Origin of the sequence: Acinetobacter haemolyticus (assembly GCF_003323815.1) — a bacterium.
GTDB classification, from domain to species: Bacteria; Pseudomonadota; Gammaproteobacteria; order Pseudomonadales; family Moraxellaceae; genus Acinetobacter; species Acinetobacter haemolyticus.
Genome location: NZ_CP030880.1, coordinates 461,372 through 519,042, shown reverse-complemented (window position 1 = coordinate 519,042; position 57,671 = coordinate 461,372). Strand labels below are relative to the sequence as shown.

Sequence of the window (57,671 nt, the reverse complement as noted above, 5' to 3'; positions counted from 1 at the left end):
AATATCTCGAATATTATTCGAGGTCACTTCCATTCAGCTTATTTAGGTTATGAAGCCTTTTATCCTTATATAGGCCAAGGTTATATGCGACATGGACTTCAACTTGTCTTACACGAAGCTTTTCAAACACTGAACCTGCATCGACTAGAAGCGAATATCCAACCTGAAAACTCCACCTCCATTCGTCTTGTGGCAGGAGCAGGCTTTGTTAAAGAAGGGTTTTCACGCCAATATTTACGTGTTGGTGGTAAAGAATGGAAAGATCATGAGCGTTGGGCGATTTTAAATTCGAATTGGACAGATAAAAAATATCAAGTCTTCTAGTAATTGAAATATTTGAAGCTTTAAAATAAACAAATAAAGTGATGCCAATTTTATAAGCAGAATATATGCAACGTACAATTATAATCCTACTTTCCAGCCTAATGTTCGGTTGTACAAATGATATCGTGACAACCAAATTTATAGATCTACAGCATGCTCAAACAGAACATGCTTTTGAACGTGGTTGGCTACCTCCAATTTTACCGCCAAGCACAAAAAATATTATTGAAATAAATAACCTTGATTTAAATATTGGTCATGGTTCATTTACCTTCTCTCCAACCGACTTAGACTATTTTATCGATCAAGGTGCAATTCCAATTAAAATAAGTAGTGTAAATTGAGGTACAAAAAAAGGAAATGCAGGATAAAGGGTTTCAATTTTTCGTATACGCTAAAGATTCCTCACTTTGGTATATCGCTGTTCATCCAGAAGCTAAAGGAGACTATTGGATTGAATCAATAAAATAGTCTCCCGCATATAAAGATCAATAACCCAATTGCTTACTAATCAAGTCCTTCATAATTTCTTCCGCACCACCACCAATCATATTGACCTTCACTTCACGATAAATACGCTCAGACTTAGTTCCTCGCATAAAGCCCATTCCCCCTAATGTCTGCACAGCAGCATCCGCACAAAACTGCATGGTTCGTGTTGCGACATTCTTGAGCATGGAAATTTGAGCAACCAAATCAGCACCCTGTAATTGTGGTTGAGTCATTTTCCAAGCCGTTTCTTCAAGCAAAGCGCGTGTTGTCGTCAATTGCGTTGCCATATCAACCAACTTATGACGAACCACTTGATGGTCAACTAAACGTTTACCGAACGTTTTGCGCTGTTGTGCCCAATCTAACGCCTCTTCATAACAGACAAGCGCATAACCATAAGCCACCACGCCCAAGAAAAAACGCTCCATATTAAAGTTATTCATAATCACTTTAAAACCAGAGTTTTCCTTACCCAGCAAGTTCGATGCAGGTACACGCACTTGATCAAAATGTAAGTGTGCGGTATCCGATGCCCACCATCCCATTTTCTTTAATGGTGTTTTAGTAATGCCCTCACTATGCGCATCAATCAGTAGCATAGAAATACCGTCAGCACCCGTTTTAGTGGGATCAGTACGCACCGCTACTGTGTAGTAATCCGCACGGATTCCAGAAGTGATAAAGGTCTTTTCACCAGAAACAATATAATAATCGCCCTCACGAATTGCTTTGGTCTGCAAAGCGGCAACATCAGATCCACCACCAGGCTCAGTAATTGCCAAAGCCGAAATCTTTTCGCCGGAAATAATATCTGGCAATACTTTCGCTTTTAGTTCTTCACTTCCAAAATGCTGAATTGGTGGAGCACCGATGGTATGTACCATCAACGAAATATGCACACCACCTGAACCCGCTTTCGCCATTTCCACACCAGCGAGTAACGAATAAAAAGGATCAGCATCCGGAATACCCCCATATTCTTCACCAAAGCCTAAGCCCAATAATCCAATCTCAGCAGCTTTCTTATAAAGCTCTCGAGGAAACGTTTCAGCCTCATCCCATTCATTAACAAATGGTGCCATTTCTTTTTGCACGAATCGACGCACATTGTCCGCAAAAGCTTGGTGTTGTTCATTATAGTAGATCGGATTAAGTTGCATTTTCTGCTTCCTGGCTTGAATAGTTCTGAATCGATTAGAGTATTTATAAGCGCTTTACCTTATCAAAAAAGAAAAAACCAAGCAAGCGCTTGGCAAAATATGCATCAATTTTATCCATAATGATTTATCAAAAACGTTGAGATATTTATCCGAAATAAGAGCCCAAATCCTATTAGTAAGTATCTAAGCCCTATTATCACGGTTATGATTGATCGTAATTTTTCGGATTCTGCATGAGTAAAATAGCAAATGGGCGAGTAGATCGAAATGCTTCCAAAACAATTACAAAAATTGAAGTAAGAGGAATTGCTAAAATCGCTCCTGCGATTCCCCACAATGAAGACCACAAAGACAAGGAAAGCAAAACAACAAACGGAGATAAATTGATTTGTTTACCAATCATACGTGGTTCTAGAAAATTTCCTACAAACATTTGCGCAACCGTCAATAGAATTGCAACCAGAATAGTTAATTTCAGCGAACCAGTTTGAGCCAATGTCATTAGAACAGGGAAAATCACACCGAATAAAGAACCAACGTATGGAATATAGTTAAACAAACCAATAATTAAAGCCCAAAATAATGCATACTCCACACCACACGCCCAAAGAATAACAAAACAAATCGTTGCTAAAATCAAATTAATAAGTGTCTTAACGACAAGGTATTCACTAATTTTTTTATTAATATCCGCAATCAATAACCGTGTTTGTTCAGTTTTACCATCTGGAAATGCAATCATTAATTTTTTAACGAACTGATCTCGCTCATTCAATAAAAATAAGGCATATACAATGATGACAAAAAACATGCCTGTCAGCGCACTAAATGAAGTAAGCGTCGAAGTAATTAGACTTTGAAGATTAATCTGACTCATCAGCATTTCTCTAAAGATTTGCCAGTCCGGACTATCACTCCACCCTAAATACGCGTTTACATGCAAAAAAACCTGTTCAATATTCGCTTCATAGATTGGCATCTTGGCCAAAATTTTCTGTCCAGTTGTAATCACTAAACTAATAAGCTGAACCATAACCACGATAAAACTAATTAATACCAATATCCTTCTAAACCACTCTGGCGTAGATTTCAAAACGGGAAACTTCACAAGCCAATGGCTTAATGTGATAAGGATATACATCGCTATCGTCGCAACAAGGATTGGCAATAGAAAGCCTTGCCCAATTTTCAACAACCATCCAAAGAGAATTAAAAACAATAAAATATAAACCAATGTCTGTAGGCTAGATTGCCAAGAACCAAGATTATTATTTTGCATATTCACATCACGCTTTATCTTTTCCCCAATAGTTATACCGTAATTTTCCCCAATTTATTTTTCTCGTTGCAATAAAAAACACCCCTAACCGTCAGGTTAGGGGTGTTTGAATTTAAAAGCTGGCGATGACTTACTCTCACATGGCAAGTGCCACACTACCATCAGCGCGAAGAGGTTTCACTTCTGAGTTCGGGAAGGGATCAGGTGGTTCACTCTTGCTATTGTCGCCAGCAAACTGTTTTGGCTTTGGGTGGTCTTACTTTTGAACTTATTATTAAGTTCATGCCACTTAGTACCGAAAGAGTTATTAACGGATTAGTTAATCGAGTCGTATTGTAACTAGTTTTGACACTAAATCAAGTTATGTATTGAATTTATCTTGAATACAACAACTGTTTGGGTGTTGTATAGTCAAGCCTCACGAGCAATTAGTATTGGTCAGCTTCACACGTCACCGTGCTTCCACACCCAACCTATCAACGTCCTAGTCTCGAACGGCTCTTTAGAGGAATAAATTCCTAGGGAAATCTTATCTTGAGGTAGGCTTCCCGCTTAGATGCTTTCAGCGGTTATCCCTTCCGAACATAGCTACCCGGCGATGCGACTGGCGTCACAACCGGTACACCAGAGGTTCGTCCACTCTGGTCCTCTCGTACTAGGAGCAGATCCTCTCAAATTTCCAGCGCCCACGGTAGATAGGGACCGAACTGTCTCACGACGTTCTAAACCCAGCTCGCGTACCTCTTTAAATGGCGAACAGCCATACCCTTGGGACCTGCTTCAGCCCCAGGATGAGATGAGCCGACATCGAGGTGCCAAACACCGCCGTCGATATGAACTCTTGGGCGGTATCAGCCTGTTATCCCCAGAGTACCTTTTATCCGTTGAGCGATGGCCCTTCCATACAGAACCACCGGATCACTAAGACCTACTTTCGTACCTGCTCGACTTGTGGGTCTCGCAGTTAAGCGCGCTTTTGCCTTTATACTCTACGCGTGATTTCCGACCACGCTGAGCGCACCTTCGTACTCCTCCGTTACTCTTTAGGAGGAGACCGCCCCAGTCAAACTACCCACCAGACATGGTCCTCGTCCCGGATAACGGGACAGAGTTAGAACCTCAACATTACCAGGGTGGTATTTCAAGGACGGCTCCATTGGAACTAGCGTTCCAACTTCAAAGCCTCCCACCTATCCTACACAAGTAAGGTCAAAGTTCAATGTCAAGCTGCAGTAAAGGTTCACGGGGTCTTTCCGTCTAGCCGCGGGTACACTGCATCTTCACAGCGATTTCGATTTCACTGAGCCTCTGCTGGAGACAGCGCCGCCATCATTATGCCATTCGTGCAGGTCGGAACTTACCCGACAAGGAATTTCGCTACCTTAGGACCGTTATAGTTACGGCCGCCGTTTACTGGGGCTTCGATCAAGAGCTTCGCTTACGCTAACCCCATCAATTAACCTTCCAGCACCGGGCAGGCATCACACCCTATACGTCCACTTTCGTGTTTGCAGAGTGCTATGTTTTTAATAAACAGTTGCAGCGGCCTGGTTTCTGTGGCTGCCAATAGCTCAGGGAGCAAGTCCCATCACCGTCAGCAGCGTACCTTCTCCCGAAGTTACGGTACCATTTTGCCTAGTTCCTTCAGCAGAGTTCTCTCAAGCGCTTTGGTCTACTCGACCTGACCACCTGTGTCGGTTTCGGGTACGATTCCTGTGTAACTGAAGCTTAGAGACTTTTCCTGGAAGCATGGTATCAGCCACTTCACTGTACAAGTACAGCTTGCTATCGACTCTCAGCATAGAGCACCCCGGATTTGCCTAAGATGCATGCCTACTGTCTTCCACCTGGACAACCAACGCCAGGCTGACTTAACCTTCTCCGTCCTCTCATCGCATTACACAGAAGTATTGGAATATTAACCAATTTCCCATCGACTACGCCTCTCGGCCTCGCCTTAGGGGTCGACTCACCCAGCCCCGATTAACGTTGGACTGGAACCCTTGGTCTTTCAGCGAACGGGTTTTTCACCCGTTTTGTCGTTACTCACGTCAGCATTCGCACTTCTGATACCTCCAGCATACTTCTCAATACACCTTCATCGGCTTACAGAACGCTCCCCTACCACTTGACTTAAAGTCAAATCCGCAGCTTCGGCACATAGTTTTAGCCCCGTTACATCTTCCGCGCAGGCCGACTCGACTAGTGAGCTATTACGCTTTCTTTAAAGGGTGGCTGCTTCTAAGCCAACCTCCTAGCTGTCTATGCCTTCCCACATCGTTTCCCACTTAACTATGATTTTGGGGCCTTAGCTGGCGGTCTGGATTGTTTTCCTCTTGACTACGGACGTTAGCACCCGCAGTCTGTCTCCCGGATAGTACTCATTGGTATTCGGAGTTTGCATCGGTTTGGTAAGTCGGGATGACCCCCTAGCCGAAACAGTGCTCTACCCCCAATGGTATTCGTCCGAGGCGCTACCTAAATAGCTTTCGGGGAGAACCAGCTATCACCAGGCTTGATTAGCCTTTCACCCCTATCCACAAGTCATCCCCTGGCTTTTCAACGACAGTGGGTTCGGTCCTCCAGTTAGTGTTACCCAACCTTCAACCTGCTCATGGATAGATCGCCTGGTTTCGGGTCTATACCCAGCAACTATACGCCCTATTAAGACTCGATTTCTCTACGGCTCCCCTATGCGGTTAACCTCGCTACTGAATATAAGTCGCTGACCCATTATACAAAAGGTACGCAGTCACACCACGAAGGTGCTCCCACTGCTTGTATGCATGCGGTTTCAGGATCTATTTCACTCCCCTCACAGGGGTTCTTTTCGCCTTTCCCTCACGGTACTGGTTCACTATCGGTCAGTCAGGAGTATTTAGCCTTGGAGGATGGTCCCCCCATATTCAGACAAGGTTTCACGTGCCTCGCCCTACTCGTCATCATTGTGTGTGCCCTTTCGTGTACGGGAATATCACCCTCTACGTTCGCACTTCCCAGAGCGTTCCACTAGAACACACACAACTTAATGGGCTGATCCCCGTTCGCTCGCCGCTACTAAGGGAATCTCAATTGATTTCTTTTCCTAAGGGTACTGAGATGTTTCACTTCCCCTCGTTCGCTTCATAAGCCTATGTATTCAGCTTATGATACCCGCCTTATAGCGGGTGGGTTCCCCCATTCAGATATCTCCGGATCAAAGGATATTTGCCGCCTCCCCGGAGCTTTTCGCAGGCTATCACGTCTTTCATCGCCTCTGACTGCCAAGGCATCCACCACATGCACTTAATTACTTGACTATACAACCCCAAACAGTCGCTAACCCTTACAAGTAAGGTTAGGACAGATTGCTATGTTTGTTTTTCAACTCACATCGCTCTCATCCAGTTTGTTGCCTCGTGCACTTAAGCACCGTACAGCTTCAATCTAAATTCATATACCAAAACGCTTGATTCAGTGTTTTTGCTAGTTCTCAATTTCATTCTTTCGAATGAATTGAGTGAACAATTTATTTCAGACTCAATTCTACTAATCTGTTAATGATTAACTACAGCCTCGTCAGCTTGCAGTAAACTGTGATAAATCACAGAAGTTAATAAGCTTTAACTTACTAAATTCTGTAATCTTTAGTGGTGGAGACTAGGAGAGTCGAACTCCTGACCTCCTGCGTGCAAAGCAGGCGCTCTACCAACTAAGCTAAGTCCCCAGCTTTAATCATAATGAACGACATATCTTTTAATCTAGCAGCTTGTGATTATTCATCACTTCGTCAGTAGTGGTGGGTCTGACAAGACTTGAACTTGTGACCCCACGCTTATCAAGCGTGTGCTCTAACCAACTGAGCTACAGACCCTCAGATACATCTTCGAAGAACAACTTGTTGTGGATTCTTACCGGCCATCAATCTTTCGTTAAGGAGGTGATCCAGCCGCAGGTTCCCCTACGGCTACCTTGTTACGACTTCACCCCAGTCATCGGCCACACCGTGGTAAGCGTCCTCCTTGCGGTTAGACTACCTACTTCTGGTGCAACAAACTCCCATGGTGTGACGGGCGGTGTGTACAAGGCCCGGGAACGTATTCACCGCGGCATTCTGATCCGCGATTACTAGCGATTCCGACTTCATGGAGTCGAGTTGCAGACTCCAATCCGGACTACGATCGGCTTTTTGAGATTAGCATCCTATCGCTAGGTAGCAACCCTTTGTACCGACCATTGTAGCACGTGTGTAGCCCTGGTCGTAAGGGCCATGATGACTTGACGTCGTCCCCGCCTTCCTCCAGTTTGTCACTGGCAGTATCCTTAAAGTTCCCGGCTTAACCCGCTGGCAAATAAGGAAAAGGGTTGCGCTCGTTGCGGGACTTAACCCAACATCTCACGACACGAGCTGACGACAGCCATGCAGCACCTGTATGTAAGTTCCCGAAGGCACCAATCCATCTCTGGAAAGTTCTTACTATGTCAAGACCAGGTAAGGTTCTTCGCGTTGCATCGAATTAAACCACATGCTCCACCGCTTGTGCGGGCCCCCGTCAATTCATTTGAGTTTTAGTCTTGCGACCGTACTCCCCAGGCGGTCTACTTATCGCGTTAGCTGCGCCACTAAAGCCTCAAAGGCCCCAACGGCTAGTAGACATCGTTTACGGCATGGACTACCAGGGTATCTAATCCTGTTTGCTCCCCATGCTTTCGTACCTCAGCGTCAGTATTAGGCCAGATGGCTGCCTTCGCCATCGGTATTCCTCCAGATCTCTACGCATTTCACCGCTACACCTGGAATTCTACCATCCTCTCCCATACTCTAGCTGACCAGTATCGAATGCAATTCCTAAGTTAAGCTCAGGGATTTCACATCCGACTTAATCAGCCGCCTACGCACGCTTTACGCCCAGTAAATCCGATTAACGCTCGCACCCTCTGTATTACCGCGGCTGCTGGCACAGAGTTAGCCGGTGCTTATTCTGCGAGTAACGTCCACTATCTCTAGGTATTAACTAGAGTAGCCTCCTCCTCGCTTAAAGTGCTTTACAACCAAAAGGCCTTCTTCACACACGCGGCATGGCTGGATCAGGCTTCCGCCCATTGTCCAATATTCCCCACTGCTGCCTCCCGTAGGAGTCTGGGCCGTGTCTCAGTCCCAGTGTGGCGGATCATCCTCTCAGACCCGCTACAGATCGTCGCCTTGGTAGGCCTTTACCCCACCAACTAGCTAATCCGACTTAGGCTCATCTATTAGCGCAAGGTCCGAAGATCCCCTGCTTTCTCCCGTAGGACGTATGCGGTATTAGCATTCCTTTCGGAATGTTGTCCCCCACTAATAGGCAGATTCCTAAGCATTACTCACCCGTCCGCCGCTAGGTAATGTAGCAAGCTACACTTCCCCGCTCGACTTGCATGTGTTAAGCCTGCCGCCAGCGTTCAATCTGAGCCATGATCAAACTCTTCAGTTTAAAATCATTAGTAGCTTATGGCTACAAATCTTGGCTCATCAATTTTCTGACATTAATTTCTCAAATAAACTTCGAGTAATTTCTACCATTCAATCAATGAAATATTTTCGATTGATCAACCAGTAAAAATCCACACAAGTTGTTCTTCTATTCTCTTAATGATCTTCTCGATGATTCGTCATCATCAAGCTAGGTCGGCTATATTACTCTCAATCTCTTAAAAGTCAACAGGTAATTTAGATATTTTTAAAACTTATCAAACAACCCAAAAATCTAACCACTAAAGCCAAATCCTTGTTTATCAACAAGTTTTTATCCGCATCACCGCCGATGGATGTGCATTCTACAGCATTTCCCACCCAATGCAACACCCTCCTCTAATTTTTATTATCAAGTGAACGTTTTTTGAACGCACCAGTTACTTTTAATACTTTTTCTTTGTCTTTAAGAGCTATTTTTAAACAATTAAGTAAAGTAGAATATGTTTCTTGCTTCACATTTTTTGGCATTTTTGATTGAAAAGACGGTGTATTTTTAGGAAAGCTCAATATTTATGGCTAATAGGTTTGATTTCTATTAGTCCGTTTAGTCATGCCATTTCGAGCCATAGTTTTTATGAGTTAACGCTATCTATATTAAGTTATAGCAAATGGCCGAATACAACACGCCCAACCATTTGTGTTTTAGATAACAATGAGGCTGCATCTCAATTTCAAGTCAATATTCGTCAACTTGCGTATGACTATCAAGTGCAAGCAATAGCGACGAAAGATTTCACAAAAACCGATTGTAATGTTGTTTATTTTTCTACGACTACACCACAACAACAACAAAATCTTATTCAAGCACACCCTTCTCGCTCGTTACTTTCATTAAGTACGAATAATCCCGCATGCGAGATTGGAAGTATTTTCTGCTTGTATAGTCGTCAGACTTTTTCTTCATTTAAAGTGAATCTGGATGCTTTAAGTGCCTCCAAAGTTCACATTGATCCACGTGTTCTACTCTTGGCAAAAAACACGGAGTGATCAACGTGATTTCAAGTTTATATCAATCAACTTCATTACATGCTTTATTCCGTAAGTCTCAATTTACTATTTTTGCGATTACTTTTTTTATTTGTTCTTTTACCTTTGCCACGATTTCAATGTTTACCATGGAAACTTATGCAAAGCAGAATCTTCAATTATTGAGTCAAACAGTCCTTGAACGAATTCAACCTGCTGTGGTGTTTAAAGATAAAGGAACCATAGATCAAATTCTTTCCGATTACACCACAAGTCACGCCATCCGCAGCATCCATGTTTATGACGCTCAAAAGCAGTTGCTTGCAGAAAGTAGTAAAACCATTGAATACACCTCTTTTTTGCAAGATTTGCTCGACAATTGGTTCTTACATGATCCTGTTCAACTCACAGTAATTCATAATAAAAAGCAGGTCGGTGAACTCGTACTTTATGGCAGCTCTGAAAATATTTTGCATTTTCTTAAAACCATTATCATTGGATTAGCCATTTCAATGTTTTTTATCGTGATCGCCTTATTGTGGTCAGTCAATCTAACCTACCGTCAGATCATGCAAGCGATCAAGCCACTCACTCACATTGCACAACTGGTGAGTGACCAAAAAGCATATAATTTACGCTTCCCAAACAATCATATCCGTGAATTTCAAAATTTAAACACTGTTTTTAATGAGCTACTTGAGGAAATTCAAATTTGGCATACACATCTTCAAAAAGAGAACCATCAACTATCATTTCAAGCACACCATGATCAATTAACAGGTTTACCTAATCGTCATTACTTTTATGATGAGTTGAATAATATTTTTGATAATCCTCAGTATCGTCACAACTCAGCATTGTTATTTTTAGATAATAACAAATTCAAAGCAATCAACGATCAATATGGTCATTTGGCTGGCGATGCTGTTTTAACTGAAATGGCATCTCGCTTAAAACTCTCTGTTCGCCATGAAGACTTCATTGCACGCTTAGGTGGAGATGAGTTTGCTATCATTCTTCATGCTATTCACCAAGCAGAACATTTAGAGACAATTGCAGACACCATACTTGCAAGTTGCAAAGAACCTTTAGACTTTAATGGTCAATCCATTCATTTCAGTTTTAGTTTGGGAATTGCTTTCTCCCAGTTCGCTGAAAACCCAGAAGATTTGGTCATGCAAGCTGATCAAGCCATGTATAAAGCTAAAAACTTAAACCCTCATTGGTTTCTTTATAAACCAGAAAATTAGGATATGTTATGCGCACACACACACTTAAAATTTCATTTATTGCGTTACTCTGCCTAACATTGGCTGGATGTTTGAGTTTTGGCCCACTAAAGTATCGCCAAGTCAAAATGTTGAAACAAGAAGGTTTCGTTTTAACAGATGAAGGCTGGAGTTTGGGCTTACCTGAACGCTTACTCTTTGACTTTAATAAGTCAGACATCAAGCCAGAACATGCAAATGAGATTGCTCGTTTAGCGAAGCAACTCAATAAATACGATTTACAAAAACTAAAAATTGTCGGACATACCGATGATGTCGGCAATCCAGAATACAATCAAAAACTTTCAGAGGAACGTGCTCAAAGCGTTTCTATGATTTTTGTTAATGAAGGCTTTAAGCAAAATAATTTAACAGTGATTGGTCGTGGTTCTAGTCAACCCTATTTGCCAAATACCTCAGAGGAAAACCGTGCGAGCAATCGTCGAGTAGCTGTGATCATTATTCCTTAATTTCTAGATCACTCTTTCCCCAAAAAGCCAACTCATAGTCAGTTGGCTTTTTATTTTTAGATGAGTTCGATAATATCGATAGTGGGTGGCACTCTAAATCGAAAAGGCACACCAACCATCCCCGTTCCAACAGTTACAAAGACATCTGCATGCTCATGTGAATAAAAACCTTTTTTATGTCCCAAAATTGAGACTTTTTTCATAATATAATTTGTCACCCACGGTAACTCAATTTGTCCACCATGCGTATGGCCAGACAGCATCAATGGACGCATGGGTAATTCGGGCACCATATCTACAGTATCTGGGTTATGAGATAAAATTAACCAAGGTTTATCTTGGGGTAAATCAGGCAAAAAGCGCATATTCGCTTTACCAGCCCACAGATCACCAATACCGATGAGACGAAATTCATCAAAATCAACGATCTTACCTTCAATATCTATCACATTATTTTGTACCAACGCCTCACTTAATAACGCTTGGATTGGTGGTCCTGGATATTGTTCATCGTGGTTCCCTGGTACAGAATAAACAGGTGCTTGAATTTTCTTTAAAACTTCAAGCTCATAAACAAGTCGATTTTCTGGCTCATAAGTCCAGTCTCCAGCTACCACAACTAAATCAGGTTGTTGCTGATTCAACTTTTTAACAATACTTTTAAGTTGACGCTCATGCCCCGAGAATAAACCAATGTGCAGATCTGCAACCAACGCAACTTTAATAGGACGCTTAAATTCCTGTGTAGGATTTAAACGAAACTGATGCTGTTTGACATGAATTTGATGTGGCTCAATAAAGCGTGCGTAGACCAAGACGCTACTCAAGAGAAAAACAAAAGCGGTTTGATGGATATTATAGTACCCAGACCACCCCGCATATAAGCTAAAAAACCACAGAGGTACGAGTAAATAAGAGAGATAAAAAGCAAGCAAATGCACAAAAGCTTTAAATGGATGGATGGTCTCTGTACGTGACTGGTGAACCCATGCTTCGATAAAGGCCCAAAGTGCTAAAATCGCAAAAATAAGATAAAAGCCAAAAATAATAGGATCTGAATTCGACATTAAAGCCCTCTTTCAATTTACTCAGGGACAGAGGTTGCATCTTATATTTATCTTTTTCGATGAAATGGTATACTCAACCCAACCTTTAATCAGTAACGATTATGACGCAATTTTCTCATTTAAATGGCAAACATACAAAGATAAGTACAAGTACTTACAATAAAAACATGCTTGCGTTTTCTTGTGCAATTGCCTTAACCATAAGTGGATGTAGTACTTTACCCCAACATAAAACACCATCAACACCCTCTATAAGCATTCAAACTGAACACTCAGAAACATCACTGGCTCAGGTCATCCAACCTCTACAAGCCCAGCACCCTGCACTGACAGGCTACCATGTATTATTTGAACCACTAGAAGCCTTATCTGCACGTTTAAGTCTGATCGATAAAGCAGAAAAAAGCTTAGATCTACAATATTATATTTGGGATAACGACAAAGTTGGAGCTCTTGCTTTACATGCACTGATACGTGCAGCTGATCGTGGAGTCAAAGTTCGACTATTAATCGATGATAACAATGCAAAAAAAACAGAAGGAATTTTTTTAGCTTTGGCTCAACATCCCAATATTGAGGTTAAGTTATTTAATCCTTATCGGTTTCGTAAATATCGTGCCATAGATATGGTGCTCGACTTAAAGCGCATCAATCGACGAATGCATAACAAAAGTTTTATTGCTGATCACCAAGTTGCATTGATTGGTGGACGTAATATGACGAATCAATATTATAATATCAGCGAAAATTTCCAATTTTCTGATGTCGATGTCATGCTATTTGGCACAGCGGTAAATGATATCTCAACATCCTTTGATGACTATTGGAACCATGAATACGCTTATGATGTGAGAGATATCGTTAAACAACGATCACATCGCCTTAGCTATGAAAGCTTAAAGCAGCAATTAGATGAACATTATCAACTTGCCACGGTGCAAAACTACTTAGATATTACCAATCACTCACAGACCATCAATGGTTTAATGAATCAACGCATTTCACTCGACTGGGTCAAAGCAGAAGTTGTCAAAGATTCTCCAGATAAAATAAGAGCAAAAGCCAAGAAAGAAGAACATTTAAATTTTCAATTGATCAATCACCTCGAACAACCTGAAAAGAATATCGATCTCATCTCCGCTTATTTTGTACCAGAAAAGAAAGGAACGAAGGTTTTAACAGACTTGGCGCAAGATGGAATTGAAGTCAGAGTTCTCACCAACTCATTTAAAGCCAACGATGTTGCCGTTGTTCATGCATTCTATGGAAAATATCGTCAAGAGTTACTCGAAAAAGGGGTTCAACTCTACGAGTTTTTACCCGCAATAGACAAAAGTGATTTAGATAAGCGGACGGAAGAACTGGCCAAAAAAGCAAAAGTGAGTCTTAAAGGTTTAAGCCGCTCTAGTTTGCATGCAAAACTAATGGCACTCGATGAAAAGCAAGTTTTTATTGGTTCTTTTAATTTCGATCCTCGCTCGGCATATTTAAATACCGAAATCGGTGTTCTTCTGAATAGTCCACCACTTGCTCAAGCCGTACACACCACCATGGATCAGAACCTTACCAAATTTGCATACAAATTAGTTTTGGATGCAAATAATAAAATTACATGGCAACGCCAAACACCTCAAGGCCCGATTATCTACAGAAAAGAACCAAAAATGAAATGGTGGCAAAGAGCTGGTATGAAAGTCATTTCATGGCTTCCAATTGAAGGATTTATGTAAGATCATCTTCAGGCAATACTTTTAAAACTTTACGGTGTAACTTCTTCAGACCTTCACGCATCTTTAAATCCACTTCTTTGGTTAAACTATCCACCGTGTGCCCTTCAACCGAGATTGCAGGTAAAGTCAATAAATGCGCTGTGACTCTTGGCATTTCCAACACACGTTGTACATGTTCAACAAAAGTCATTGCACCAATGAATGGCGCAACCATATCTAGCTCACCTTGCTGATTAACATAGCAAATGACACAAATCTGCACGGGTCGTTGAGCTTCTATCGCCGCACCTAATAAGCGACCATGCACTTTTTTAACCTGACGACCATCTGTAGTTGTGGCTTCTGGAAAAAATAAGACAGGAATATCTTGTTTTAAAAAATCTGTAATTTGCTCTCGAATACGCAGTGAGTCCCCCGAGCCTCGCTTAATAAATAAAGTTCCACCACCTTTAGCTAAATTACCTAAAATAGGCCACTTTTCTACTTCAGCTTTCGCCAAAAAGAAAATACGTGCTCCTGAGCCGAGTACCGCAACATCTAACCATGAAATATGATTACTAACCCACAGTGAAGGTTCTCTAGGTATGCTGCCATGCACTTGTACATCTAGATTAAAGACCTCACATAATCGTCGGCAAAAATATTGAACATATCGAGTATTCACAGGATTATTCGGATCTTTGTAAAGACCATGTCGATAAATCAGATAAAATCCTTCACCAATGGTTTCTAAGCCTGCTGCTAGTTTTCGACTATATAAACTAAATTTGGAAAGTAAATTTAATGGCGCGCTGCTTTTTGCTGTTGATACTTCTTGAGTCATAAATCATTAAAACCATCGGATCAGTAAAACACTGAACATGTATACATTGAATTAATCAAGTTATATCACGCTCATATCCTCTTATAAAAGTTTGTGTCATAACAAAAACCGAATGTAAGCATAATATTTTTCAATTTTAAATGATTTTATAGATTGATTATAATTCAAAAATCGAATTTTCAAATCAAAAGGTGAGCAGATGAAATCTCAAGCAACAGCATCTACGTCACAAACCACTGTACCTTACGGTTATGCTTTAAGAATGTTTATTGGCTGGTCAATCTTATATTTTGGAACATTGGTAGGATTTATAGAACTTTTACGCAGTAATATTATATAAATCTACTCAGTCTTTGCCCTTTACTTTCAGTTTGTTCTAGAATAAGACTTTGAGACCAAGGATTTATAAACAGCGTGGAAAATTTTGAGCAGCGTCAGCATGGTGAACGAGCAATTTTGGTCAGTGTTTCCGTTCAACTTCTTGATGATCTTGATGCTGAAGAGTTTCGATTGCTCGCTCAATCCGCAGGTGCTGAAATTCTTGAACATGTTTCAGTTCAACGTCAGAAACCTGATCCAAAATTTTTTATTGGCTCAGGTAAAGTTGAAGAAATTGCGGAATTAGTTAGAGCACTTGATGCTGAATTGGTGATCTTCGATCACTCATTATCTCCTGCTCAGGAACGTAACTTAGAAAAAGTTCTAAAATGTCGTGTCATCGATCGTACAGGCTTAATTTTAGATATCTTCGCCTTACGTGCCCGTACACATGAAGGTAAATTACAAGTTGAATTGGCTCAACTCAAGCATTTATCGACTCGCTTGATTCGAGGCTTTACGGGCAATCTAGAACAACAAAAAGGTGGCATTGGTCTACGCGGTCCTGGTGAATCGCAACTCGAAACAGATCGTCGACTCATTCGAGTCCGAATTACCCAACTTAAAGATAAACTTATTAAAGTACAACAAACCCGTTTACAAGGTCGTGCCGCTCGCCAAAAGGCAGCGATTCCCACCATTTCCTTAGTAGGTTATACCAATGCTGGAAAATCAACATTATTTAATATTTTAGCAAAAAGTGATGTCTATGCTGCTGATCAACTCTTTGCAACACTAGACCCGACCTTACGCCGACTTGAGTGGGATGGTATTGGTACGGTTGTACTCGCTGATACGGTTGGGTTTGTACGTAATCTACAACATGATTTAGTTGAATCATTTAAAGCAACTTTAGAGGAAACACTTGAAGCAACACTCCTTTTACACGTTGTCGATAGTAGTAGCCCCAATATGCCTGAACAAATCGAAGCGGTAGAGTCAGTTCTAAAAGAAATCGGGGCAGATGCACCTATTTTGCATGTCTATAATAAAATCGACCTGAGTGGTGATACTGCTAAAATCACCTATAAAGCACCCGAACTACCCGATCGCGTTTATCTATCTGCACATTCAGGTCAAGGATTGGATTTACTCAGTCAAGCGGTACAACAATGTCTGATGGGACAGTTACAACAATTTGATTTAGTCCTCAAGCCTGCTTACGGTAAACTACGTACGCAACTTTACACTTTGAATGTTATTCAATCAGAACATTATGATGATGAAGGTGACTTGCATTTATCCGTATGCATCGCCCCTCACAAGTTAGAACAACTGATTAAACAAGCACACTTACCACTCGATGAAATTGTCGGAGCAAAGTCGTTCTTATTTCATCGTGTTTTAGAAGAGTTTGAATCTAAAGAGGAATAAGTCGCTGGGGCTCGCTTCTCGTGCAAGCGTAATAACACGATTCATCATTGTTATAAACATGGGTAAAAGAGAACATGAAAGAAATCGATTGGACAGCTTGGTTTTACACGATTCTATTAATTGTTGTATTTCGTGAAGGAGCTGTCGCCATCACCACTTTCTTTCAACATCCAGAACTCGGTAACTTGGTCGGGCTAATTAGCCTACTTAGCGTGTTATTAATCTGGAGAAAGTTTAGAAAAATTTCCAATCGTCTGATTGATACCAACAATAGAATCATGAAAGAAAGTTCTTTTGCATTTTTACCGATTTGTGCAGGGTCCTTAATCATGCTAGTTCATTTGGGTAAAGAAATTCCTGTGTTTTTATTTATTCTCACCCTAAGTACTTTATTGCCATTGTGGATTTACGCCAAAATGGCGAAACGTTGGTTATAGGAGTTCGTATATGTTTATGGTTATTTACGGATTCGTGATCACCTTGGTTAGTTATTTGATTGCTAAGCCTCTCAATAAAAAAATGCCTCAAATTCCATTAATTGTATTTGCCATGTTTATTGTGATTGGTTTATTAGCTGTCCTAAGAGTTCCTTACGAACACTACATGGATAACGTGAATGGTATATTTAATCATTTACTAGGTTATGTCACCGTCGCTTTAGCGATACCACTTGCTGCAATGCGCTATGATGATTTACCAATTAAATCCATGATTGGAATTTTAGGTTTTGCCAGTATCAGTGCTGTCGCTTTACCTATGAGTCTTGCTTATTTGCTACATATGTCTGAACCCACAATCATGGCCTTTGCTACACGAGCAGTCACCACGCCTATCGCACTAAACATTGCAACTTTACTCCACGCACCCTTGATGATGGTTACCCTGATTGTAATTTTATCTGGCGTTATTGGCGCTGCTTTTTCACCTTGGATCTTAAAACATATTCATGATGAACGTGCTTCTGGTTTAGCATTAGGCCTTGCAGCTCATGCGATTGGTACAGCACAAGCATGGCAACGCGGTCCTGTTGCAGGGCGTTATGCTGCATTTGGTATGGCGGTGAATGGTGTATTTACAGCCATTTGGTTGCCAACATTTATTTTATCTCTATCATAATTTTTGTCACAAATCACATATTAATATTGAACTAGTTATTACAAATCACCCATAATAGAGCACTTGAACATTAAATGGATTTTTGATCATGGGGAAAAAATTAATAAGTGCTTTACTTTTATCAACAATCAGCAGTTTTGCCTCTGCAGTTGATATTACAGGACTCTGGCAAAGTATTGATGACAAGACGGGGGCGCCAAAAGCGTTAGTTGAAATTCGCCAAGAATCAAATGGCAGCTATGCTGGGAAAATCGTAAAGATTACACCTCGTACAGGCTACACACCGAAAGAAACCTGCGTAGATTGTCCTGCACCTTATACCAATAAACCAATTTTAGGTTTAGATGTAGTCACAGGTCTAAAATACAGTGAAGGTCTAAACTATACCAATGGTCGAATTTTAGATCCGAATACAGGTAAAATTTACAGTATGCGGGCTAAATTAAGTGCAAATGGCAAACGCTTACATTTACGCGGCTATCTAGGTGTATCCGCATTAGGTCGTAACCAAATCTGGATTCGTGCAGATTAACGATTAAAACAAATCCTCAGACAAAACAAAAAGCCCTATCATGTTATAGGGCTTTTTGTTTGCACGATTAAATTATCGTGCTTGTAACTTTGCATAATCCAACAGAACATTTGCCGCCTCTGTTACGAACGCTTCTTCCTCTGGTAAAGGTGGACGTTGATGTGCTTTCATCTTGGCACGCGCTTCAATTAAAGCATCAATGGAAGCTTGATAACTTTCCCAATTTGCATAAGGCTTTTGACCAGATGCTACACGTCTTTGATTTTCAGCCTCTAAAGTCTGCTTTTCTAAATCAATTAGTTCTGCACGACGCTGGTTAATATCTAATACGACCTGTTTCTGATCAGAGGTTTTCTGTGCAATTGCCTTTCTCGCCTCTAAATATTTAAACTGTGCATCCAAAGCAACACGCTCAGCAGAGAATTGGGATAATTTAGCCACATAAGGTTGAACCGAACCCTCTCGTTTGAATGGTGCTGTTGGAATCGTATCCCACTTCAACGCATTCTTCGCTTTACGTTCACCAAACTCCTCGTTATAAATATCGACAAGTTTGATATCTGGAATCACCCCCTTATTCTGGGTACTTCCACCTGTAATACGATAGAATTTACGTTGTGTCAGCGTTGCCTGCCCATAAGCTAACGAATCCAACTGAACCTGTGCAGTTCCTTTTCCTGTCGTAGTACTACCAATTACGATACCACGCTCATAGTCCTGAATCGCAGCAGAATAAATTTCACTTGCCGATGCAGATGCTAAATTCACAAGAACAGCCAATGGCCCTGCATAAATTTGTGCACCACCATCAGTGTCCTCAAACACATTGACATTACCGTTGCCATCTCGGATCTGAACTACAGGACCAGATTTGATGACTTGTCCCAACATCCGCGCAACTTCTTCCAAAGAACCACCCGGATCATTTCGCAAGTCAACCAAGATTCCTTCTACTTTTTTCGCTTTGAGCGCTTCCAAAGCCTTGGCTGTATCAACTGAAACTGAACGATATTCTGCTCCTGCACGGCGAGAGCGGTAATCAAAATAGAAAGATGGAATTTCGATCACACCAAAGGTATGTTTCTTTCCATCTCGTGTGATCTCAATGGTACGTGAACGAACGCCTGCATCTTCCTCTTGAATAATATCACGGGTTAAAGTGACATTACGCGCTTGACTCATCGGAGCACCTGGTCCAAGTAAACGTACAACCACTTTGGTTCCTCGCTTACCGCGAATCAAGCCAACGATTTCAGAGCTTGGCCAGCCGATGACATCCACCATTTTCTCGCCGTCTTGCGCAACGCCAATAATGCGATCACCTGATTTAACTTGTCCAGACTTACTTGCAGGACCACCCTCGACGATCGTTTCAATCCGAGTGTAATCTTCATTGCCGCGCTCTGGACGAATCGAAACACCGATCCCCTCTAAACGCAAAGTCGTTTGGCGATTCAGCTCCATCGCATCAATTGGTGGATAATAATTACTATGTGGATCGTATGTCGCCAACATCGCATTTAAAGTTTTTTCTAAGACATCATCACTTTTTAGACGTGCCATGCGCTCTAACTGACGCGTATAACGCTTGGTCAATGTCTGCACAGGTGTAAGATCCTCAGGTCCTGTCAGATCTTGTCCATTTGCAAGTGATGGATTTTCTTTTAATGCCTTTTGCTTGGCTAACTCTTCTTCTTTACTAATAGTTAAGTTAATTAACTGTGATACCAGCATTTTACGCCAATGCGCTTGCTGTTCAGCAGTGGTCTGGAAATAAGGAGCTTTTTCTCGTTTCAGATCCAAATAAACATCTTTTTGCTGCAAGTTTTGCGGCTTTTTCAACTCAGCCAACATAAACTCATAAAATTGTTTCAAACGTTCACGATATTGCGCATGAATTTCAAATGGACCCGTTAAATTCCCAGCTTTGAGTGAACTACCAAAATTTGAACCATATTTATTTTTATACTCCTCAACCTCACCACTCAAAAAAAGTGAATGATCAGGATCAAGACTATCTAAATACATATCCAAAACGCGGTTGGAAGTCGATGCATCTAAGCGCATGTTAAGGTAGTGTTGGCGATCAACCAATGTTGCTAACTGACGTGCAACCAGTGCTTGTTCTTGTGTAGGCTTAATCACCGTTGAGACAGCAGATGCTTCTGTTGCCGCAAATGCCTCATTAATTGTATGAGAGAAAAACAAACCACCAGTCGCAATTGCAACTGCACACGCTATCATTTGAAGTTTCATAAAATTTGGGTACTTCCTTGGATATGGCAATTATTACACGCTGATACAGCGATTAAGAACATATTTCATCCGACACTTTATCAGCCTGCATACTTATCAGGTGCTATTAATAACCTCACAATAAGTATTTATCATCAATATCATGTAGTTTTATCATAATCTGTACTGACAAAATGTAGCAAATCATTGCACAATTTTGCTATCGTTTTTTTCATCAATTTTTTAATCAAAATTCAAACGGAATACATATGATTGGCGCTTTGATGCTAGATATTGCTGGCACAGAACTTACTCAAGAAGATATTGAACTATTACAAGCCCCGCAAGTCGGTGGCATGATTTTATTTGCACGAAATATTGAATCACCTCAACAAGTTCGCGCCCTAACCGATCAAATGCGCCAAGTACGCCCTGATATTCTGATTGCCGTAGACCAAGAAGGCGGTCGAGTACAACGCTTGAGACAAGGTTTTACCTTATTACCTGCAATGGGAAGACTCGGTGAACACTACCTCGAAAACCCACAACAAGCGATTGAGTTAGCAGAACAATGTGGTTGGTTAATGGCAACCGAAGTTTTAGCTGTTGGTATTGATTTCAGCTTTGCACCTGTTTTAGATCTGAATGATGTCAGTGATGTGATTGGTGATCGTGGTTTCGCTAAAAATATGCAAGATATTGTTCCTCTTGCCGACGCTTTTATGCGTGGGATGAAAAAAGCAGGTATGGCTACCACAGGCAAACATTTCCCTGGACATGGTTCGGTAAAAGCAGATTCACATATCGCCGCTGCCATTGATAGCCGTTCATATCAAGAAATTTATGACAAAGATATGCAAAGCTTTATCAAACTCATGCCACAACTTGATGCCTTGATGCCTGCTCATGTGATCTATGATCAAGTCGATCCAAACCCTGCTGGATTCTCTCCATTTTGGCTACAAACAATTCTTCGCCAAGAACTTAAATTTGACGGAGTTTTATTCTCCGATGATCTAAGTATGCAAGCGGCATGTGTTGCTGGCGGTGCAGATGCGCGGATTCAAGCGGCATTAAATGCCGGTTGTGATATGGGCTTGGTCTGCAATGACCGTGATGCTGCATGTACAGCTCTGGATGGAATCCAAGAATTGGCGTTGCCAAATCAACAGCGATTAGAGCGTATGCGTGGCAAAATTCCAAATATTCAAATCGGCACAACCTTAACTTTAGACGATGAAAACTGGCACAACGTCAGAAAAGTCATTGAAGAATTTAAGAATTCGTTCTAACTTTGATTAGATTTTTAATTGTTCTATTCACACGATGGAATCTTGCCGAGTGCTCATCTGATTAAAGGATTTGGCCTTCGGCTCGACTTACTTTTCAGGGATGAAAAGTAAGCAAAAATCCTTTGTTAGGCTGAGGGTACATCCTTGTAACCCCAGCCCAACAGCGGCATCCATGCCGCCCCACGATAGTAAATAACAAACCTAAACCAAGATGTAGTCAAAACACTCTATATTTTAAAGAGATGAATTTTATATCTAAATTAGGAAAAAATAGAGTCTAGGACAGATGACACAACAACTTTCAAAACATCGCCACATTTCATTTACCGCACACTACACAGGCTATATTTGGTATCAGATGGGGATTTCACATCCCTCTCTTGCAACAGCCAAAGGAAAAACACTTGCTGCTTTAGTCCATCCGATTGAAAGTTGGGCGGAAAAATATGTGGGCGGTAGCATGCGCACCACGCTCAAGCAACGCCACACTATGCTAGATGCCCATTTAGAGCAACTCATCCGCCAACATCCAGACTTGCAGGTACTTGAAATTGCTTGTGGCTTATCTCCGCGTGGCTGGTGGTTTAGACAACACTATCCAGATATTGTTTATCGTGAGCTTGATCTACCTGATATGGCTGCAACCAAGCAAGCCGCATTACAACAAATCGAAGAAAATGTCGAAGATGTGCTATCAGTAGACTTATTTACAGAAGCATTTGCAGCCGCCTTTGCCGTATTTGATTCGAAACGCCCATTGGTGATTATTAGCGAAGGTTTAATTAACTATTTTGATAAGCCTTTACTACACCAATTGATCCAATCCATTGCGACTTATGGAAAAGATTTTATCGAACTTCATTATCTTACTGATCTTTATCCAGAACCAACGCAAAACAAACTTGCCACAATTATTTGGAATAGCAGCCGCTTACTAAAATGGATGTCTCGCAGTGCATTTAGTTTTCACTTTCAAACACCATCAGAAGTTGAGCAGTTTTTCTATGAAGCTGGTTTTAAACAAGTAACAGTCTTACAACCTAAACAATTCTTCGAGCAAAAAATACTGGAAAATAAACAACAACATTTAGGTGATCTGGTTTGGACCATTCAAGCAAGTAATAACTAACCCACAAGAAAAAAGAGAAGTGATCAAATGATCTACTTCTCTTTTTTACTAATCGTAAACTAAAATTACGACTGTTTTTGACGCTCAATAAACCGTATTAAACGCTCAGCAACATCGAAATTGCCATGTTTAAACAAAATACGTAATCCTTGCACTGTTGCTTCGAAAGTTAAGCATTCAATTTTAAACTCGCCTTCTTCATCAGCTAAATGTAAAGCTAAATCACGCGGATGTTGGCTAACAAAATCAAGCTGTTCTAAGTCATCGAGTTTTAAATACACACCAAAGAAAGTGATATCAACAACTTTAACTAAAACTTCAGTATCTAAATGACGATGTGTTAGTTTAGTTTCTGGTTGCAAGACTGGAATACGTTCTTCACCACGACGTTCGATCTGTTTCATTTCCTCACGTGTCATGGTAATAATGCCATCAAGATTGTCGATGGATTCACCCTTCAAGAATGAGGTAAACAAATTCATCGTTTCTTTACGACGTTGTAATTGTGGTACATGATCTGCATTGGCAATCAAAGCAAACTGCATATCTTGACATTGAAGTGCAAAGTCCGCATTTTCATGAGGTAAAGTAAAACTATCGTACTGCCCTGCTGCAACCAATGTTTTACACTGCGGCACAGGCACATCACTTAGACGCAATAAACGATTGCAATTGATCTCGTAACGTTCACGCTCGGTTGCACTAAACTCCGCCATCTGTCTAAAAAACAAACGTTTTGCCGTCGGTGACATGCGTGTTTTATCCAATTTGGCATGATTAACCAAATACAAAATAACAGCTTGCCCAAACTCTTCCATGCGATCCTCTCGCATGAGATGCAACGACTCTTCAAGTAGCATACGCCAACTTTTACGTGTCTTTTGCATGACACCCATCAATACCATACGATCAATAAGTTCTGGACGTTGATGTGCAAACGAAGAAGCAACCACCGATCCCAAAGACATTCCCATCATGGAAACTTTATCGATTCCTACAATATCAAGCCATTGACCAAGCATTTTTGATAAGTCTGGCAATTCTAAAACACCTGCAGATTCACCAGTATCAACATTACGAATTTGTTGATTTGCACCCATGGATGGTAAATCGATTAAAATAACAGGACCACTCTCAAAAAGTTGCTCAACACAATATTTATAAGAGTTAAAGTTTTGAAATGCGCCCCCGACAATTACAATCGGCGTGTTATAGATCGTTTTAGGATCTGCAATCGCCATATATTCAATTTTCCAACCATCAATCCATGTTGTGCGTGCTGGTTGCTTAAAACTGTTTTTATTGTAGATGTCGAAAAAACCAAACCCTGTGTAGGTATGATTTAAATCCGAGTCCATTTGGATAATGGAATTCATGTCCTTCCTCCATCCTTGTTTATTTTTTTGATGCAAGAACCTCATTGTCAGCGATTTATACTTGCAAGTTAACAAATTTATAAAATTTGTATTACATTTATCCTATACTTTTTCATTCTATACAAATGCACGTTTTATACGCAATCATTTCCTTTACCACTTATCTTGTTTAATCCAATAATCTTTTGCAAAATATGTAATCTCCGTTTTATATTCAATATCTCTATCGCACTAAAATAAAAAAATTTGCGTCAATTAACATTTTTAATTTTTTTGAATTGTCAGTTCCGCCTATTCATTGTTCTGCATTTGACTGTTACTATCTTATTAGTACAGGCAATCCTTAAAATGCTATGCAAGATTCTATTGAAAATTATATGCAACAAGTGGGTATTCAAGCGCGCCAAGCTTCTCGTGTTTTAATGAGTGCATCAACTCATCTTAAAAACCATGCTTTGTCTGCGATTTATACAGCGTTGGAAAATAACCAAACACAAATTTTAGCGGCCAATCAAATTGATATGCAAAATGGTCGTCAAAAACAATTAGACACTGCTTTGCTAGACCGTTTAGAACTTACACCCGCGCGTTTTAAAGGAATGCTTCAAGGTTTAAAAGATGTCATCGCCTTAATTGATCCTATTGGAGAAATTACCGATCTCGCTTATCGTCCATCAGGTATTCAATTGGGTAAAATGCGTGTCCCATTGGGTGTCATTGGCATGATCTATGAATCACGTCCAAATGTTACACTTGAAGCAGCGTCTTTAGCTTTAAAGTCTGGTAATGCCATTATTTTACGTGGCGGTTCAGAAGCTCTTGAATCCAACAAAGCAATTGCAACCGCGATTCAACATGGCTTGCAAATTTCAGGTTTGCCAGAACATGCCGTTCAAGTGATTGATACACCAGATCGTTCAGCAGTTGGTCATCTGATTACCATGACTGAATATGTTGATGTGATTGTACCGCGTGGTGGAAAAAGCCTGATCGAACGTATTAGTCAAGAAGCACGTATCCCTGTCATTAAGCATCTAGACGGTAACTGTCATGTGTTTGTTGAAGCTCAAGCAGATCTGCAAAAAGCACTTCCAATTGCATTAAATGCCAAAACCCATCGCTATGGGGTGTGTAATGCAATGGAAACTTTATTGGTCGATGAAGCAATTGCAGAGGAATTTTTACCGCATATTGCCGAATTATATGCCGAGAAACAGGTCGAGTTACGGGGCTGCCCAGAGACACAACGTATCTTAGGTGTTTCTGTTAAAACTGCGACAGAAGATGATTGGTATACCGAATATTTAGGACCCATCCTTGCGGTAAAAGTGGTGACTGGCATGGATGAAGCAATCGAACATATCAACAAATATGGTTCACATCATACAGATGCCATCATTACTGAAAACTTTAGTCTAGCGCGTGAGTTCTTAGCGCGTGTTGACTCAAGCTCTGTAATGATCAATGCATCAACTCGATTTGCAGATGGCTTTGAATATGGGTTAGGTGCTGAGATCGGTATTTCTACTGATAAAATTCATGCCCGTGGTCCTGTAGGTCTTGAGGGATTAACCTCTCAGAAATGGATCGTCTTTGGTGATGGTCAAATCCGTCAATAATTAAAACTCATCTAGTTAAACCAAGACACGATAAAGTTCATTCATTTGATCTTTATCGTGTTTTTATATATTTTCATACAAAAAAACAGTGAAAACCAACAGATTAATCAAAAGTATTTCTTATTTACAAACTATACTGAAAAATATTAATTCCGTTGATTTATAAAAAGTTGTATAGGCTAAAGTCTATTTTGCCAATGCAACACCTCATGTTAAAACATTGCGCTTGTTTTTACTGTTCTGCGATGATCGTAAACTCAAAATGCTTATCATAAAATTTAAAATTGGTTAGGTGTTCAAACGTGGCTATATCAGTATTAGTAATTAATTGTGGCTCTTCATCTATTAAATATGCCCTGATCTCAGAACGTCGTGAAGATCGTATTTACGGTTTGGCAGAAAATTTAGGCGCGGCTGATGCACGGATTAAAGGCATCACAATCGGTGGTGAACCACTTGAACTATCCATCCCTTACGCAGATCACGCCAAAGCACTTGAAACGCTATTAGCTCGTCTAGCAAATTATAATCCTCAAGCGATCGGACATCGAGTGGTACATGGTGGGACCATGACACATGCTGAACGTTTAACGCAGGACACCATTGATCGTATTCGTCATGCGGTTCCTTTAGCACCGCTACACAATCCAGCCAATTTAATTGGTATTGAAGCCACCTTAGCGCTATTTCCACATTTACCTCAAGTCGCTGTCTTTGATACTGCTTTTCATCAAACTATGCCTGAACGTGCTTATCGTTATGCACTACCACAGTTTTTATACTCAGATTATCAAGTTCGCCGTTATGGCTTCCATGGTACGAGTCATGCCTATGTTTCAGAGCGAGCAAGTGAGTTAGCTGGCCAAAAAAATCAAGGTGGATGGCTCAGTGCACATCTTGGTAATGGCAGCTCAACCTGTGCAATCTGGAATGGTGAAAGTATTGATACCTCTATGGGAATGACACCGCTAGAAGGTGTCGTTATGGGCACCCGAAGTGGGGATGTTGATCCAAGCCTCCCTTTGTTCTTATCCAATAATCTAGGATGGGATATTCAGAAAATCGACAATATGTTGAATAAAGAAAGCGGTTTACTGGGTTTATCTGATCTTTCTAATGATATGCGAACCCTAGTTGAAGCCTCAGAAAATGGGCATGAAGGTGCAACTCTCGCAATCGAAGTCTTCTGCTATCGTCTCGCTAAATCTTTATCAGCTTTAAGTTGTGGGCTCCCTCGTTTAGATGGTTTAATTTTTACAGGTGGTATTGGTGAGAACGCTGCCAATATTCGTGAGAAAACCGTAGCCTATCTACCACACTTTGGTTTGCAATTTAGTGTAGAAAAAAATAATAGCTTAGCACGTGGTACCGAAGGTCGGATTGATCATGGTACAGGTCCACAAATCTGGGTCATCCCAACCGATGAAGAAGGAAGGATTGCCAAAGAAACGCGCCAAGTGCTTGGACAACTTAATTAACCAATAAATCGAATTTTAAGGTCATTATGAATACAATTTTACTTATTCCAACTGGTGAAGGTGTAGGTTTAACCTCAGCCTGTCTAGGCATGATCTATGCACTAGACTGTAAAGGCATTAATGCAGGATTTTTAAAACCCTTCTCTCAAATTGCTGAAGCAACTGTTGATCGCACCACAACCTTATACCATCATCTATTTCAGCATCATGCTGTAGAACCGATGACCTATGATCGATTAACACAATTGATTGCGCTCGGTGAAACAGATGAATTGCTTGAAGAAGCGGTGGCTTTACACCGCCAAATCGCGGCGCATCATGATGTGATCATTGTTGAAGGGCTTGTTCCAAATGGTCAAGACCATTTTGTGAGTGAAATCAATGCTGCCTTAGCGCAAGCTTTAGATGCTCAAGTGGTTTTGGTCAGTACCGCAGACTTGTCAGATCCTCGCAAAACCGCCGAACGAATAGATGCACATCTTCGACAATTTGGTGGCGCTGCTTCAGCACGTACGACTGGCATTCTATTTATGCGAACCAAAGGTTTGCCTGAAGATACGGCACAAATTCCTGTCACACTCGATCCAAGTTTACGCTTAGGTGAAAAGATAGATCGTTATGCAGTAGAGTTACAACGTTATAACCGCCATATCGGAACCGAGGCCCTACCTATTATTGGCTTAGTGCCTTTTAGTAATATTTTGAGCGTTCCGCGAAGTTTAGACATTGCCCCGATTGTCAATGGAACATGGTTACATCAAGGTGAAGCCAAACATCGACGTATATTACATACCAGTTTAATTGCATCTAATATTGAATCTGAACTTCACAAATTTGTACCAGGTGAGCTGATTATTGGTGCATCTCAGCGCGCTGATATTTTACTTGCTGCCAGTCTTGCCAGCAGTAATGGAACACCATTGGCAGGATTAGTTCTCACAGAACCATCCCCACCCGCAGCAAATGTGCTTGAGTTTTGCCAAAGTGCAATCAAACAAGGTTTACCAGTCTTACACACACCCCTCACAACCTTAGAAGCATTGAAGAAACTCAGTCGTTTTGGGAATGAAATTCCAATCGATGATACTGAACGTGCGGAACAAGTTACACGCTTTGTATCAAGCCATATTGACAGTCAATGGCTGGATCAACACACCCAAAACAATTTACACCCGCGCCTATCTCCTTCAGCATTCCGTTATGAGTTAGTCCAAAAATCTATTTCTGCGAAAAAATGCATTGTTCTACCTGAAGGCGACGAACCTCGCACCGTACAAGCGGCTGTGATTTGTCAGAATCGAGGTATCGCACAATGTATCTTATTGGCAAAACCCGAATCTGTTGCAGAAGTTGCAAAAGCTCGTGGTATTCAATTACCGAGTGATTTAAAGATCATTGATCCTGACACTATCCGTGACCGCTACATCGATCCAATGGTTGAGCTACGCAAAGGTAAATTAGATGCCTTACAAGCCAAAGCACAACTTCAAGATACCGTCGTACTGGGTACGATGATGTTAGCCTTAGATGAAGTTGACGGTTTAGTTTCTGGTGCGATTCATACGACCGCCAACACAGTACGTCCTGCCTTCCAGTTGATTAAGACTGCGCCTAATTATTCGTTGGTTTCTTCTGTATTCTTTATGCTGTTACCAGATGAAGTCTATGTGTATGGTGACTGTGCAATCAATCCAGATCCGAATGCAGAACAATTGGCCGAGATTGCCATTCAATCTGCTGATTCTGCAAAAGCGTTTGGTCTCGACCCTCGTATTGCGATGATCAGCTATTCAACAGGAACCTCTGGCACAGGTGCGGATGTTGAAAAGGTCGCTGAAGCAACTCAAATCGCCCAACAGCGTCGTCCCGATCTCCTCATTGATGGACCCTTACAATACGATGCGGCTTCAGTAGAAAGTGTCGGTCGCCAAAAGGCACCTGATTCGCAAGTGGCTGGTCGTGCCAATGTATTCATATTCCCTGATTTAAATACGGGTAATACCACTTATAAAGCAGTGCAACGTGCTGCCAATGTGGTCAGTGTCGGTCCAATGCTGCAAGGTTTAAATAAACCAGTCAATGATTTGTCTCGCGGTGCTTTGGTCGATGATATCGTGTTTACTGTTGCATTAACGGCGATACAGGCGGCGCAAAGTAGTTAACAGATCATTCAACGCTAATCCTTTAAATATGGGTTAGCGTTTTTGTGCCAACCACACTGTATGCCCTGCACATTCAGCATCCTCTGCTATCATTTTTATCACTTCAAATCCATGTTGCTTTAATAAAAGGCGATATTCATCTGCCGATAAACTGGCATGGTACAAAGGTTCACCAAACATCTCGCCAATCGCCTCCCCATGTGCAGGCCCACTGGTAAACATTAATGCAGCACCCGCCACAGCATGATCTGAAAATAACCCAAACATTTTTCTTTGATCATCATGGGTCAAATGAAAAAAACTGTCCCAAGCTAAAATCCCTTGAAACTTTTGATCTGATTGAAAACTACGAAAATCTTGCTGTATCCAGTGCTGTTCAGGAAAATTTTGCTGAGCCATTTCAATCATGACATCCGAAGCGTCCACCCCCGTTACATCATGACCATGCTCAATCAAATATTCCGCAATTGGCTTGGCTGAGCCACAGCCCAAATCTAGAATTTTGGATGGAACAGAAATTAAAGATAAAAAACGATCTAACCAAACCTTTTCATACAAATAGGTTCCTCGACGTTCAGTCCATGAACGTCCATATTTCTTATAGATATCGATAATCTGCTTTGCCAAATGCGCCTGCATTTTTCTCTTCCTTAAATATGGCAAGCTCATTCAGAGTTGCTTAGAAGACGTAAATATTGTTTGGATTCGTGGCATTTTAATAAAGAAAATAGCATTTCCGCCAAGAATTAAGACCACGCCGATCACAGCGTTAAGCTGCCATTGATAGTCTTCCCAAATTGTCGCTACAACTAGAGCCACCAATGGAAATAATAACGTACTATAGGCTGCCTTGGCTGCACCAATCCGTCCGATGAGATAGAAATATGCAGTAAACCCAATTACTGAACCAAAAATCGCTAAATACAATAATGCACTCAACGCACTGAACTGCATACTCGGAAAGAAATTGTCTTGCTTAATCCCCGAAATCAATGCCATCAAGATCGCGCCATATAACATGCCGTAAGCATTGGTACTAAAGATATCCAACCCATGTTTTTGGTGTCGAGTACTAATCATATTACCTAGAGAGAAGCCATACGTACCTAATACACACAATCCAATCCCAATCAATGTCTGATAGTTCAATGTTGTACCAAACACATCATGCCAAAATAAGGCCAGCATACCCAAAAGCCCCATCAAAGCTGCTGGATAAAAGCGCGGTGAAATCTCTTGATCAAAAAAGAATTTAGCATTGATTACATTGAAAATCATAGCCATAGAAAAGATCACCGCTTCCAACCCACTGCTAATATATTGCACAGCATAATAAAAACAGACGAAATTTAAGCCAAAAACACATAGCCCCTGTAATACACAAAATAGATGATCTTTTAATGCAAGTTTCTGTAATTTCTTGGTGAGCGCAATAAAGACAAAGAGAACAATCGCTGAAATAAAGAAACGCCAAAACACTGCGACATTTGCTGAGATTCCACTTTGTTGTTGCAAACTAATCGCAATCCATGTGGTTCCCCAAATCACCACCACCAAAGCATATAACAGCGCATTCATCTTAATTAACCCGATCGTATTCACATAACCGCTATTTTGCGATGTTTCAAATCATCTTAACTTGCATGTTCTTGCGATGATTATCATCAAATTGCGATTATATTTACCCTCGCTGAACTAATGACAAACGCGATTAAAAATCGCTACACTAGTCACATATTCAAACCTTTGAGTAGAAGATGAAATATCAGATTCTAGATCAATTACAACAATATAAAGCCGAATTGCTCGACTCAGTAGAACTGGGTTCAGGTATGCAACTCGCGATGTGGCACAATAATCAAGATCGCGTCAATGTTTGCAGCAATCACCATACACTGAGTATGTACATTCAAGGCGGATATCAAAGCTATCAAAAAACTGCTCAAGGTTGGCATAATGGTGGTGGCCCTGATCATATGTGCTTGATGCCTCAAGATTTTGAATCAACATGGGATCTTCGTGACTCACTCACTTTTGTCCATCTCTATTACACCCAACAACATTTACAACGTGTCGCAGAACAAGTTTGGGATCGTGAACCCAACCAAATTATTTTAAATCCACAGACTTTTGTTGCTGATCCACACATTGCCATGATTTACCGACATTTTTTACTCAATGGTGCATGGCAAAATCGTGAAAATCACTTACAAATGAGCACTGCAACCACACTGCTACTTAACCATTTAATTAAAAATTATAGCCACGCCCAATGGCAAGCACCGGAAGTTAAAGGGGGATTATCACCGTATGTGTTGAAACAATTATTGCAGTGGATTGATCACAATCTCCATCTCAGTTTGACACTCTCTGACTTGGCACAGCAAGCTCAACTGAGTGAGTATCATTTTGCCCATATGTTTAAGCAATCGATGCGTATGCCACCTCACCAATATGTAATGCAACGCCGCTTAGAGCAAGCACATCAAGCATTACAGCAAACCAATCTCAATTTAACCGAAATTTCTGCGCAATATGGTTTTAGTTCTAGCAGTCATTTTAGTAATCGATTTAAAAAATATTTTGGTTATTCTCCCTCTCAAATGCGCATGAAGTAAGTTCATTATTAAGTCTCTTATATTTTTTTGAATTAAAGAAAACTCAATAAAGGTTAGATCAATAGAGAAAGAAGCCAAATCCTTAAGCCTTTAGCCAAAAGTCGTTTAAAACTCCCACAATCCGAGCTTTTTGTCATATAATTTAGCCCGCCAGCTAATCGCCCGCTCAAGAGAATTTTGATATGACAACGATCATCAAACAAGATGACTTGATTACATCAATCAAGGATGCCCTCCAGTTTATTTCTTACTATCACCCACAAGACTTCATCCAAGCGATGAGCCGTGCGTATGATCGTGAAGAGAACAAAGCTGCAAAAGATGCTATTGCACAGATCCTCATCAACTCACGTATGTGTGCTGAAGGTCACCGACCAATCTGTCAAGATACAGGGATCGTTAATGTTTTCCTTGAAGTTGGCTTAGACGTTAAATTTGATTTAACCATGAGCTTAGATGATGCAGTGAACGAAGGTGTACGCCAAGGTTACTTAGAAAATTCAAACGTACTTCGTGCTTCAGTTCTTGCTGATCCAGCTTTTGGTCGTAAAAATACTAAAGACAATACCCCTGCGGTCATTCACTACAAACTCGTACCAGGGAATAAAGTCGATATTACCGTTGCAGCAAAAGGTGGCGGTTCAGAAAATAAATCTAAACTTGCGATGCTTAACCCATCTGATTCGATCGTGGATTGGGTACTTAAAACCGTTCCAACGATGGGTGCAGGTTGGTGTCCACCAGGTATGCTCGGTATTGGTATCGGTGGTACTGCTGAAAAAGCCATGATGCTTGCGAAAGAGGCACTCATGGAAGAAATCAACATGGACGAATTACTTCGTCGCGGTCCACAAAACAAGATGGAAGAACTCCGTATCGAGATCTTCGAAAAAGTAAATGCGTTGGGTATTGGTGCTCAAGGCCTTGGTGGTTTGACGACTGTTCTTGATATTAAAATCAAAGATTACCCATGTCATGCTGCAGGTAAGCCAGTCGGTATGATTCCAAACTGTGCTGCAACTCGTCACGCACACTTCCAGTTAGATGGTACAGGTGTTGCACACATTCAAGCGCCTAAACTTGAAGACTACCCTGCTGTGACTTGGGATTCTTCTCAATCAAAACGTGTAAACCTTGATACCATTACACAAGAAGAAATGGACTCTTGGAAACCAGGAGATACCTTACTTCTTAACGGTACAATTTATACAGGTCGTGATGCAGCACACAAGCGCATGGTCGACATGTTAAATAATGGTGAAGAACTTCCAGTCGACTTAAAAGGTAAATTTATTTACTACGTCGGTCCTGTTGATCCAGTAGGTGATGAAGTGGTTGGTCCTGCTGGTCCAACAACTGCAACACGTATGGATAAATTTACGCGTCAAGTCTTAGAAGCAACTGGCTTATTCGGCATGATTGGTAAAGCGGATCGTGGTCCTGCGGCTGTTGAAGCAATCAAAGACAATAAAGCAACTTACTTGATGGCTGTCGGTGGTGCTGCTTACCTCGTGTCTAAAGCTGTACGTGAAGCGGAAGTCGTTGCATTTGCTGACCTAGGTATGGAAGCAATCTACAAGTTTGTGGTTGAAGATATGCCTGTGTCCGTTGCAGTTGATGTCAATGGTACATCTATCCACGCAACTGCTCCAAAAATCTGGCAAGCAAAAATTGGAAAAATTCCAGTGGTTGATGCTGCACAAGCTTAAGCTCTCGTGTATATCAACAAAATATAAGTGATATTCACTTTAAAGGCATTGAGGTTATTCTTAATGCCTTTTTAAATGCTTGAAATTTGATAATACGATGAAACCTCTATTACACTGCTTAAACATTAACAAGGGAGGGCTCTCAATATTATGCTTTATCAAAGATTCTTACTTCTATCCACATTTGCTATTTGTTCTAGCAGCTATGCTCAAAGTGAACCTGACTTACAGCAACAGATCAATAATTTAAAACAACAACTTGCTGCACTCGAAACCAAACTACACCAACAACAAGCCAAAGCATTAGACGAGAAAACAGAGACCACCCACACTGAGGCTAGAAAAAGTAAAGTCGAGGTCGGAGGAGCAGTTCGTGCCAATTTAGGCATCAACTCATACGAAAAAGGCAATAAAGACCGTCATGGCGATTTTGATTTCGATATGATCGCACTGAAGTTTAATGGCAATGTTGACGATATCCTGCTCGGTGCAGAACTGCGTTTTTATGACTACATGACGACCGTCAAATATGCGTGGTTAGGTTATGAATTCCTACCGAATTGGGAAGTTAAAGCCGGTATTACCCCTGTCCGCTTTGGTAATCAACCTTATAACTCTCACAGCTACTATTTCAGCCCCAATTATTATATTGGTCTAGAGGATGACTTTGATCTTGGGATCTTAGTTTCACGTCAAATGAAAGATAATTGGCGACTGGATTTAGGCTTCTATAAAAATGATGAATTAGGCGGTGTTGATGGTTATGTTGATGATCGTAGTAAACGCTACTCATACGATGTAGTTGGCGTACGAACTAAAGGTGAGGATATTTATGCTGAGCCCACACAAAAAATTGGTGAATACAATACACTTGCAGGTCGCGTAGGTTATCAATTCGATATCGGTGGGGTTATCAGTGAAATAGGTACATCGGCCCTTTATGGTGGATTACATGACAACCAAAACCGTGTCGGAAATTACCACGCATGGGCGGTTCATCTCAATAGTAATTATCAGCGCTGGAACTTCCAATTACAGCACAGCCAATATGACTACAATGTCAACAACAATGCAGATCGTATGATTGTAGGTGCTTACGGTTTTTATGATTCTATAGCGGCTCAGGCCAAGTCATTAAGTGCAAATATTGCTTATACATTACCCGTTTCTCTAGGGCCAATTTCGCAACTACAATTTTATAATGATTACGGGATGATTTACGATAAATCTGACAATAGTCGCGATACCTTTATGAACACGACAGGTGTTGCGGTTTCTGCGGGTAATTTCTTTAGCTATATCGACTTTGTGAACGCAAAAAATCAACCTTTCATCGGAGGAAGTGTTGCAGGTGATAGTTCTAAAACTGAACAACGTTTTAATATTAACTTAGGTTACTATTTCTAAACCTTAATTAACTATATGTAGAAAGGCAAAACTAGATTGCGCCTTTCTACATAGATCATCATGGCATATTACCATGTCAAAGGATTCCATAATTTAAATGGCTTCACGAGATGCACTTCTGATTTAGCATCGTATTTTTCAGGTTTAAGTTCTTGTGGTTTGGAACGTACTTTCCCCGATTCTTCCTGTGCCACAAAATTATAACTAGACGATTTTAAACGGGTAAATGCGATTTCCTGACGAGCAACTTTATCAGGCGTTGGCATAAATGGACCTGAACGCACACTACGCTCGACTTTGTTCTCTTCGTCGTACTTAATAAAATAAGTCTGCCCTGCGTCCACGCTAAAATCGATGTACTTCGGTTTTTGAAAATGTAATCCAACCAAAGGACGACTCACACTTAAACGATAAGTGCCAGCAGGCAATTCAAGCCAATAATAGTGATTATGCAATAAGCTTGGAATACGATGCCCATTGATAAATAAATTTGCAGCGGCGATCTCTTGGCGATTCCAACGCGTATCAGGACGATATAAGTAGACCACAGCGGCCTGCTCATTTTGCGGTTTAATCGGACTGAAATGCTGACCTAATTTTTGATTTACCCAACCACCCACTGTGAAACCACCCACATGGTATTGATCAAATAAACCAGGCTCTTTCTCAGTATCAATAGGTGGTAGCGTTGCAGTCAGCGCTATTGGTTTTTCTTCAACTGTCTTATGACTTTGACAGCCTGCCAACACCCCTGCACAACACAATGATAATATTAAATAACGCATGACATCCCTCAAGGCGTTTTCTTGGATTTATTTTTTAACTACGCAATACTATGCGGATTTTTCAATATTTAAGATTAACACCTCAACGTCTAATTGCAAATAAAAAAAGCATGAAAAGCGAAGCCTTTCATGCTTTTTAGATGAACGATACCAGATCAGGATTACGCTGATTTGGAATCAATCACCTTTAAGTCTTTCTTTTCAACTGTTTCTGCACTGGTCGTTTGAGGTAAGCGCTCAGCCTTAAACTTCGGCTTCGCTGTTCCATTGATCACAGCTTCATCAACAATCACAGTACCCACATCTGAACGACTCGGTAAATCATACATCGTTTCAAGCAGTACATTTTCCAAGATAGAACGCAGACCGCGAGCCCCTGTATTACGTTCTAATGCTTTCTTCGCCACCGCACGTAAAGCTGACTCTTCGAAGACTAGATCTACATCTTCCATCGTAAACAAATACTGGTATTGACGAGTTAATGCATTTTTCGGTTCTGTCAGAATCTGCATTAATGCCTCTTCATCAAGTTCCTCTAATGTTGCAATCACAGGTAAACGACCAATGAATTCTGGAATCAAACCAAACTTCACAAGATCTGTTGCTTCCACCTGACGGAATAGTTCAGAGACTTTTTTACTGTCATCTTTGTTTTTCACATCAGCGGTGAAACCAATTCCACCTTTTTCTTGACGCTGCTGGACAATTTTTTCTAAACCAGAGAACGCACCACCACAAATAAACAAAATATTTGCAGTATCAATCTGAATGAATTCTTGCTGAGGATGTTTACGGCCACCTTGTGGAGGAATAGAAGCAACCGTACCTTCAATCATTTTTAATAACGCTTGCTGTACGCCTTCACCAGACACATCACGGGTAATCGATGGATTTTCAGATTTACGCGTAATCTTATCAATCTCATCAATATAGATGATTCCTTTTTGCGCTTTCTCAACATCATAATCAGCTTTTTGCAAAAGCTTTTGTACAATGTTTTCAACATCTTCCCCTACATAACCAGCTTCGGTTAATGTAGTTGCATCAGCCATTGCAAAAGGAACATCGAGTAAACGTGCAAGTGTTTGTGCAAGTAAAGTTTTACCTGAACCTGTAGGTCCAATCAGCAAAATATTACTTTTCGCAATCTCAATCTCTTTATGTGTATGACCTGACTGCCCTGCTTTTAAACGCTTGTAGTGGTTGTACACTGCAACAGATAAGGTTTTCTTAGCGATATCTTGTCCAATAACATACTGATCCAAGGCAGCACGTATTTCATGCGGCTTAGGCAAAGGTTTACTCGCCCAATCACCTGCCTCAACTTGTTGACTCGTTTGAACCAAGTCCATGCAGACATCCACACACTCATTACAAATATATGCGTCCTCACCTGCAATCAGTTTCCCGACTTCAGACTGCGTTTTACCGCAAAATGAACAATGTTTTTGTCCTTGAGGATGTTCGGACATATTTACTCCAATTCTAAATCTTTAAAATTACGGACGCTTACTTAATACTTGATCAACTAAACCATATTCTTTCGCCGCTTGCGCTGTCATGAAGTTATCACGATCAGTATCACGAGCCACTGTTTCATAGTCTTGCCCACTATGCTCAGCCATCAAACGATTCAAACGCTCTTTGATAAATAAAATCTCACGTGCATGGATTTCGATGTCAGAAGCTTGACCACGGAAGCCACCTAATGGTTGGTGAATCATGACACGTGCATTTTCAAGACAATAACGTTTACCTTTTGCACCTGCATTTAACAAGAATGCACCCATAGATGCTGCTTGTCCCATACAATAAGTCACAACATCAGGTTTAATAAACTGCATGGTGTCATAAATCGCCATACCCGCAGTGACTGAGCCACCTGGTGAATTAATATAAAGGTGAATATCTTTTTCAGGGTTCTCTGCTTCTAAGAATAACATTTGTGCAACGATTAGGTTTGCCATGTTATCTTCAACTTCGCCCGTTAAGAAAATAACGCGCTCACGTAATAAACGTGAAAAAATATCAAATGAACGTTCACCACGAGATGATTGCTCAACGACAACAGGAACTAAAGCATTTTCAATTGTTGGAACATACATACGTTTATTTATTCCTAAATTATTGTGACTCGGTCTATGCCAACAATATGAGGGATAATCGATGAAATTGCAAAAGGTTCACTCTGAATTATTCGATTATTTCAGCTGATTTTTGGCAATTTTTCGACAAATTAACACATTCATAACAGAGACAAAGACAGATAAAAAAAGGCGCTTACGCGCCTTTCTTCAGAACTTTTGAAAAATTAGCCACGGCGAGCTTGTTGTTCTTTCAATAAGTCTTCATAACTGATCGCAACATCAGTTACTTTAGCAGCAGCTAAAATGTGATCAACCACTTGATCTTCTAACACAACAGCTTCAATTTGAGCGCGTTGTTGTTTGTCATTTTTGAAGTATTCAACAACTTCTGTTGGATCTTCATAAGAAGAAGCCATGTCATCGATATAAGCATCAACACGTGCTTGATCAACTTCAAGTTTAGCATCAGCCAATACTTTGCTTACCAATACGCCTAGCTTAACTGATTTCTCAGCTTGTTCTTTGAACAATTCATCAGGAAGCATGCTGCTGTCAAATGCACCTGCGCCTTGAGCACCAAACTGCTGAGTGAATTGTTGGATCATTTGTTGACGTTGACGGTCAATTTCTTGAGCAACCATAGAAGCTGGAACTTCAATTTCGTTTGCAGCAACAAGTGCATCAAATGCCGCTTGTTTTACTTGGTTACGAAGACCATTGCGAACTTCACGTTCCATATTCTTACGAACGTCAGCTTTTAATTTGTCTAAGCCTTCTTCTTCAGTTAAACCAAAGATTTTTAAGAACTCAGCATCAATCTCTGGAAGCTTTTGTTTTTCAACAAGCTTTACAGTGATTTTGAATTGAGCTGCTTTACCAGCCAAGTTTTCAGCTTGATAGTCTTCAGGGAAAGTAACATCAATCACTTTCTCTTCGCCTTTTTTCATGCCGATGATGCCATCTTCAAAACCTGGAATCATACGACCTGAACCAAGAACAAGTTTAAAGTCTTCAGCAGCACCACCTTCAAACTTCTCACCATCAACTGTACCTTCAAAGTCGAAAGTCACTTGCATGTCTTTTTTCGCCATGCCTTTGGTTTCAGTCCAAGAAGCACGCTGCTTTTGCAAGTTTTCAATCATTACATCAACGTCTTTATCATTGATTTCTGATGACTTACGTTCAACTTCTAAGTCAGCAAAAGCTTTCACTTCTACTTCTGGATAAACTTCAACAGTTGCTTCATAAACTAAAGCATCATCTTTGTTTTCCACTTTCTCAATGTTCGGCATACCGACAGCATTGATTTTCTCTTGTTGAATTGCTTCGAAAACAGTGTCACGGATGACGTCATTTACAACTTCTTGATAAATGCTTGCACCATATTCACGGCGAACAACATTTAAAGGCACCTTACCTGGACGGAAGCCGTTGATCTTCACAGTTTTGGCAGTGCGTTTTAAGCGAGCTTCAAATTGCTCGTTAACACGGCTCGTCGGTACAGAAACATTTAAACGACGGGCAACGCCCGAAACCGCTTCAGTCGTTACTTGCATGGCTTCCTCGATATTTAGTTAGTAGTAACAATTTTTTAAAGTGCCACATTATATGACAACTTTTCAGATATACAAAATTAGATGATGAAAAAGTCACTTTATCTGCCCACCCACCCTAATTTATTAAGATTCTTAAATCAAACTTAAAACAATGTTTCTTTTTGTTGTTAATGATAAGTTTTATCATTATCATTACTACATCTATATATCACCCACATTCTCGTGACTTTTATTTTTATTTAGGGATTTTTTAAATTATGGCAAGGTTCAATCCTCACCCTCTTTCTGCTGCTCTTCTCGCTCTTGTATCTGGGGCCGTCTATGCCAATAACGCTGAACCAACGACGACACATCAATTATCAACTATCGTGGTTTCAGCTGCAGGTTACGAGCAAGATATTAGAAATGCACCCGCTTCTATTAGTGTCGTAACAAAAGAAGATATTGAAAAGAAAAATGCGACCAGCATTGCAGATCTACTTACTGATATTCCTGGTATCGATATCCGTGATGGTATCGGTAAGACCTCTGGCTTAAATATTAAAATGCGGGGTTTGGGAAATGAATACAGTCTAATTCTGATTGATGGTCGTCGCCAAACCACCTCTTCAGACGTGACACCAAATGGTTTTGGTGAATCCGCTAATGGTTTTTTACCACCGTTGGCTTCTATTGAACGCATTGAAGTGATTCGAGGACCAATGGCTACACGCTATGGCTCTGAAGCAATGGGTGGTGTGATTAACATTATTACCAAAAAGATTAGCAATGAATGGAATGGCAATGTCACAGTAAGTGGCAATGTGATGGAACATGGCGGTGAAGCCGACTCCTGGAAAACCAGCTTAGTCGTCAATGGTCCAATTATTCAGGATAAACTTGGCGTACAACTACGTGGTTCTTATTTAGATCGCCAAAAGTCGGAACGTGTTCCAGGCACGTCAGGTCGTGATCCACGCCCAAGCGAAGCAGACATTTATGATGTTGGTGGAAAATTATCATTTAAATTGAATGATCAAAATAGCTTTTGGATAGATGGCTTTCACTCAAATCAAACTTATAAAAACGATGATAGCCGTTTAGGTACACAAGATTGGACGACCGTACCAAGAGGTGCAACGGAACTGGGCGCTACAGGCTATAAAGATAAATTAGAGTTTAAACGTGATCAGATTGCTTTAGGTCATGACGGTGACTATAGTTTTGGTCAATGGACCTCCTATGTTAGCCAAACCCAAACTGAAACAGTTGGACGTACAATCCCACATAATACTTTCCCTGGAAATGCCTCAGCAGGTCAGGATCGTACACTAAAAAATACTGATTTAGTTGCAGACTCGCATGTGGTTTTGCCAATTGCTGATCATAAGTTAACGGTTGGTGCTGAATATAAAGAGGCTAAAATTGCAGATGACATAGCTGGCTTTGGCTCTATATTCAAAAAAGATTCTTTCTCTGTCTATGCTGAAGATGAATGGCGTATTCTCGAAAATCTCGGTTTCACTCTTGGTGGTCGTTATGAAGATCACTCTGGGTTCGGTGGTCAATTTAGCCCACGTGCTTACCTAGTCTGGAACGCAAATGACAACTTGACACTAAAAGGTGGTGTCAGCACAGGCTACAAGGCGCCTTCAGCCAAAGATCTTCACAATGGTATTATCAGTATCACTGGACAAGGAACCTCTTTTAATGTGGGGTCCCCAAACTTAAAACCAGAAGAATCAACCAACTATGAGCTTGGGTTTAATTATAACAATGGCAATTTAGACCTTACCACTACAGCGTTCTTTAATAAGATAAAGAACCTGATTACAGATGGGCCAGAATTATTAAATTGTTCTTCTGCAACAAATCCGAATCAACCAGGTTGTGTGAGTTATGGTTCACATATTACCCAAAATAGCTTTAACCAAAAAATCAATGCGGATGAAGCAGAAACCAAAGGTATTGAACTTAGCCTCAAATATAGCATTATTCCAGAATGGGACATTAAAGCTGCATATACCTACATGGAATCAGAAATTACCAAAGGTAAAAACAAAGGTTCATACCTAAGTAACGTACCCAAGAATGCATTTAACATGACCTCAACTTGGCATATCAATGATGCATTTGATTTATGGTTGCAGCATGAATACAAGTCAGATCGTAAGCGTTACGATACTGAGCAAACTACCGGTGATGCCGCCATTATTTACAATGCAACCAATAACAAACTAAAAGGCTATAATTTATTCAACTTAGGTGCCAGTTACAGCGTTAATGATCAATTACGTTTTAATGGTTCTGTTAACAATTTACTTGACAAAGATTTTAGCAGTAATGGTTCATATATAGATGCTCAGGGTAATCCTGCCTCTTATTATGACTACATGCAAATCAGCTCAAGTATGTCAGGCACCTACCTATCAGGTCGTAACTATTGGTTATCTATATCTTATGATTTCTAAGAAAATCATCAGTTAAGCTTAAAGAACCTGCAAATGCAGGTTCTTTAATGTGTACCCTGTGATAAAATTTTGCAAACCGCGTTAGAATTTCTGAGAAATTCACAAGACAACTACTTTAAAATTAAAAAATAAAAATAATAAATATCAGTTAATTATATTTAACAATCACTACATTACCACTTTATATGTTTATTAATCATTAATACCAATTTTAAAAAATAGTATTAAATATCAAATCACTAAGCATATACATCCTCTTTTACACCAGTTAAAGCTATTGATAACGATAATAATTATCACTAAACTTCGCACAACCTGTTACATAGTTTAACAATTTCTTCACTTTTACCGCATTGTTCGTAAAAGTATTCCTCTGTCGAACGTTCAGTCATTCACTACTTGTTTAGGGGTTCTCTCAATGGCTAAGATAAAAAGTCGTAAACACCTCCGTACCACTCCTTTAGTCGCACTCGCGGCAAGCTTACCGTTTGCTGCACACACAGCACATGCCAATGAAAGTACAACCCAACTTCCTATTATTAAAGTGAATGCTGAAAATAACTATAAAGCAGAAGCCGTCAGCTCACCAAAATATACGCAACCTTTAGTAGATACTCCACAAACAATCCAAGTGATTAAAAAAGAATTATTACAAGAACAAGGTGCTGCATCGTTAATAGAAGCTTTGCGCAACACCCCTGGTATCACCTTGCAAATGGGTGAAAATGGAAATACTAGCGCAGGTGACACATTCCAAATGCGTGGCTTTTCTACTCAAACTTCAACCTATGTAGATGGAATACGTGATCTCGGAGCGGTTAGCCGTGACGTTTTCAATCTTGAACAAATCGAAGTTGTAAAAGGTCCTTCTGGTGCCGAGGCTGGTCGTGGCTCAGCTTCTGGATATATCAATCTGGTTAGTAAATTGCCTAAAGCCGAAAATAGCAGTGAAGTTTCTGCTCGTTACAATACAGCCGAAAATGCACGCTTAACAGCAGATATCAATCAAGTCATCAATGACAGTATAGCGATTCGCTTGAATGCGATGGGGCAAGACGGCGGTGTTGAGGGGCGTGATGTAGTTGAAAATAATGGTTGGGCTATAGCTCCATCGATTGCTTTCGGTTTGAACTCTGATACCCGTTTTTACTTGTATTCTCAACATATTCGTCAAAACAACATTCCAGATGGAGGCATCCCTACTATTGGTATCAAAGGTTTCTATAATGCGGATGCTGAAATCAACAAAGCCCGTGCTGTAGATCGTTCAAATTATTATGGCAACGTGAATGACTTCGAAGATATTGAAGCCGATATGATCTCTGCAAAAATTGAGAGTGATTTTGGTGAAAATATCAAATTTACTAACACAACGCGTTATGCAAAATCACAAATGAATCGTGCCTTAACAGGAATAAACGCGATCAATAAAAATGGTTCTAGCAATCCAAAAGACTGGACCATTGCGCGCTCACATCAAGGTGTTGATCAAGAAAATAAAATCTTGGCCAATATTTCAGCCTTAAATTTTAACTTTAAAACAGGGATCATCGAGCATGATCTTGTTGCAGGTTTAGAGTTTTTACAAGAGCAACAGATATCTCGTACTTTAGCAACTCAAATGCCTGGGCAAGCTACCGTAACTCCACCGCCAGCGAACTTGTATAATCCAAATCACCATGATGTTATGCCAAAACTGGTCTACACAGGGGCTTATGGTGACGGTGAGACTCAAACAGCCGCTGCATATTTATTCGACACAATTAAACTCCTAGATAATCGCTTACAATTTAATGGTGGTGTACGTATAGACTACTATCACACCACTTATGATGCGCTCACTATCGCTGCCGCTACAGGAGTAGAAACCCCAACCGATTTGAAAGCGCACGACACCTTGGTGAGTTGGAAACTTGGTAGCTTATTTAAACCAACCGAAAATAGCAGTGTCTATGCATCTTATGCCAAATCTTTAACACCTCCAGGAAGCGCTAACTTCAGCCTTTCTGATGCATCATCAGGCACACAAGCTGCCAATAACCCTCGTGGAAAACCACAGGAAACACATCACTATGAAATTGGTGGAAAATGGGATGTGTTAAAGAATAAACTGGCATTGACTGGTGCGGTTTATCACACTGAAAATGAAAACCAATTTACTCAAGACCCTATTACAAAAGAATCCCTTCAAGAAGGAAAAACTCAAGTTAAAGGTGTTGAACTTGGTGTAGTGGGGCAAATTACCGATGCATGGAATATTTCTGCTGGCGTTGCTCACATGAAAGCCAAGCAAAAAGATCAACGAAGCATAAGTACCAATGCAACAACAGGTGTAACAACAGTTACAACAACTGATTCTGTTCGTTGGTCTCCTGACTGGACAGCGTCACTATGGACTACCTATGATATTGCAGGCTTTAAAGTTGGTTTAGGTGCACGCTATGTCGATGAACAAAAACGTGTGGTGACTGACAGCACTGCGCCAGCGAATATGCCAAAAGTTCCATCTTATGTCGTATTTGATGCGATGGCGGGTTATGCCTTTAACAAAAATGCCTCAGTAAACCTCAATGTATACAACTTGGCTGACAAGGAATACATCAGTGCATTAAACAATGGTGGTAGCCGTTTTGTTCTAGGTCAACCACGTTCAGCAGCCTTAACCTTCAACTATAAATTCTAAGCGATTGATTTCGAAAATTAGATTTGAATAGATGCGATCAGCCTGTCAAAGAAGTTATACTTTTTCGACAGGCTGTATTTTTTGGATAAATTAAATATGATGCTGCATATTCCTGAATTATTAAATAAACAACAGGTTTTAGACATTCGCCAACAAATTCAGCAATCATCTTCTTGGATGAATGGCGCACAAAGTGCTGGTGCACAGGCGCAGCAAACAAAAAATAATTTACAAATTGATATACAAAGCGACCTTTATTCTTTATTAAGTCAATCGGTACATCAAGCTTTACAACATAATCTTTTATTACGTTCTGCCGCACTGCCACGACAGATTTTACTGCCGATGTTCAACTGCTATCAAAACCAAGGACATTACGGCAATCATGTAGACGGTGCTATTCAACATTCATCAATCACAGGACAAGCCATTCGAACAGATGTGTCCATCACGGTTTTTTTATCCGAACCTGATGAATATGAAGGTGGCGAACTGATTGTTGAAGATACGTATGGTAGCCATGAAGTTAAATTAGATGCAGGCGACGCGATTCTATATCCTGCTACCAGCTTACATCGTGTTGAACCCGTTACCCAAGGAAGCCGTATTGCTGCATTCACTTGGATTCAAAGTATGGTCAGAGATGATTGGCAAAGAAGCATGCTCTTTAATTTAGACATGACCATTTTAAAATTAAGGCAACAACTCGGAGATTCAGAAGAGGTGGTTGCGCTCACAAGTCATTATCATAATTTGTTGAGACAATGGGGAGATTTATAATGACACCGACCTCCCCTTTACCCCCTTTCACTGAGATTCCTGCACATCTACAAAGTGTCTTAGATTATGAATTACAAGCACAGCATCATATCGCTGAGCCGACATGGCACTATTTACAAGGCGGTGCAATGTATGAACAAAGCCTTCAGGAAAATCAACAACAGTTCAAAAATATTCGACTCATCCCTCGTCATTTAAAGGATTTAACACAAGCAACTACCCAGTTAAATTTATTCGGATTGGACTATCCACATCCGATTTTTTTAGCGCCCGTTGGTCATCAAGCCCTGTTTCATCCTCAAGCTGAGCAAGCAACTGCACTTGCCGCACAAGTGATGCAAAGTAATTTAATCTTAAGCCATCTCACCAACACTCACATGGCTGATCTAAATCACCAAAATCCGTATAAATGGTTTCAGCTGTATTGGCAAGGTGACCGAGCACAATCCTTAAATTTGATCAAAACTGCGGAACAACATGACTATAAAGCCATTGTGATCACTGTCGATGCGCCTCATACCGGCATTCGAGATCGAGAGCGTAAAGCAAATTTTTACCTACCAACCGATTTAGTACACCCTCATTCCCCTCCCCATAAACAAGATTTCAGTCAGCCGCATTCAATTTTTCAAACATTGATGCGACTTGCACCCGTCTGGGAAGATATCGCTTGGGTGGTTGAAAACACACATTTACCTGTACTACTTAAAGGTGTCCTGCATCCTGCCGATGCAAAAAAAGCTGTAGAGTATGGGGTTGCTGGCTTAGTGATCTCTAATCATGGTGGACGAGTTTTGGATGGTACTATCCCACCACTTATTGCATTACAAAAAATCAGGAGTGTAGTTCCTGAACATTATCCTTTATTAATCGATGGCGGCATTCGTCGTGGTTCTGATATTTTTAAAGCGATTGCGTTAGGCGCAAATGCAGTATTGGTTGGCCGTCCATATATCTATGGTTTGGCAACGGCAGGGGCTTTAGGCGTCGCACATGTCTTAAAAGTTTTAAAAGAAGAATTAGAAATTACCATGGCACTGATGGGAACAGCGAGCATAAATGAGATTAACCAAGATTTTATTTACCGAGATTAGCCGATATCTCGGTAAATATTTTCATTATTTTTCTATTTAGCGCAAAAATAGGAAATTATTTCTTGTTGATACAAATTAAAATGCCTTATAGATTTAGATAGACCTTTGCAGTTGCCTGTATTTTCACCTAGACTGTTTTCTATTACGTGATTAATATAGCAACACAACCTAATAACTGCGTTGAATGGTAGATGATGAAAACAAATCGCGGCTTTATCCATCCGTCTCATAAAAAACATCTCGCTGCTCTCCTGATGCTGCGCCTCGCGCGCATATAACTTTTTTGACCTAAATTTTTAGGTACTCGACACAGATTCTCTTTAAATTATTTCGAATAGACACCATATATAAAGTAGCACGTTGCATTTACGCTGAGTTTGCAACCCCTGCTATGACAAGGAGTTAGCAAAATGTTGGCAGATCCAAGTAAAAAATACCGCCGTATGTATCAACGTGTGGATTTACCAGACCGTCAATGGCCAAATAATGAAATTAACCAAGCGCCAATTTGGATGAGTACCGATCTTCGTGACGGTAACCAAGCGATTTTTGAACCGATGAATATGGAACAAAAATTAAAAATGTTCCATATGTTGGTGAAAATTGGTTTTAAACATATTGAAATTGGCTTTCCATCTGCATCCCAAATCGACTTTGACTTTGCTCGCAAATTGATCGAAGAAGATTTGATCCCAGAAGATGTCTACATTGAAGTCTTAGTGCAAGCACGTGATCATTTGATTGAACGTACTTTTGAATCCTTAGTGGGCGCAAAGCGTGCAATCGTGCATATCTATAATTCAAACTCACCAACATTCCGTCAAAAAGTCTTGAATGTCGATGTCAATGGTGCGAAACAACTTGCCATCAATGCAGCCAATAAAGTCAAAGAATATGCAGCACAATATCCTGAAACTGAATGGGTATTTCAATACAGCCCTGAATGTTTCACTGCAACAGAATTAGAAGTTGCCAAGGATGTATGTGATGCAGTCACAGAAATTTGGGAAGCATCGCCAACCAATAAAGTGATTTTGAACTTACCTGCAACTGTCGAAGTGTCAACGCCAAATGTCTATGCCGATCAAATTGAATGGATGCATCGCAACTTGGCGCGTCGTGATGGTGTGATCATTTCTGTTCACTGCCATAATGACCGTGGTTGTGGTATCGCAGCATCTGAATTGGCGATTATGGCTGGTGCTGACCGCGTTGAAGGCTGTGTATTTGGAAATGGCGAACGTACGGGTAACGTTGACGTTGCAGCCATTGCTTTGAATATGTACACCCAAGGTGTTGCACCGAATTTGGATTTCTCGAACATCAATGAAATCATCGCTACAGTTGAAGAATGTACAGGCTTACCCGTTCATCCTCGTCATCCATACGCAGGTGATTTAGTCTTTACTGCATTCTCTGGTTCGCACCAAGATGCGATCAAAAAAGGCTTTGAATTCCAGAAAAATGAAGAAATTTGGGATATGCCTTACTTGCCAATCGATCCGAAAGACTTGGGTCGTGACTACGATGCGGTAATTCGTGTGAATAGCCAATCAGGTAAAGGCGGTATTGCATACTTATTAGAATCGAATTACAACGTTGCCTTACCACGTCGTGTTCAGATTGAGTTTAGTCAGATCGTTCAACAACATACTGATGAAAATGGTACAGAAATCAGTGCGCATGAGATTTGGACATTGTTCGAAAAGACTTATGTAGATATTAAAAACCACCATTATCAAACTAAACACTATCAGTTGTCTGATATCAATGGCACACAAATCATCGAATTAGACATTGAAATTGAAGGTGAGATTCAACGCTTACGTGGTGAAGGTAATGGTCCAATCTCTGCAATGTTGAACGCTTTACAGTTGCCAATCGATGTTGTGAACTATGAAGAACGTAGTATCAGTTCTGGTGCAAATGCCAAAGCCCTTGCTTTAATTGAACTCCAAGTGAAAGGCACAGGCAAAAGCGCATTTGGTGCAGGTGTACATGACAACATCGTTACGTCATCAATCGAAGCCATTATTGCATGCACCAACCGATTGATTGAACAAGGTGTGTTAACAACGGATCAAGTGGTTGCCGCTGCAGTTTAACAAAAACAATCGTTTAAAAAGGATACCAGAGTTGGTATCCTTTTTATTATTGATAAAAGATTTATAGGACGAACGATTCCAGTGTCTTTTCCATCGGATTCAGTGGGTTTAGTCACACCACAAAAATTTTCATTTGAAGCACCATTAGAACTTGAGTGTGGGAGGGTATTACCTCGCTTTGATTTAATGGTTGAAACCTATGGAACACTCAACGCAGATCATTCCAATGCCATCTTAATTTGTCATGCCCTATCAGGTCACCATCATGCCGCAGGTTATCATCATGAAGATGATAAAAAAGCAGGTTGGTGGGACAGTTGTATTGGTCCTGGCAAAGCAATTGATACCAATCACTTTTTCGTAGTTGCACTGAATAATATCGGTGGTTGTAGTGGCTCTACGGGACCAATCTCACCCAACCCTGAAAATGAAAATCGTCCCTATGGCCCTGACTTCCCTCTCGTGACTGTACGAGACTGGGTAAAGACCCAAGCCATGCTTTCTGATCGTCTTGGTATTGATGTATGGTACGCTGTCATCGGCGGTTCATTGGGAGGCATGCAAGCTTTGCAATGGTCGTTGGATTATCCAGATCGTTTAAAGAAATGTGCGATTATTGCGAGTGCACCAAAGCTTTCTGCTCAAAATATTGCGTTCAATGAAGTCGCACGCCAATCTATTCTGTCCGATCCAGACTTTCATCATGGACGTTATTTAGAGAATGATAGCTATCCAAAACGGGGCTTGATTTTGGCGCGAATGGTTGGTCATATCACTTACCTCTCAGAAGAAGCCATGAAACAAAAATTTGGACGAGATCTAAAATCTGGCAAGTTTATGTATGGTTTTGATGTTGAGTTCCAGGTTGAAAGCTATTTACGTTACCAAGGCGAACAATTTAGCCGTAATTTTGATGCAAATACTTACTTGATTATGACCAAGGCTTTGGATTATTTTGACCCCTCTCGTGAGTATGAGCATTCATTGACCAAAGCAATGAGTCAACCGAAATGTCAATTTTTGGTAATTTCATTCACCACAGACTGGCGTTTTAGTCCAAGCCGTTCACAGGAATTGGTTGATGCTTTGATTGATAATCATAAACCTGTGAGTTATTTGGAAATTGATGCTGAACAGGGCCATGACTCTTTCTTGTTCCCAATTCCGCTGTATGTAAAATCCTTACGTGCATTTTTAGGTGGAGAACAACAGTTGCAATCGACATCGCAGGAGCTGAACTAATGCGTATAGATCAACGACTCGCCGAAAAATGGATTAATCCAAATTCTAGCGTGCTAGACTTAGGTTGTGGCGATGGCGAATTATTGGCTCATATGAGCAAACAGCACAATATTCGTGCTTATGGCTTAGAAATTGATCAAGAAAAGATTGCAATTGCCATCAGTCGGGGGTTAAATATTATCCAACAGGACTTAAACTTAGGTTTAAGCCGCTTTGCCGATCAATCTTTTGACTCTGTGGTGATGGCACAAGCTTTGCAAGCTGTAGATGCACCTGATGTATTACTTCGTGATATGGTGCGTGTTGGTAAGCAAGCAATTATTACTTTTCCAAATTTTGCATATTGGAAGACGCGTTCTTTTCTTGCATTAAAAGGGAAAATGCCTGTTTCGGAGGCTTTACCTTATATGTGGTATAACACTCCGAATATTCATTTATGTACATTCCGTGACTTTGAAGCCTTATGTGCTGAGAATCGGATTAAAATTATTAATCGACTTGCCGTTAATGGTGACCAACAAGGTAGTTTGCTCAGTAAGCATATGCCGAACCTATTTGGTGAAGTCGCAATTTATCGAGTGAGCGCTCTATGAAAAAGACATTAATCAGCACATTTTTATTTGGTCTGATCAGCATACAAGCGCATGCAGACTATGTTGCTCAACCGCAATCCGTTGCTGCACAAGCAGCACGATATTCAGTGATGAGTATTGGTGAATTGCAAAACGCTGCAAAAGCAGGTCAGGCTGGGGCACAGTTTTATTTAGCAACTCGTTACCAACATGGTAAGGACGTTGCAAAAGATGAGAAACAAGCGTTTGCTTTATTTAAAGCTGCTGCAGACAAAGGTATTTCCGCTGCACAGCTCAATGTTGGTCGTATGTATGCCGATGGCATTGGCACCAAAAAAGATGAAGTATTAGCGCGCAAGTATTTTGAAAAAGCAGCAAGTAATGGTGATAACCGTGCCAGCTTTAATCTTGCGGTTATGGAAGAACAAAAGAAAAACTATATTGGCGCTTATCAATGGTATGAGCTTTCGACACGTGATGGCATGCTTGATACTAAAGTGATTAGTCTTTCTGAAGGTAAGAAAACTGCTTTGGCTGCAAACTTAACTCAAGAGCAAATCCGCACTGCACGTGACCGTGCTGATAAATGGATTCAAGCGCAGTAATCTTTTTTAAGATTTAGTGAAAATATAAAAACCGACTTGTGAGAGTCGGTTTTTTCATTATAGTTATAGCATTCATTCTTATATTAACTGTACTAAATGAGCGATATAGAAAAAGCGATATTCAAAGCAAAACTAGAATTAGAAACAATAACACCAAAAGAAATCCAAAGGTGGGCAATTGAAACATTAGAAAAAAATCCGTCTAATGATCTCGCATTAGAACTCTGTTTCTTATCAACACCTGAGCAGATTAAAGATTATTTTAAACAAATATCCAAAATAATTTTTGATTTAAATCTAACCAAAAATATGATTCAGACATTATTAGAGGAGTATCTCTCAAAAAAAGTAAATTTAACCCAAACACAAAGTGATTTTTATCCATTTTTTTATAAACTTTTTTGTTTGGCTCAGCAATTAAAAAATGAAGAACTCTATGATTTATTAAATTATTATGATGACCAATTTGATCCTTCATTAGAAAGATATAATCAAACTGAACCAGAAGCTGTCTTTCAGGAACTATTGGCTGATTTAGAAACCTTTTGTTCAGAGACATCACACCAAGAATCAAGCAATAATTCTTGACTATCCTCTTTATGCAAAAAGCCCTAAAATTCCACTCAATATGAGCTGATCTAAAATATATATGTCTATTCCATCATGGCTTAATCAAGGCAGCCTTGTGCTTGCAAGTAACAACAAAGGTAAAATTGCAGAATTTGAGCACCTATTTCAACAACTCGATCTACCTGTCGAAATCATTCCTCAAGGTAAACTGGATATTGAAGATGCCATCGAAGATGGTCTAAGTTTTGTTGAAAATGCGATTATCAAAGCGCGCCATGCATCTAAACTTTCAGGAAAACCAGCGATTGCGGATGACTCAGGTCTATGCGTCCCAATTTTAAGTGGTGCACCTGGGATCTATTCTGCACGATATGCAGGTGAACATGGCAATGATACAGCGAACAATGAAAAGCTTTTGGCTGATCTCATTCCCTTCCGCAAAAATGGCGAAAGCATAGATGGTATGTTCGTGTGCGTACTTGCACTTGTGACACATGCAGAAGACCCTCTACCGCAGATTTTCCAAGGCATATGGAAAGGTGAGATTTTAGCAGCTGCGCGTGGTGAAAATGGTTTTGGTTACGATCCACTATTTTGGCTGCCAGAACTTAATCTATCCAGTGCCGAATTAAGCAAAACAGATAAAAATAAAATCAGCCATCGTGGTCAAGCGATGCAACTTTTTAAAGTAAGTCTAAGTTAATATTTATAGAAACCTGAATCATCTATTCAGGTTTCTATCCCTTTTGCAAAACCATCTACCATCCTCATTGTCTTAAAATTGCAATATAAATGTCACATCTTTGTCACGCCAACCTGTTGAGATAGAGCTAAATTTTAAGAGGAAACGGTTATGGCTGGTTTATCTATTTGGCACGTGCTCATTTTTGCAATCGTGGTTATTTTACTATTCGGTACATCAAAACTAAAAAATCTGGGTAAAGATGTTGGTGGTGCCGTTAAAGATTTCAAAAAGTCGATGAAAGATGAAGAAGAAACTACAGCTTCTCTAAATGAACCACGTACCATCGACGCTCAAGTAAAAAATTCTGAAAGCTCAATAAAAAGCTAAGCGAGCACCATTATGCTGAATTTGGGAATGTCCGAACTCCTAGCGTTCGGCATTATCGCCTTACTTGTCCTAGGGCCAGATAAATTACCTGAAGCTGCCCGATTCGTTGGGAAATGGTACGCAAAAATTAAACGTACGGTTAGCAATGTTCAAAATGACATAGATCGTGAATTACGTCTGTCCGAACTACGAGAGCAAATGCAGCAAGAAATGCAACGCATTGCTGAGCTTGAACAAAAAATGCAGGCGCAAATGACAGCATTTGAGCAGCAAAAGGTCTCGCTTCAAGAAGATTCTCAAAAAGCTGCTACGCAAAAATGTCAGATTCAGGTGGTCTACCACCACATTCGTCAACCATTGCCTGTGATTTACCTTCCGAAATTTGCCCTATTGCATACATCGGTATCAACTTCATCATTAGAACAAACAACTTCGGTTCCAGAATTAAAGGTAGCAGTATGAGTTCACCCTCTAGCTCTCAACTTCCCCAGTCTTCTTTGGGTGAGCAAGAACAAGATGTTAAGCTTGAGGAAATGCCAATCACCAAGCATTTGATGATTCTGCGACAACATTTATTTAAAATCGTCGCTGCCATTCTGTTACTTTTTTTCTGTTTACTGCCCTTTGCCAATCGTACTTATCAAATACTCTCTGAACCGTTACGAGCTCAGTTGCCTGTAAGTTCATCCATGATTGCAACGGATGTTACGGCAACATTTATGGCACCTTTCAAACTAAATTTCTTCGTAGCATTAATGCTGGTTATGCCTTATATCATTTATCAGATTTGGTCTTTCGCTAAACCTGCCCTATATGAAAAAGAGAAATCTTTAGCTCTCCCGATCTTAGTGAGTAGTATTTGCTTGTTTTATTTGGGTATTGCCTTTGCTTATTTTATTGCTTTACCTTCAATTTTACATTTTTTCATCAGTGTCTCACCCGAAACAGTGGCACCAATGACCGATATTAATAGTTATTTGGCTTTCTGCTTAAAACTTTTCTTAGTCTTCGGTCTGACCTTTGAGATTCCAGTCGTTACCTTGTTACTGATCTTAATCGGTGTTGTCAGCACGCAAAGTTTAGTTGAGAAAAGACGATTTATTATCGTGGGATGTTTTTTCATTTCGATGTTTGTTACCCCACCTGACGCTATTTCAATGATTATGCTCGCCGTTCCAATGTGGTTATTGTTTGAACTTGGTCTCTTATTAGGCAAAGTTCTAGAAAAATCAAAAGCAACAGCTTAGACTTAAATGATCCAATTTTAGAACAGGTCTAGCACCTGTTTTTTTGACTAAACGTTTTATTATTTATTGATTTTTAATGTATTTGTCACATAACTGTCAAGGCAGCGTCACAATTAAAAACTAAGTTAAAGGCGGGAAATTTTTTATCGCACATATAAACTTAGGATGATTCCATGACACAGCTGACGCCATATCATGAAGACCAAGAACTGGATAATAACACGTCTACAAATGTTCATTTCCGTGACATTTTAGAACAACATATTAACCGCCGTAGCCTCATCACTAAAACTGCAAGCGGTGCTGTCGCACTGACTTTGGCATCAACTTTAACTGGCTGCAATGACAACGATAATAAATCAAATAATAATAACGGCGGAACCAACCCTCCTATTGACCCAAATAAGAAACCTGAAAAATTAAACTTCACTACAGTGCCTAAAAATCTAAACGATATCGTGACTGTACCTGAAGGTTATGAAGCACATGTTCTGTATGCTTTAGGTGACTCAATCAATCCAACATACGCAGAATGGGATGACAACAATATTCCATCAGGTCCAAGTTTCCAATTCCGTTCAGGCGACTGTCATGACGGGATGAGTTATTTTGGTCTAAATACTGCAACAGGTCGTTATGATGAACAGCAGTCAAATGATGGTTTGTTGGTTCTAAATCATGAATATATCAATCCAACATTCTTGCATCCTAAAGGACCAACTAAAGTCGATGGCCGCCGTCCAGAAGATGAAGTAATCCGTGAGGTAAATGCTCACGGCGTCTCGATCATTCATGTAAAGAAAGACACCAAAACTCAAAAAGTTGAGTTGGTCAAAAACTCAGTTTATAACCGTCGTATTACTGGTTCGACTCTAATGGAGTTTGCTGGTCCTGCTGCGGGTAATGCATTACTTGCGACTAAGTTCTCACCATCGGGTGTACAAACCCGTGGTACACATAACAACTGTGGTAATGGCTACACGCCATGGGGAACTTACCTCACTACTGAAGAAAACTTCATTGGTTACTTCCAACGTTCAGGGACTGATAAATACCAACGTACTGCAACAGAAGAGATTGCGCTCAAACGCTATGGTTTAGGTCTATCTATTGATTATCAATATGAAAAAAATCCAGATGGGACGCCAAAGAAGAATGAAAAAGGCGAAATTATTTATATCTTAGATGCTCAAAAAAATAAAATACCAAACTTAGATGAACAAGGGCGAATTCAATATTTAAATACAAATTCACGCTATGGTTGGGAAACTGCACAAGGTCAAGTTGAATCCCAAGATCTTTATGATCGTTGGAATGCTGATGTAAAAGCAGCTAATGCAGGACAAGATTACCGCAATGCACCAAATACTTTTGGTTGGATGGTCGAAATCGATCCATTTGATAGCCGCCAAGCACCTGTAAAACGTACTGCTCTTGGACGTTTTGCTCATGAAGACTGCCGTACTAGCCGCGTCATTGAAGGTCAGAACCTAGCTTTTTATATGGGTGATGACTCACGCGGTGAGTATATCTATAAATTTGTATCCGATGCTAAGTGGGATCCAAAAGATATCAACGGCGGTTACCGCGCTGGTGATAAATATATGAACAGCGGTAAATTCTATGTTGCTAAATTCAATGCTGATGGTACAGGTCAGTGGTTAGAGTTAAGCTATGGTAAGAATGGCTTAACAGAAAGCAATCCTGTCTATCCATTTAAATCACAGGCAGATGTCGTAACTTTTGCACGTTTGGCAGCAGATTCTGTTGGTGCAACAAAAATGGATCGTCCTGAATGGTGTGCAGTCAACCCTGTCAATGGCGAAGTTTATGTGACTCTCACCAATAACTCGAATCGTGGTTCAAGCTATCCAACAGATGCAGCGAACCCTCGTCAATATGAAGATCTAAAAGCGGGCACGACCTTACAAAAAGGTAATGTGAATGGCCACATCATTCGCTTCCGTGAAGCTGAGGATAAAACCACAGCTGAAAGCTTCAAATGGGATATCTACTTATTTGGTGCAGAAGCAGCAATGGCATCAAACATTAACCTTTCTGGTTTAACTGATAGCAATGACTTCTCATCACCAGATGGCATGTGGTTTGACCCACGCGGTGTATTGTGGATTCAAACTGACGATGGTGCATATACGGATGTTACGAACTGTATGATGCTGGCAGCACTACCAGGTCAACTGAACGATGGTAGCAAGGCAACAACATCGAATGGGACTGAAACCATCGTTGGGGCAAAAGTGAATGATGAAAATCTTCGTCGTTTCCTCACAGGTCCAAAAGAATGTGAGATCACAGGTGTAACGATGACCCCTGATTACAAAGCTATCTTCATCAACGTTCAGCACCCAGGTGAAGATGCTAAAAGTTATGCAGCACCAACTAGTAACTGGCCTGCAACTCAAACTGACCCGAATAACACCACGGCCCGTCCACGCTCTGCAACAGTGGTGATCACTCGTAAAGATGGCGGTGTAATTGTTGGATAAAACTGCTTAGTTTTAAAAGTAGATTCAAGCCATGCTATTTTCGGATAGCATGGTTTTTTATTTCAACAAACTGATTTTTTGCTCCACAACCTCCCCCTGTTGCTCACCTTGTTGTGCTTTCTCTGTCCATAGCCATTGTTGCTGACGCATACGCAAAAAGTTAGAACATCGTGTTCCGTAGATTGGACTTTGAATAAATGTCGAAGACAATAAAGCCTCCATTTCAGCATTAATCCCTGTATCGGGGAGCAAATCGGGTATCACCTTACGCTCATCCTCCAAAATATCCCAAACTGTAGAATGCAGTGCAGCTTCAGTCATATTCGGCTGTTGTAACATCGGTAAAAACTCTTGAGTAAAGCGTTTACGTAAATGTTTGGTTTTTTCCCAATCTTCAGACATTAAACCATTCGAAACAACATAAACACCATTGGCAAGAACTTGTGGTGCTTCGCCGCGATTACTCATATAAACGGCTTGCTCTCGATCACCTACAAATAAGTTAAAACCCGCGTATTCTTGTTGTTTTAATTCTAACTGCTGCGCAAAACGAATCGGAGTTAAGTCGCTTTCTAAAAAGGTCTGTATCAAATGACCTCTTGAGGTTTGATATTGATTTTTATCTCGACCATTACGAAAGTTAGTTACAATCGCCCAGCGCCCAGATGCAGTTATCCCCATCCATGTCCCGCCTGACTGTAAATCTTGTCCAGCAATAATGCTGCTATTTTCCCAAGCATGTAAACAAGCACTCGGGCGATGATAAAACTCATCTCGATTTGAAATTAAGCAAAGCGGCATGTCTTCAAGAACATGCCATG

45 protein-coding genes, 2 tRNA genes, 3 rRNA genes and 1 pseudogene (2 of these 51 running past the window's edge) are annotated in these 57,671 nt (G+C 40.5%); 33 read left to right on the top strand and 18 right to left on the bottom strand.

The window, feature by feature from the left end:
- On the top strand, window positions 1–324 hold the 3' portion of the coding sequence (locus tag DS737_RS02465; protein ID WP_113997945.1) for a GNAT family N-acetyltransferase. 186 nt of this gene lie to the left of the window's left edge; 324 of the gene's 510 nt are visible here — the last part of the coding sequence; its start codon lies beyond the left edge, outside the window; it ends in the stop codon at window positions 322–324.
- Between the two features lie 65 nt (window positions 325–389).
- A pseudogene (locus DS737_RS02460) lies at window positions 390–795 on the top strand (hypothetical protein).
- Window positions 796–812: 17 nt separating this feature from the next.
- Here the strand turns inward: DS737_RS02460 and DS737_RS02455 are convergent.
- The 7 genes from DS737_RS02455 to DS737_RS02425 all read right to left on the bottom strand — a co-directional run bounded on the left by DS737_RS02455 (window position 813) and on the right by DS737_RS02425 (window position 8,705).
- The gene (locus DS737_RS02455; RefSeq protein WP_113996677.1) at window positions 813–1,976 is read right to left on the bottom strand and encodes an acyl-CoA dehydrogenase family protein; all 1,164 of its coding nucleotides are present in this window, start codon (window positions 1,974–1,976) and stop codon (window positions 813–815) included.
- A gap of 202 nt (window positions 1,977–2,178) precedes the next feature.
- Entirely contained in the window at window positions 2,179–3,255 is a 1,077-nt protein-coding gene (locus DS737_RS02450) for an AI-2E family transporter (RefSeq protein WP_113996676.1), read from the bottom strand.
- Between the two features lie 117 nt (window positions 3,256–3,372).
- A 5S ribosomal RNA gene (gene rrf / locus DS737_RS02445) occupies window positions 3,373–3,487 on the bottom strand.
- Between the two features lie 175 nt (window positions 3,488–3,662).
- Window positions 3,663–6,554 (bottom strand): 23S ribosomal RNA (locus DS737_RS02440).
- 331 nt (window positions 6,555–6,885) lie between these two features.
- Window positions 6,886–6,961, bottom strand: a tRNA-Ala gene (locus tag DS737_RS02435).
- Between the two features lie 70 nt (window positions 6,962–7,031).
- Window positions 7,032–7,108 (bottom strand) — tRNA-Ile (locus DS737_RS02430).
- 59 nt (window positions 7,109–7,167) lie between these two features.
- Window positions 7,168–8,705: ribosomal RNA gene (locus DS737_RS02425) — 16S ribosomal RNA — on the bottom strand.
- Together the 16S, 23S and 5S rRNA genes with 2 tRNA genes alongside form the textbook arrangement of a ribosomal RNA operon.
- Window positions 8,706–9,271: 566 nt before the next feature.
- Here DS737_RS02425 and DS737_RS02420 point away from each other — a divergent pair.
- The 3 genes from DS737_RS02420 to DS737_RS02410 are packed head-to-tail and all read left to right on the top strand — an operon-like array spanning window position 9,272 to window position 11,450.
- Window positions 9,272–9,733, top strand: coding sequence for a YfiR family protein (locus DS737_RS02420; RefSeq protein ID WP_004640879.1), 462 nt, complete (start codon window positions 9,272–9,274; stop codon window positions 9,731–9,733).
- Window positions 9,734–9,738: 5 nt separating this feature from the next.
- Window positions 9,739–10,962 carry a diguanylate cyclase domain-containing protein gene (locus DS737_RS02415; protein WP_005086724.1) on the top strand — a complete coding sequence of 408 codons (1,224 nt, stop codon included), beginning with the start codon at window positions 9,739–9,741 and terminating at the stop codon, window positions 10,960–10,962.
- Window positions 10,963–10,970: 8 nt separating this feature from the next.
- Window positions 10,971–11,450 (top strand): OmpA family protein, encoded by a 480-nt coding sequence (locus tag DS737_RS02410; protein ID WP_005086726.1) that lies wholly within the window; start codon window positions 10,971–10,973, stop codon window positions 11,448–11,450.
- Window positions 11,451–11,506: 56 nt separating this feature from the next.
- Here the strand turns inward: DS737_RS02410 and DS737_RS02405 are convergent, their stop codons facing one another.
- Window positions 11,507–12,517 (bottom strand): metallophosphoesterase, encoded by a 1,011-nt coding sequence (locus DS737_RS02405; protein ID WP_113996675.1) that lies wholly within the window; start codon window positions 12,515–12,517, stop codon window positions 11,507–11,509.
- Window positions 12,518–12,684: 167 nt separating this feature from the next.
- Between DS737_RS02405 and DS737_RS02400 the strand changes: the two genes are divergently transcribed.
- Window positions 12,685–14,247 carry a phospholipase D family protein gene (locus DS737_RS02400; RefSeq protein WP_228206838.1) on the top strand — a complete coding sequence of 521 codons (1,563 nt, stop codon included), beginning with the start codon at window positions 12,685–12,687 and terminating at the stop codon, window positions 14,245–14,247.
- Here DS737_RS02400 and DS737_RS02395 read toward each other — a convergent pair.
- Window positions 14,240–15,070, bottom strand: coding sequence for a lysophospholipid acyltransferase family protein (locus DS737_RS02395; RefSeq protein WP_005088259.1), 831 nt, complete (start codon window positions 15,068–15,070; stop codon window positions 14,240–14,242). The genes DS737_RS02400 and DS737_RS02395 overlap by 8 nt on opposite strands.
- Window positions 15,071–15,269: 199 nt before the next feature.
- Here DS737_RS02395 and DS737_RS16025 point away from each other — a divergent pair, with 199 nt between their 5' ends.
- From DS737_RS16025 to DS737_RS02375, 5 genes are all read left to right on the top strand, one after another.
- Window positions 15,270–15,410: a hypothetical protein gene (locus DS737_RS16025; RefSeq protein WP_004640892.1), complete on the top strand. Its 141-nt coding sequence runs from the start codon at window positions 15,270–15,272 to the stop codon at window positions 15,408–15,410.
- A gap of 74 nt (window positions 15,411–15,484) precedes the next feature.
- Window positions 15,485–16,822, top strand: a complete 1,338-nt coding sequence (hflX, locus tag DS737_RS02390) for a ribosome rescue GTPase HflX (RefSeq protein ID WP_113996673.1) — start codon at window positions 15,485–15,487, stop codon at window positions 16,820–16,822.
- 74 nt (window positions 16,823–16,896) lie between these two features.
- Complete coding sequence (locus tag DS737_RS02385; RefSeq protein ID WP_004640895.1) at window positions 16,897–17,259, top strand: hypothetical protein; 363 nt, start codon at window positions 16,897–16,899, stop codon at window positions 17,257–17,259.
- Window positions 17,260–17,269: 10 nt separating this feature from the next.
- A complete protein-coding gene (locus DS737_RS02380; RefSeq protein WP_004640897.1) occupies window positions 17,270–17,938 on the top strand; it encodes an LrgB family protein in 669 nt (222 codons plus the stop codon).
- Window positions 17,939–18,026: 88 nt separating this feature from the next.
- Window positions 18,027–18,470 carry a DUF2147 domain-containing protein gene (locus DS737_RS02375; protein ID WP_004640900.1) on the top strand — a complete coding sequence of 148 codons (444 nt, stop codon included), beginning with the start codon at window positions 18,027–18,029 and terminating at the stop codon, window positions 18,468–18,470.
- A 72-nt stretch (window positions 18,471–18,542) separates the two neighbouring features.
- On the opposite strand, the gene DS737_RS02370 is transcribed toward DS737_RS02375, so the two are convergent.
- The gene (locus DS737_RS02370; RefSeq protein ID WP_004640902.1) at window positions 18,543–20,726 is read right to left on the bottom strand and encodes a carboxy terminal-processing peptidase; all 2,184 of its coding nucleotides are present in this window, start codon (window positions 20,724–20,726) and stop codon (window positions 18,543–18,545) included.
- A gap of 248 nt (window positions 20,727–20,974) precedes the next feature.
- On the opposite strand from DS737_RS02370, the gene nagZ reads away from it, so the two are divergent.
- Both nagZ and DS737_RS02360 read left to right on the top strand, forming a co-directional pair.
- Window positions 20,975–21,997, top strand: coding sequence for a beta-N-acetylhexosaminidase (nagZ, locus tag DS737_RS02365; protein ID WP_113996672.1), 1,023 nt, complete (start codon window positions 20,975–20,977; stop codon window positions 21,995–21,997).
- Between the two features lie 286 nt (window positions 21,998–22,283).
- Complete coding sequence (locus DS737_RS02360) at window positions 22,284–23,126, top strand: class I SAM-dependent methyltransferase (RefSeq protein WP_004640907.1); 843 nt, start codon at window positions 22,284–22,286, stop codon at window positions 23,124–23,126.
- A 65-nt stretch (window positions 23,127–23,191) separates the two neighbouring features.
- Here the strand turns inward: DS737_RS02360 and DS737_RS02355 are convergent, their stop codons facing one another.
- Window positions 23,192–24,502, bottom strand: coding sequence for an alpha/beta fold hydrolase (locus DS737_RS02355; RefSeq protein WP_113996671.1), 1,311 nt, complete (start codon window positions 24,500–24,502; stop codon window positions 23,192–23,194).
- 353 nt (window positions 24,503–24,855) lie between these two features.
- Between DS737_RS02355 and DS737_RS02350 the strand changes: the two genes are divergently transcribed.
- From DS737_RS02350 to pta, 3 genes are all read left to right on the top strand, one after another.
- On the top strand, window positions 24,856–26,121 hold the full coding sequence (locus DS737_RS02350) for a glutamate-5-semialdehyde dehydrogenase (protein WP_004640911.1): 1,266 nt from the start codon (window positions 24,856–24,858) through the stop codon (window positions 26,119–26,121).
- Window positions 26,122–26,423: 302 nt separating this feature from the next.
- Window positions 26,424–27,599 (top strand): acetate/propionate family kinase, encoded by a 1,176-nt coding sequence (locus tag DS737_RS02345; RefSeq protein WP_004640913.1) that lies wholly within the window; start codon window positions 26,424–26,426, stop codon window positions 27,597–27,599.
- A 26-nt stretch (window positions 27,600–27,625) separates the two neighbouring features.
- Window positions 27,626–29,761, top strand: coding sequence for a phosphate acetyltransferase (pta, locus tag DS737_RS02340; protein ID WP_017394760.1), 2,136 nt, complete (start codon window positions 27,626–27,628; stop codon window positions 29,759–29,761).
- Window positions 29,762–29,794: 33 nt separating this feature from the next.
- On the opposite strand, the gene DS737_RS02335 is transcribed toward pta, so the two are convergent.
- Together DS737_RS02335 and DS737_RS02330 are read right to left on the bottom strand one after the other, a co-directional pair.
- Window positions 29,795–30,400 carry a class I SAM-dependent methyltransferase gene (locus tag DS737_RS02335; RefSeq protein WP_017394759.1) on the bottom strand — a complete coding sequence of 202 codons (606 nt, stop codon included), beginning with the start codon at window positions 30,398–30,400 and terminating at the stop codon, window positions 29,795–29,797.
- 30 nt (window positions 30,401–30,430) lie between these two features.
- Window positions 30,431–31,339 (bottom strand): DMT family transporter, encoded by a 909-nt coding sequence (locus DS737_RS02330; RefSeq protein WP_113996670.1) that lies wholly within the window; start codon window positions 31,337–31,339, stop codon window positions 30,431–30,433.
- A gap of 179 nt (window positions 31,340–31,518) precedes the next feature.
- On the opposite strand from DS737_RS02330, the gene DS737_RS02325 reads away from it, so the two are divergent.
- The 3 genes from DS737_RS02325 (at window position 31,519) to DS737_RS02315 (ending at window position 35,495) form a co-directional block, all read left to right on the top strand.
- Window positions 31,519–32,379 carry a helix-turn-helix transcriptional regulator gene (locus DS737_RS02325; RefSeq protein WP_004640920.1) on the top strand — a complete coding sequence of 287 codons (861 nt, stop codon included), beginning with the start codon at window positions 31,519–31,521 and terminating at the stop codon, window positions 32,377–32,379.
- A gap of 182 nt (window positions 32,380–32,561) precedes the next feature.
- Window positions 32,562–34,088 carry a fumarate hydratase gene (locus tag DS737_RS02320; RefSeq protein ID WP_004640921.1) on the top strand — a complete coding sequence of 509 codons (1,527 nt, stop codon included), beginning with the start codon at window positions 32,562–32,564 and terminating at the stop codon, window positions 34,086–34,088.
- Window positions 34,089–34,238: 150 nt separating this feature from the next.
- On the top strand, window positions 34,239–35,495 hold the full coding sequence (locus tag DS737_RS02315; RefSeq protein WP_113996669.1) for a carbohydrate porin: 1,257 nt from the start codon (window positions 34,239–34,241) through the stop codon (window positions 35,493–35,495).
- A gap of 68 nt (window positions 35,496–35,563) precedes the next feature.
- On the opposite strand, the gene DS737_RS02310 is transcribed toward DS737_RS02315, so the two are convergent.
- From DS737_RS02310 to tig, 4 genes are all read right to left on the bottom strand, one after another.
- Window positions 35,564–36,280 (bottom strand): DUF2846 domain-containing protein, encoded by a 717-nt coding sequence (locus tag DS737_RS02310; RefSeq protein ID WP_113996668.1) that lies wholly within the window; start codon window positions 36,278–36,280, stop codon window positions 35,564–35,566.
- Between the two features lie 161 nt (window positions 36,281–36,441).
- Entirely contained in the window at window positions 36,442–37,752 is a 1,311-nt protein-coding gene (gene clpX / locus DS737_RS02305; RefSeq protein WP_008941235.1) for an ATP-dependent Clp protease ATP-binding subunit ClpX, read from the bottom strand.
- 27 nt (window positions 37,753–37,779) lie between these two features.
- Window positions 37,780–38,385, bottom strand: coding sequence for an ATP-dependent Clp endopeptidase proteolytic subunit ClpP (clpP, locus tag DS737_RS02300; RefSeq protein ID WP_004640929.1), 606 nt, complete (start codon window positions 38,383–38,385; stop codon window positions 37,780–37,782).
- A 206-nt stretch (window positions 38,386–38,591) separates the two neighbouring features.
- Window positions 38,592–39,923 (bottom strand): trigger factor, encoded by a 1,332-nt coding sequence (tig, locus tag DS737_RS02295; RefSeq protein WP_004640930.1) that lies wholly within the window; start codon window positions 39,921–39,923, stop codon window positions 38,592–38,594.
- 257 nt (window positions 39,924–40,180) lie between these two features.
- Here tig and DS737_RS02290 point away from each other — a divergent pair, with 257 nt between their 5' ends.
- The 14 genes from DS737_RS02290 (at window position 40,181) to DS737_RS02225 (ending at window position 56,850) form a co-directional block, all read left to right on the top strand.
- The gene (locus DS737_RS02290; RefSeq protein WP_113996667.1) at window positions 40,181–42,373 is read left to right on the top strand and encodes a TonB-dependent receptor domain-containing protein; all 2,193 of its coding nucleotides are present in this window, start codon (window positions 40,181–40,183) and stop codon (window positions 42,371–42,373) included.
- Between the two features lie 418 nt (window positions 42,374–42,791).
- Window positions 42,792–45,056 carry a catecholate siderophore receptor Fiu gene (locus tag DS737_RS02285; RefSeq protein WP_113996666.1) on the top strand — a complete coding sequence of 755 codons (2,265 nt, stop codon included), beginning with the start codon at window positions 42,792–42,794 and terminating at the stop codon, window positions 45,054–45,056.
- A gap of 96 nt (window positions 45,057–45,152) precedes the next feature.
- Window positions 45,153–45,836: a Fe2+-dependent dioxygenase gene (locus tag DS737_RS02280; protein ID WP_113996665.1), complete on the top strand. Its 684-nt coding sequence runs from the start codon at window positions 45,153–45,155 to the stop codon at window positions 45,834–45,836.
- A complete protein-coding gene (locus DS737_RS02275) occupies window positions 45,836–46,930 on the top strand; it encodes an alpha-hydroxy acid oxidase (protein ID WP_017395718.1) in 1,095 nt (364 codons plus the stop codon). Before DS737_RS02280 ends, DS737_RS02275 begins: the two co-directional genes overlap by 1 nt.
- Before the next feature lie 410 nt (window positions 46,931–47,340).
- The gene (gene leuA / locus DS737_RS02270) at window positions 47,341–49,035 is read left to right on the top strand and encodes a 2-isopropylmalate synthase (RefSeq protein WP_005086764.1); all 1,695 of its coding nucleotides are present in this window, start codon (window positions 47,341–47,343) and stop codon (window positions 49,033–49,035) included.
- A gap of 81 nt (window positions 49,036–49,116) precedes the next feature.
- Entirely contained in the window at window positions 49,117–50,277 is a 1,161-nt protein-coding gene (gene metX, locus DS737_RS02265; protein WP_005086773.1) for a homoserine O-succinyltransferase MetX, read from the top strand.
- On the top strand, window positions 50,277–50,870 hold the full coding sequence (gene metW / locus DS737_RS02260) for a methionine biosynthesis protein MetW (protein ID WP_005086774.1): 594 nt from the start codon (window positions 50,277–50,279) through the stop codon (window positions 50,868–50,870). The genes metX and metW overlap by 1 nt, the downstream gene beginning before the upstream one ends.
- On the top strand, window positions 50,867–51,454 hold the full coding sequence (locus DS737_RS02255) for a tetratricopeptide repeat protein (protein ID WP_005086775.1): 588 nt from the start codon (window positions 50,867–50,869) through the stop codon (window positions 51,452–51,454). Before metW ends, DS737_RS02255 begins: the two co-directional genes overlap by 4 nt.
- Window positions 51,455–51,550: 96 nt before the next feature.
- Window positions 51,551–52,042: a hypothetical protein gene (locus DS737_RS02250; RefSeq protein WP_008941232.1), complete on the top strand. Its 492-nt coding sequence runs from the start codon at window positions 51,551–51,553 to the stop codon at window positions 52,040–52,042.
- A 61-nt stretch (window positions 52,043–52,103) separates the two neighbouring features.
- Entirely contained in the window at window positions 52,104–52,727 is a 624-nt protein-coding gene (gene rdgB, locus DS737_RS02245) for an RdgB/HAM1 family non-canonical purine NTP pyrophosphatase (protein ID WP_113996664.1), read from the top strand.
- Window positions 52,728–52,877: 150 nt separating this feature from the next.
- Complete coding sequence (tatA, locus tag DS737_RS02240; protein ID WP_004640952.1) at window positions 52,878–53,096, top strand: Sec-independent protein translocase subunit TatA; 219 nt, start codon at window positions 52,878–52,880, stop codon at window positions 53,094–53,096.
- Between the two features lie 12 nt (window positions 53,097–53,108).
- Window positions 53,109–53,558, top strand: a complete 450-nt coding sequence (tatB, locus tag DS737_RS02235; protein ID WP_017395723.1) for a Sec-independent protein translocase protein TatB — start codon at window positions 53,109–53,111, stop codon at window positions 53,556–53,558.
- Between the two features lie 71 nt (window positions 53,559–53,629).
- Window positions 53,630–54,343: a twin-arginine translocase subunit TatC gene (tatC, locus tag DS737_RS02230; protein WP_373868184.1), complete on the top strand. Its 714-nt coding sequence runs from the start codon at window positions 53,630–53,632 to the stop codon at window positions 54,341–54,343.
- A gap of 173 nt (window positions 54,344–54,516) precedes the next feature.
- Window positions 54,517–56,850 (top strand): PhoX family protein, encoded by a 2,334-nt coding sequence (locus DS737_RS02225; protein WP_113996663.1) that lies wholly within the window; start codon window positions 54,517–54,519, stop codon window positions 56,848–56,850.
- A gap of 57 nt (window positions 56,851–56,907) precedes the next feature.
- On the opposite strand, the gene DS737_RS02220 is transcribed toward DS737_RS02225, so the two are convergent.
- Window positions 56,908–57,671, bottom strand: the 3' portion of a protein-coding gene (locus tag DS737_RS02220; RefSeq protein ID WP_113996662.1) for an NRDE family protein. The gene runs 19 nt beyond the window's last position; 764 of the gene's 783 nt are visible here — the last part of the coding sequence; the start codon falls outside the window, past its right edge; its stop codon occupies window positions 56,908–56,910.

Excerpts from the sequence above, each read along its gene's own strand:
- DS737_RS02455 (WP_113996677.1), bottom strand. The coding sequence starts at position 1,976 with ATGCAACTTAATCCGATCTACTATAATGAACAACACCAAGCTTTTGCG.
- DS737_RS02450 (WP_113996676.1), bottom strand. The coding sequence starts at position 3,255 with ATGCAAAATAATAATCTTGGTTCTTGGCAATCTAGCCTACAGACATTG.
- DS737_RS02410 (WP_005086726.1), top strand. The coding sequence starts at position 10,971 with ATGCGCACACACACACTTAAAATTTCATTTATTGCGTTACTCTGCCTA.
- DS737_RS02405 (WP_113996675.1), bottom strand. The coding sequence starts at position 12,517 with ATGTCGAATTCAGATCCTATTATTTTTGGCTTTTATCTTATTTTTGCG.
- DS737_RS02400 (WP_228206838.1), top strand. The coding sequence starts at position 12,685 with ATGCTTGCGTTTTCTTGTGCAATTGCCTTAACCATAAGTGGATGTAGT.
- DS737_RS02395 (WP_005088259.1), bottom strand. The coding sequence starts at position 15,070 with ATGACTCAAGAAGTATCAACAGCAAAAAGCAGCGCGCCATTAAATTTA.
- DS737_RS16025 (WP_004640892.1), top strand. The coding sequence starts at position 15,270 with ATGAAATCTCAAGCAACAGCATCTACGTCACAAACCACTGTACCTTAC.
- DS737_RS02385 (WP_004640895.1), top strand. The coding sequence starts at position 16,897 with ATGAAAGAAATCGATTGGACAGCTTGGTTTTACACGATTCTATTAATT.
- DS737_RS02380 (WP_004640897.1), top strand. The coding sequence starts at position 17,270 with ATGTTTATGGTTATTTACGGATTCGTGATCACCTTGGTTAGTTATTTG.
- DS737_RS02375 (WP_004640900.1), top strand. The coding sequence starts at position 18,027 with ATGGGGAAAAAATTAATAAGTGCTTTACTTTTATCAACAATCAGCAGT.
- DS737_RS02370 (WP_004640902.1), bottom strand. The coding sequence starts at position 20,726 with ATGAAACTTCAAATGATAGCGTGTGCAGTTGCAATTGCGACTGGTGGT.
- nagZ (WP_113996672.1), top strand. The coding sequence starts at position 20,975 with ATGATTGGCGCTTTGATGCTAGATATTGCTGGCACAGAACTTACTCAA.
- DS737_RS02360 (WP_004640907.1), top strand. The coding sequence starts at position 22,284 with ATGACACAACAACTTTCAAAACATCGCCACATTTCATTTACCGCACAC.
- DS737_RS02355 (WP_113996671.1), bottom strand. The coding sequence starts at position 24,502 with ATGAATTCCATTATCCAAATGGACTCGGATTTAAATCATACCTACACA.
- DS737_RS02350 (WP_004640911.1), top strand. The coding sequence starts at position 24,856 with ATGCAAGATTCTATTGAAAATTATATGCAACAAGTGGGTATTCAAGCG.
- pta (WP_017394760.1), top strand. The coding sequence starts at position 27,626 with ATGAATACAATTTTACTTATTCCAACTGGTGAAGGTGTAGGTTTAACC.
- DS737_RS02335 (WP_017394759.1), bottom strand. The coding sequence starts at position 30,400 with ATGCAGGCGCATTTGGCAAAGCAGATTATCGATATCTATAAGAAATAT.
- DS737_RS02330 (WP_113996670.1), bottom strand. The coding sequence starts at position 31,339 with ATGAATGCGCTGTTATATGCTTTGGTGGTGGTGATTTGGGGAACCACA.
- DS737_RS02325 (WP_004640920.1), top strand. The coding sequence starts at position 31,519 with ATGAAATATCAGATTCTAGATCAATTACAACAATATAAAGCCGAATTG.
- DS737_RS02320 (WP_004640921.1), top strand. The coding sequence starts at position 32,562 with ATGACAACGATCATCAAACAAGATGACTTGATTACATCAATCAAGGAT.
- DS737_RS02315 (WP_113996669.1), top strand. The coding sequence starts at position 34,239 with ATGCTTTATCAAAGATTCTTACTTCTATCCACATTTGCTATTTGTTCT.
- DS737_RS02310 (WP_113996668.1), bottom strand. The coding sequence starts at position 36,280 with ATGCGTTATTTAATATTATCATTGTGTTGTGCAGGGGTGTTGGCAGGC.
- clpX (WP_008941235.1), bottom strand. The coding sequence starts at position 37,752 with ATGTCCGAACATCCTCAAGGACAAAAACATTGTTCATTTTGCGGTAAA.
- clpP (WP_004640929.1), bottom strand. The coding sequence starts at position 38,385 with ATGTATGTTCCAACAATTGAAAATGCTTTAGTTCCTGTTGTCGTTGAG.
- tig (WP_004640930.1), bottom strand. The coding sequence starts at position 39,923 with ATGCAAGTAACGACTGAAGCGGTTTCGGGCGTTGCCCGTCGTTTAAAT.
- DS737_RS02290 (WP_113996667.1), top strand. The coding sequence starts at position 40,181 with ATGGCAAGGTTCAATCCTCACCCTCTTTCTGCTGCTCTTCTCGCTCTT.
- DS737_RS02285 (WP_113996666.1), top strand. The coding sequence starts at position 42,792 with ATGGCTAAGATAAAAAGTCGTAAACACCTCCGTACCACTCCTTTAGTC.
- DS737_RS02280 (WP_113996665.1), top strand. The coding sequence starts at position 45,153 with ATGATGCTGCATATTCCTGAATTATTAAATAAACAACAGGTTTTAGAC.
- DS737_RS02275 (WP_017395718.1), top strand. The coding sequence starts at position 45,836 with ATGACACCGACCTCCCCTTTACCCCCTTTCACTGAGATTCCTGCACAT.
- leuA (WP_005086764.1), top strand. The coding sequence starts at position 47,341 with ATGTTGGCAGATCCAAGTAAAAAATACCGCCGTATGTATCAACGTGTG.
- metW (WP_005086774.1), top strand. The coding sequence starts at position 50,277 with ATGCGTATAGATCAACGACTCGCCGAAAAATGGATTAATCCAAATTCT.
- DS737_RS02255 (WP_005086775.1), top strand. The coding sequence starts at position 50,867 with ATGAAAAAGACATTAATCAGCACATTTTTATTTGGTCTGATCAGCATA.
- DS737_RS02250 (WP_008941232.1), top strand. The coding sequence starts at position 51,551 with ATGAGCGATATAGAAAAAGCGATATTCAAAGCAAAACTAGAATTAGAA.
- rdgB (WP_113996664.1), top strand. The coding sequence starts at position 52,104 with ATGTCTATTCCATCATGGCTTAATCAAGGCAGCCTTGTGCTTGCAAGT.
- tatA (WP_004640952.1), top strand. The coding sequence starts at position 52,878 with ATGGCTGGTTTATCTATTTGGCACGTGCTCATTTTTGCAATCGTGGTT.
- tatB (WP_017395723.1), top strand. The coding sequence starts at position 53,109 with ATGCTGAATTTGGGAATGTCCGAACTCCTAGCGTTCGGCATTATCGCC.
- tatC (WP_373868184.1), top strand. The coding sequence starts at position 53,630 with ATGCCAATCACCAAGCATTTGATGATTCTGCGACAACATTTATTTAAA.
- DS737_RS02225 (WP_113996663.1), top strand. The coding sequence starts at position 54,517 with ATGACACAGCTGACGCCATATCATGAAGACCAAGAACTGGATAATAAC.